The following is a 57,671-nucleotide window of genomic DNA, read 5'->3' as shown; positions in this document are numbered from 1 at the left end:
GTCGACGAAGGTGTCGCTGTGCTCGCCGATGCCGGGCAGCCGTGCGTCGAGTTCCGTACGGCGCGAGGCGCGGAAGTAGTAGCCCTGGTTGTCGCGGTGGCGGCCGCCCGCGGGCCAGCCGTCGGCGTCCAGCAGGACGAGCGTGTTCTGCTGGTGCGCCTCCAGGGCGATGCCGGCCGCCGCGTCCAGCCAGAGCACGGGCCGCACCACGTGTTCGAGGTAGCGCAGGAACCACTCGGCGGCGACGGCCCCGGGCGGCCGTCCGGTCCGGGCGGCGAGGCGGAGGACGATCTCGGCCAGCCGGGATCGCATGGGGCCCGCCGCGCGGGGGCGCGGCGAGAGGAGTCCGGCGACGCAGGCGACGTCGTCGTGCGGCCCGAACGGGTTGTGCCGGATCACCACGTCGAGCCCGGGCACGGGGTCGCCGTCGGGCGTGTTCACGGCGAGCCAGGCCGGGTCGCGGACGATGTCGAAGCCGGGGTGTGCGGCGCGCCACTGCCGGGACAGTCCGGTGCGCAGCAGCCGGTGCACCTCGACGCCCCGGTGGAGTTCCTTGCGGAGGTTCTCCCGGCGGGAGTTGGTGATGCGCAGGGCCAGCGACAGCTTGAGCATGGCCGGGGCGCCGGTGCGGTGGACGGTCCGCACGGAGGAGGTGGGGTGCCAGGGGGCGCCGTGGCGACCGAGGTCGCGGAGCAGTCCGGCGTCCAGCAGTTCGGCGGTCCCGGGGCGGTGGCGGAGTTGGCGCAGTTGCCAGGGGTGCACGGGCAGGGGCGCGTGTCCGTCGGGCAGCGGCAGGCCCGGTCCGGCGAGCCGCGCGGTGAGGAGGGGCGCGGCGACGGGGCGGCCGCGTTCGGTCCAGGCGGAGTCGGTGGCGAGCAGCGAGGGGGCGACGGCGAGCCAGTGCAGGGGGAAGGAGCCGCGCAGCTCGGGTGAGTAGCGCTCGGCCTCGGCGTCGGAGAGGTCCTCGCGGCTCTTCGGGGCCGGGTGCAGCGGATGCCCGAGGACGAGCGCCTGTTCGGCGGCGAGGAAGAGGTCGGGGTGGTCGTGGGGGTTCTCGCGCCGTTCGGTCACGAAGGCGGCGACACGGCGGACGGAGTCGGCGACGCGTGAGACGAGGTCGGTGCTGTCGTCGCCGCCCGGCGCAGGCGTCGGGTCCGTGCTGCCGGTGTGCTCCCGGCCGAGCAGCGCGGCGAGCAGGACGGCGTCGGCCGGCGGGGCGGGGTCCGGGGCGCCGGCCAGGCAGGGAAGTCCGAAGCGGTGCAGGCCGGTCGGGGACCAGTACAGCACCGGGACGAGCAGGGCGGTGCCGCTGGCCGGCAGGGGGATCCGCAGGACGTCACCGTCCGGCGCGGGGACGGCCGTCTCCCGTACCCAGCAGCGCAGGAGGTTCTCGACGGCCGCGGCCTGGGCGGCGCCGCGCGGATCGGGCTGTTCCAGCGGGCAGGTGCCGTCGCCGCCGAGCCGGTCGGGGCCGGGCGGTTTCCTCTCCTGGTGCGGAACCACGGGGCTGGTGCGGTCGGCCGGCGCGGGGGGCGTGTGCAAGGCGGGTCCTCGTGCGGTGGTGGGGCGAGGCGGGTCCTCGTGCGGTGGTGGGGCGAGGCGTCAACGGACTCCGGGCAGGGGTTCCGCGTGCGGACGGCGAACCCCCACCGCTACCAACACCGCGCCGCCCGCCGGGTTACGGGGCGTACGGGGTTGCTCGGAGTGCCGGCGGGTCGCTCGGGGGCGCACCGGCCTCAAACCGGCAGATCTCAGGAGGATCGTCCAGGTCAGGTGGCTTGTAGCCGAACCGTTGCCGTTCCGTCGGACGTCCCCCGCGGCGAACGCATAGTGTGTGGTGCCGTTCCCGTAGGCCGTGGGAGCACCGGCGAACTCCGCGCGGTTCCGCGTGGTTCCGAGTGTGAAGACGGCCGTAGCACCACGTTCGTTCATTCCAGGGGGAGTCAGATCATGCGATCCATACGTCCGTCGTCCACCGCTCGCCGAGAGGGGCGGGCCCGGCGCAGAACCTCCCCCGTTCTGGCCTCTGTCGCACTCGCCTCGGCGCTCGCCCTCACCGTCACCGCCTGCGGCTCGGGCGACACGGACGTGAGCGCCGACGCCTCCGCGACGGCCGCCGCCGACGACGGCAAGCTGAAGATCCCGGACGACATCAGGGACCGGCTCAAGGAACACGGGATCGACATCGACAAGTGGCGGGACGGCGCCTGGAAGAACTGGGACAAGGACGACTGGCTGCGTGAGGCGCAGGACTTCGTCAACCCGATCATCGAGGACCTGTGGGACCCGGACCGCATGCGGGACGCCGAGGAGCCCGACCAGGAGGTCGACGAGAGCGACATCTCCGGTGACCAGGGCGTGACCGACCCCACGCCGGAGCCGGTGCAGGCGGCGGCCGTTCCGCCGTCGTACCGGGCCAACGCCCCCACCGCCGGGAAGGTCTTCTTCGACTCCCCCGAGGGCACGATGGTCTGCTCGGCGACGGTGGTGCAGGACCCGGCCAACCCGGGCAAGTCCAACATGGTGTGGACGGCGGGCCACTGTGTGCACGCCGGCAAGAAGGGCGGCTGGTACCGCAACATCGCGTTCGTGCCGTCGTACAACGACTCGGGCATGTCGGCGAAGGAGATCGAGGGCGCGTCCCAGGAGGAGATCGCTCCGCACGGTGTCTGGTGGGGCGACTGGGTGCAGACCTCGGACCAGTGGATCGAGCAGGGCGGCCCCACGGGCGGTGACGGGGCCTCGTACGACTTCGCCGTGCTGCATGTGACGCCGGAGAAGGGCGGCGACGGCAAGTCGCTGGAGGAAACGGTCGGTTCGGCGCTGCCGGTGGACTTCGCGGCTCCCGCGGTGGCCGAGATGGAGGAGTTGACGGCCACCGGCTACCCGGCCGCTCCGCCGTACGACGGGCAGACGCTGTACCAGTGCGCGGACGAGCCCGGCCGGCTGTCGCTCGGCGCGAACGACCCGACCATGTACCGCATCGGGTGCAGCATGACGGCGGGTTCGTCCGGTGGCGGCTGGGTCACGACGGGTTCGGACGGCAAGCCGGCGCTGGTGTCCAACACCTCCATCGGCCCGGTGACGTCGGGCTGGCTGGCCGGTCCGCGCCTCGGTGCGGAGGCCAAGGGCGTGTACGACGCGGTCAGCGAGAAGTTCGCCGGTCGGTGACCGGTGTGCCGGGTCCCGGGGGCGCCGCGCACCCGGGACCCGGTGGGGCCGCGGCGCGGTCCCGAGCGTGCATCCGGTGCGCGGCACGGTGTTCATTCGGCACAACGGGGGTCATCGCAGCATGGGTTCCACACATATGTCCGCTCCGGGCGGGCGAGGGCGTCGTCGCACCGTCCTCGCCGCCACCGGGCTGGTCGCCGCCCTGGCGCTCACGGTCGGCGCGTGCGGCGGTTCCGGCGAGGACGACGCGGGCGACAAGCCCGACGCCACCGCCTCGCCTGTCGCCGGCGGCGGCGGCGAGGGCGAGGACGGCGGCGGCGAGGTCCGGATCCCGTCCGACCTCGCGGACCGGCTCAAGGAGCACGGGATCGACGTGGACCAGTGGAAGGACGGCGGCTGGAAGGACTGGGACAAGGACAAGTGGCTCAGTGAGGCACAGGACTTCGTCAACCCGGTGATCGAGGGCCTGTGGGAGCCCGAGCGGATGCGCTCGGCCGAGGAGGCCGACAAGACCGTCACGACCAAGGACGCCTCGGCGGCCCAGGGCGTCAGCGACCCGGAGCCCGCCCCGGTCCGGGCGGAGGCCGAGAAGACGCCGTACCACGACAACGCGGCACCGGTCGGCAAGGTGTTCTTCGACTCCCCGGACGGCCCGGCCGTCTGTTCGGGCACGGTCATCAAGGACGTGAACCACCCGGGCAAGTCCAACCTCGTCTGGACGGCCGGTCACTGTGTGCACGCCGGCGGTGACGGCGGCTGGTTCCGCAACATCGTCTTCGTTCCGGCCTACAACGACCTCGGCAAGTCCGAGGCGGACCTGGGCAACGCGGGCGCCCAGGAGATCGCCCCCTACGGCAACTGGTGGGCCGACTGGGCCTCGACCTCGGGCGGCTGGATCCAGGGCGGTTCGCAGAGCGGCGGCGACGGGGCGCCGTACGACTACGCCGTGCTGCACGTGCAGCCGGAGCAGGGGAGCACGTCGTTGGAGGAGACGGTCGGCGCCGCGCTCGACGTGGACTTCTCCGCCCCCTCGGCGGCAGAGGCGGGCAGCATGGGTGCCTGGGGCTACCCGGCCGCGCCGCCCTACAACGGTCTGCGGATGTTCAAGTGCCTCGACGCGCCGGGCCGCTTCTCGCTCGCCTCGGACCTGCCGTCGATGTACCGCATCGGCTGCACCATGACCGGCGGTTCGTCCGGCGGCGGCTGGTTCCGGGTGCTGGACGGTGAGACGGTGCTGGTCTCCAACACCTCGATCGGCCCGACCGACAACACCTGGCTGGCGGGTCCGCAGCTGGGCGAGGACGCCGAGGCGCTGTACCAGAACATGAGCAGGACCTACGGCGGCCGGTGAGCCGTGCGCACGCGAAGGCCCGCCCCCCGCGGTGAGCGGGGGGCGGGCCTTCGGGCGTGATCAGCCGGCCGGGGTGGGAACGTACGGCGTGAGCTCCGCCGCCAGCTCCTCGTGCACCCGGACCTTGAGCAGGGTGCCCTCCGGGGTGTGCTCCTCGGAGATCACCTCGCCCTCGTCGTGGGCGCGGGCGACCAGCTTGCCGTGGGTGTACGGCACGAGCGCCTCGATCTCCACGGACGGGCGGGGCAGCTCGCTGTCGATGAGCGCCAGCAGCTCCTCGATGCCCCGGCCGGTGCGGGCCGAGACGGCGATGGAGCGCTTCTCCACCCGCAGCAGCCGCTGGAGCGTCAGCGGGTCGGCCGCGTCCGCCTTGTTGATCACGACGATCTCGGGTACGCCGGTGGCGCCGACGTCCCTGATCACCTCGCGCACGGCGGCGAGCTGCTCCTCGGGGACCGGGTGCGAACCGTCCACCACGTGCAGGATCAGGTCGGCGTCGCCGACCTCCTCCATCGTGGAGCGGAACGCCTCGACCAGGTGGTGCGGCAGGTGCCGGACGAAGCCGACGGTGTCGGCCAGCGTGTACAGCCGGCCGGTCGGGGTCTCGGCCCGGCGCACGGTCGGGTCGAGGGTCGCGAACAGCGCGTTCTCGACCAGGACGCCGGCGCCCGTGAGGCGGTTGAGCAGCGAGGACTTGCCGGCGTTGGTGTAGCCCGCGATGGCCACGGACGGCACCTTGTTGCGGCGGCGCTCCTGGCGCTTGATCTCGCGGCCGGTCTTCATCTCCGCGATCTCCCGGCGCATCTTCGCCATCTTCTCGCGGATCCGACGCCGGTCCGTCTCGATCTTGGTCTCACCTGGGCCGCGGGTGGCGAGGCCGCCGCCCTTGCCGCCGCCCATCTGCCGGGACAGCGACTGACCCCAGCCGCGCAGCCGCGGCAGCATGTACTGCATCTGCGCGAGCGCGACCTGCGCCTTGCCCTCGCGGGACTTGGCGTGCTGGGCGAAGATGTCGAGGATCAGGGCCGTACGGTCGATGACCTTGACCTTGACGACGTCCTCGAGGTGGATCAGCTGGCCGGGGCTGAGCTCACCGTCGCAGATGACGGTGTCCGCGCCCGAGTCGAGCACGATGTCGCGCAGCTGGTCGGCCTTGCCGGAGCCGATGTACGTCGCGGCGTCGGGCTTGTCGCGGCGCTGGATCACTCCGTCGAGGACGAGGGCGCCGGCCGTTTCCGCGAGGGCGGCGAGCTCCGCCAGGGAGTTCTCCGCGTCCTGGGCGGTGCCCGAGGTCCACACCCCGACGAGTACGACGCGCTCCAGGCGGAGCTGCCGGTACTCGACCTCGGTGACGTCCTCGAGCTCGGTGGAGAGGCCGGCGACACGGCGCAGGGCCGCCCGCTCGGAGCGGTCGAACTGGTCGCCGTCCCGCTCCGAGTCGGTCTCGAGGCTCCAGGCGACGTCCTCTTCCATCAGGGCATCGGCCCGAAGACCTTCGGGATGGCTGTGCGCGAAACGCTTGGTGTCCTGGGAAGGGGAAGAAGAGGAGGTCATTGGGTCCTTACGTCGTCGGTGAACCGTGTGCGACGGATTCGGTCACGGGGACCTGCCGTCACTGTGCACAACGACCGGGCGGCCCGGGAGATTCCCGTGCCCGCGCTGTGCGGTCCTGACGATGGTTGCACGGTACGGCCCGTCTCGTCACCGTGTTATTCCCGGCCCGCGCCCGCGTGGACCGCCGGGGTCAGGGCGAGGTCCGGGACTGGGCCCGGGTCACGTCGTACACGCCGGCCACGTCGCGCATGGCGCGCATCAGGGCGGGGAGGCGGGCGGCGTCCGGCAGCTGCACCGTGTAGGTGTGCCGCACCTGCTGCCGGTCCGGCGGTTCGACGGTCGCGGAGACGATCTCGGCGCCTTCGACGGCCATGGCCTCGGTGAGGTCCGCGAGCAGATGCGGTCGGACGAAGGATTCCGCGACCAGCGTGACGCGGCACTCGGCGCCCTCCCCCCAGCGGACGCCGATCTCCGCGCGGCCCACGCTCTTCATGCGCGTCACCACGGCGCACTCCGCGCGGTGCACGGTCACCGCTCCCCCGCGCACGGCGAAGCCGGTCACCTCGTCGGGCGGTACGGGCGTACAGCAGCCGGCCAGCCGTACGGTCGTGCCGGGCCGGTCGGTCAGGACGTGGGCGGCGGCGGGACGGCCGGGCGCCGTCTCCGGGGCGTCCGGCGACTGCGGCGGCGCGGCGTCGTCGGAGCGGGGCCGGGACGACGCGTCCGCCGCCGCCGTGCCCGCGCCGTCCCTGGCGGGGTGGGCGGTCAGCCACCGCTGGATGGCGATCCGCGCCGCCGGGGTGTGGGCGTGCTCCAGCCACTCCCTGGAGGGCTCGGAGGCCGGGTCCTGGCCCATGAGCAGCTGCACGGTGTCGCCGTCCTTCAGGACGGTGCTCAGCGTCGCCAGCCGGCCGTTCACCCGGGCTCCGATGCACGCGTGGGCGTCCTCGCCGTACTGCGCGTAGGCCGCGTCCACGCAGGTCGCCCCCTCGGGCAGGCCCAGTGTGCCGCCGTCGGGGCGGAAGACGGTGATCTCGCGGTCCTGGGCGAGGTCCTCGCGCAGGGTGGACCAGAAGGTGTCGGGGTCGGGCGCGGCCCGCTGCCAGTCGAGCAGCCGGGAGAGCCAGCCGGGGCGGGTCGGGTCGACGCGTTCGCCGTCGCTCGCGGCCTGCTCCTCCGGCGGGGCGGCGTAGGGGTTGCCGAGGGCGACGACTCCGGCCTCGGCGACCTTGTGCATCTGGTGGGTGCGGATGAGGACCTCGACCACCTGGCCGTCCGCCGCGGTCACGGCGGTGTGCAGCGACTGGTAGAGGTTGAACTTCGGTACGGCGATGAAGTCCTTGAACTCCGAGACGACGGGCGTCATGCAGGTGTGGAGCTCCCCCAGGACGCCGTAGCAGTCCGCGTCCTCGTTCACCAGCACCAGCAGGCGGCCGAAGTCGGCGCCGCGCAGCGGTCCGCGTTTTCGGGACACCCGGTGCACGGAGACGAAGTGGCGCGGGCGGATGAGCACTTCGGCGGTGATGTCCGACTCGCGGAGCACCTTGCGCACGTCGTCGGCGACCTCGGCGAGCGGGTCGTCCGCGCGGGCCGCGTTGCGCACGATCAGCTCGCGGGTCCGCTCGTACTCGCCGGGGTGCAGGATCGCGAAGACGAGGTCTTCCAGTTCCGTCTTGAGCGCCTGGACGCCGAGGCGTTCGGCGAGCGGGATGAGCACGTCCCGGGTCACCTTGGCGATGCGTTCCTGCTTCGCGGGGCGCATCACGCCGAGGGTGCGCATGTTGTGCAGCCGGTCGGCGAGTTTGATCGACATCACGCGGACGTCGTTGCCGGTGGCGACGAGCATCTTGCGGAAGGTCTCGGGTTCGGCGGCGGCCCCGTAGTCGACCTTCTCCAGCTTGGTGACGCCGTCGACGAGGTAGCGGACCTCCTCGCCGAACTGCTCCCCCACCTGATCCAGCGTCACGTCCGTGTCCTCGACGGTGTCGTGGAGCAGGGAGGCGGTCAACGTCGTGGTCTCGGCGCCGAGTTCGGCGAGGATGAGGGTCACGGCGAGCGGGTGGGTGATGTACGGCTCGCCGCTCTTGCGCATCTGGCCGCGGTGCGAGGACTCGGCCAGCACATAGGCGCGGCGCAGGGGTTCGAGGTCGGCGTCGGGGTGGTGGGCGCGGTGGGCGTCGACGACGTGCCCGATGGCGTCGGGGAGCCGGTCACGCGCGGTGGTGCCGAGCAGCGCGGCGCGGCCGAGGCGGCGCAGGTCGAGCCGGGGGCGGGCCTTCCTGCGTGACCCCGTGGGTGTGACGTGACCCGATGTCACAGGGCCTGGGGTCGCAGGATTCACGGCCTCCGCGTTCATGGGCACCTCCGGCTGCGTGGACCGGCGGACGGTGTGCCCCAGGGCGGACTCGGGCTCAGGGAACGGCGTTCGTCCCCCGTCCGGGCCGGTGCTTGATGCTACCGAGCCGGACCCTGCCGGGCTGACCGCCTCCGGCCGAGCGTGAAACGGATCACTCCATCGAGCGAAGGGCCTTCGAGGGGCGCTTTCGCGCCAACGGACCGGTGGTCCGCCATGATCTCGAAGCCGGAACGCGGGCCGGCCCTGCGGATCCGGCCACCGGGCGGGCCGGAGGCTGCGATACCGAGCCGGCTCCCCGGTCAGCGGACGGCGTTCTCCAGCCACTCGGCTTCGATCCCGCCCTCGGCGACGATCACCGCGGGACCGGTCATCTCGATCTCGCCGTCGGGCCGTTCGGTGATCACGAGGGTGCCGCCGGGGACATCCACGGTGTAGGTCGCCGGGGTGCCGGTGACGGCCGGGTCGGCGCCGTCCCGGCGGGCGGCGGCCACGGCGACCGCGCACGCGCCCGTGCCGCAGGACCGGGTCTCGCCGGCCCCGCGCTCGTGCACCCGCAGCGCCACGTGCCGCGGGCCGCGGTCGACGACGAACTCCACGTTCACCCCGTCCGGGTAGGCGGCGGCCGGGCGGAACGGGGGCGGGCCGAGCAGGTCGCCCGCGTGGGCGAGGTCGTCCACGAAGGCCACGGCGTGCGGATTGCCCATGTTCACGTTCCGCGCGGGCCAGCTGCGCTCGCCGACGCTCACGGTGACCTCGCCCTCGGGGAGCAGCGCCCGGCCCATGCCGACGGTGATGTCCCCCTCCTTCGCGATGTGCACGGTCTTCACACCGCCGCGCGTGGCGACCGCGATGTCTCCTGCGGACACATGGCCGGCGTGCTGGAGGTAACGCGCGAACACACGCACTCCGTTGCCGCACATCTCGGCGATCGAGCCGTCGCCGTTGCGGTAGTCCATGAACCACTCGGCCTCGGCCGCCATGTCCCGCGCCTCGGGGTGGGCGGCGGACCGCACGACGTGCAGCAGGCCGTCGCCGCCGATGCCGGCGCGGCGGTCGCACAGGGCGGCGACGGCGGCCGGGGGGAGGTCCACGGCGTTCTCGGGGTCCGGGACGATCACGAAGTCGTTCTCCGTGCCGTGCCCCTTGAGGAAGGGGATCCGCGTGCTCATTCCTCGATCGTACGGGGTGCCGGTGACAGCGCGTCGCCGGCGGTGGGCCGCCCCGCGGCGCGGGGTCAGCGGAGCCGGGCGACCCGCCAGACCGCGAGGGCGACCACGGCGGCGACCATCACGGCGTAGGCGGCCACGACGCGCCAGTCGGATCTGCGTCCGGAGCCCCGGGCCGGCAGGCCCGGCCAGGTGTGGCCCACCCTGCGGGCGGCCACCATGCCCCAGCCGGCCGCGCAGGAGCAGATCAGCAGCCCCAGCATGGCGATCACGGCACCGCTGTCGCCGAAGTCGAAGGCGAGCGGGAAGGCGAACATCAGGGAGCCGAGCGCGGCGAGCCCGACAATCGGCGCGAGCTGCCACAGGCGCAGCCGGCGCTGCGGGCGCAGCTCCACCTCGACCTCTTCGCCGGCGGTGAACAGCTCGTCCGGCTCGGGGCCGTCGTCGGTCACACCGCCCTGCGTCTCCTCCGGCCCGTCCGGGCTGAGACGGTCGGTCTCCTGCTCCGGTGCACCCCGCTCGGTGGTGAGGTGTTCGGTGCCGTGTGCGGTGTCGCGAGGGCCGGCCTCCATCGCCACGCGCCCTCCCAACTAGGACTCCACTTGGTCGATCGAAGCTCGATGATGGCACGGTGTCACAGGCCCGGATGACGGCCTGGGCGTCCCGATGCCATGACGTGATCAGGCTGTAACCGGTCGTTCGACCAACGCCGACGCGAGCCGGGGAAGTTCCGCGAGGTCCGCCGCGGCCCCACTCAACCAGTGCACCCGGGGATCGCGCCTGAACCATGAATCCTGACGGCGCGCGAAGCGCTTGGTGGCACGTACGGTCTCGGACCGCGCCTCCTCGAGGGTGCACTCACCGGCGAGTGCGGCGAGCACCTGCTGGTAGCCGAGCGCCCGCGACGCCGTACGCCCCTCGCGCAACCCTTGCGCCTGGAGTGCGCGCACTTCTTCGACGAGACCCGCGTCCCACATCCGGTCGACACGGCGGGCGATGCGCTCGTCGAGTTCGGGGCGCGCCACGTCGACGCCGATCTGGAGGGTGTCGTAGACCGAGTCGTGACCCGGGAGGTTGGCGGTGAAGGGCCGTCCGGTGATCTCGATGACCTCGAGGGCGCGGACGATGCGGCGCCCGTTGCCCGGCAGGATCACCCGGGCCGCCTCGGGGTCGGCCGCGGCCAGCCGCGCGTGCAGCGCTCCGGGGCCGCGCAGGGTGAGTTCCTCCTCCAGACGGGCCCTGACCTCGGGGTCGGTGCCCGGGAACTCCAGGTTGTCGACGGCGCCGCGGACATAGAGGCCGGAGCCGCCGACCAGGACGGGCCAGCGTCCCTCGGCGAGCAGCGCGTCGATCCGCTCCCGGGCCAGCCGCTGGTACTCGGCGACGGAGGCGGTGACGGTGACGTCCCAGATGTCCAGCAGGTGGTGCGGGACACCACCGCGCTCCTCGGGCGTCAGTTTGGCGGTGCCGATGTCCATCCCCCGGTAGAGCTGCATCGAGTCGGCGTTGACGACTTCGCCGCCGAGCCGCTGGGCCAGGAAAACACCCAAATCGGACTTTCCGGCCGCGGTGGGTCCGACGATGGCGATGACGCGGGGGGCGAGGGGTGCGCTGCTCACCGATCCAGTCTCGCAAACCTCGCGCCGCGCTCTCGATCGGGTTACGTGACGCGGTGCCGGCCGGGTCGTTGCCCGTTGCGAGGTTCCTGTCGCCGGATCGCGGCGGCGCCGCCCCGGTCACCCGAACGGGGAGTACCGGGCAACGCGGAATTTCGCCCGCACGAGTAACGTATGGAGTGGATATGGGCGTTTTTGCACGGCTTTTTCGGAGGTCGAAGACCACGGAGGAGACACGGACGGTCGAGGCCCGGGCCGACGGGGCGGCGGCCGGAGCCGGTCCGCGGGACGGGACTGCGGAGGACGACGGGACGGGTCCGCAGGACGGGACCGGTTCCGGGGACGCGGCCGGGACCGCGGAGCCGAAGGGCTCCTCCGGGGCTCCGGAGACCGGCGAGCCCCCGGTGCGGGAGACCGGTCAGGTCGTCGGCACCGAGGCGGTCGAGATCCCCAGGCAGCAGTCCTCCGAGACCGCCGCAGGCAGTGAAGCCGGTGAAGGCGCCCGCACATAGGTCGCCGCTAGGGAAGGTGCATCATGGGTCTGCTGGACAATCTGAAGGCCAAACTGGGCCCGGCCAAGGACAAGGTCTCCGGGCTCGCGCAACAGCACGAGGACAAGATCCAGCACGGACTGGACAAGGCCGCGCAGACCGTCGACAAGCGGACCAAGGGCAAGTACAGCGACCGGATCCAGTCCGGTACGGGCAGGGCCAAGGGTGCCGTGGACCGCTTCACGCACAAGAACGACCCCGGCACGGGGACAGGCGGCACCACGCCGCCGGCCGGACCGCCGCCCGCTTCCTGAGCGGTACACCGGCGGACGGCCGCGGAGCGGACCGAACGCTCCCGGCCGTCCGCCGCTGCCGCATGCGGATTGCGGATTGCGGGCGGACCGGCCCTGGCCGGGCTCTTTCGGTCTAGGACCAGGCGGCCACGAGGTAGCCCACCCCGTACGGTGCGTCCTCGTGGAGCAGTGTGCCGCTCAGCTCCGCGTTCCCGGCGGCCGCGCCGGCGAGTACCTGCCAGGGGGCCCGGCCGGACACCTTCAGCTCGCGGGCCAGTCCGCTGTCCAGCGCGCGCAGGGCCCCGGCGTCGGCGGCACCCAGGGCGCGCGCGAGCTCCGCGTCGAAGGGGGCCGCGCGCTCGTCGAGGTAGCCCGGCGCCTTCAGCGTGCGGCAGGCGCTGGCGTCGCCCATCACCAGCATCGCGACCCGCTCCGCCCGGCGCGCGATGTTCTCTCCCTCTTGGATACACCGCTCGGCCGTGAGCGGTTCCCCCACGCCCACCCCCTCGACGGGGGCGTCCGCCCACCCGGTCCGGCCCAGCAGCCACGCGCCGACGGCGAGCCCGTACGGGAGTTCCCGCCCGGCCGCGTCCCCGCCCCGCCCCAGTCGTACGCCGATGTCGACGCCGAAGCCGCGGAAGGACCCCGGGGTGCCCTCCGGGTAGCTCTCGGGTCCGGTGCCGTCGAGCGGGCCGACCACCACCAGCAGATCGGGCCGGGCGGCGGCGAGCACCCCCAGCGCGTCGGTGCACGCGGCACGCGCGGTGTCCAGCTCGGGGGCGGCACCCGCGGCGATCTCGGGCAGGAGCAGCGGCGGGCAGGGGCAGACAGCGGCGGCGACAAGCATGATCAGCAGCCTACTCACCGGCCCGCCGCGGGGCCCGGCGGTCCCGCGGGCGGCGGATCAGTCGACGGCGCAGCCCCCGGTGGCCGCCGGCAGCGGCTCGGGCACGCCCACCTTGGGCAGTCCCAGCAGCACGCCCGCGGACCGGGCCGCCTTCTCGGTGTTCCGCTTCTCCCAGGCGTCACCCGCGCGGGTGCGGCGCACGTCCAGTACGGCGCCCTCGGCGAGCAGGTGGTGCGGGGCGGCGTAGGTGATCGCGACGGTGACCACGTCGCCGGGGCGCACTTCCTGCTCCGGCTTGGTGAAGTGCACCAGGCGGTTGTCGGGGGCGCGGCCCGAGAGCCGGTGGGTGGCGTCGTCCTTGCGGCCCTCGCCCTCGGCGACCATCAGCTCCAGCGTGCGGCCGACCTGCTTCTTGTTCTCCTCCCAGGAGATCTCCTCCTGGAGGGCGACCAGCCGCTCGTAGCGCTCCTGGACGACCTTCTTCGGGATCTGCCCGTCCATCTCCGCGGCCGGGGTGCCCGGCCGCTTGGAGTACTGGAAGGTGAACGCCTGCGCGAAGCGGGCTTCGCGGACCACGTGCAGGGTCTGCTCGAAGTCCTCCTCGGTCTCGCCGGGGAAGCCCACGATGATGTCGGTGCTGATCGCCGCGTGCGGGATCGCGGCCCGGACCTTCTCGATGATCCCGAGGAAGCGCTCCTGCCGGTAGGAGCGGCGCATCGCCTTCAGGACCGGGTCGGAGCCGGACTGCAGCGGCATGTGGAGCTGCGGCATCACATTGGGCGTCTCGGCCATGGCGGCGATGACGTCGTCGGTGAAGTCGCGCGGGTGCGGGGAGGTGAAGCGGACGCGTTCGAGGCCGTCGATCCTCCCGCAGGCCCGCAGCAGCTTGCTGAACGCCTCGCGGTCGCCGATGTCGGAGCCGTACGCGTTGACGTTCTGGCCGAGCAGGGTGATCTCGCTGACGCCCTCGGCGACGAGGGCCTCGATCTCGGCGAGGATGTCGCCGGGGCGGCGGTCCTTCTCCTTGCCGCGGAGCGCGGGGACGATGCAGAAGGTGCAGGTGTTGTTGCAGCCGACGGAGATGGACACCCAGGCGGCGTAGGCGCTCTCCCGCCGGGTCGGCAGCGTGGAGGGGAACGCCTCCAGCGACTCGGCGATCTCGACCTGGGCCTCCTCCTGGACGCGGGCGCGCTCCAGCAGGACGGGCAGCTTGCCGATGTTGTGCGTGCCGAAGACGACGTCCACCCAAGGGGCCCGCTTCACGATGGTGTCGCGGTCCTTCTGCGCCAGGCAGCCGCCGACCGCGATCTGCATCCCGGGGCGGCTCGCCTTCTTCGGGGCGAGGTGACCGAGGTTGCCGTACAGCTTGTTGTCGGCGTTCTCGCGCACGGCACACGTGTTGAAGACGACGACGTCGGCGTCGCCGTCGGAGCCCTCGGGGGCGCGGACGTAGCCCGCGTCCTCCAGCAGCCCGGACAATCGCTCTGAGTCGTGGACGTTCATCTGGCACCCGTAGGTGCGTACTTCATAGGTGCGCGTGCCGCCCACTGACTGGCTCCGGTCGATGCTGCTCATGCCCATAAGGGTAGGCGCTGCCGGGGACGGCCCTTCCGCGCGGCGGCCCGTCAGCCACGCAGCGCCAGGTGGTAGGCGGTGGCCCAGAGCACCAGCGCGCAGCCGAGGCCGACCACGATCCGCAGGGTCCCGCCCGGCAGACCGGCCGCGGTCAGCACGAACCCGAGGACCGCCACGGCGGACAGCAGCGCACCGGTCCACCGGTACTGCCGCTGGTCGTACAGGCGGGCGAGCGGGAAGAAGTGCAGTCCCACGACGAGCGCGACGGCGGCGGGGACGTACCGGGAATGGCCGGACCCGGCGGTCGCGGCGATGACGGCGAGGATGGCGAGCACCTCGGCCGCGTTGACGAGGCCCACGCCGCGCGCCCAGTTCGCCGGCAGGCTCACCGTCCGCGGTGAGGGCGCGGCGCCCTCACGGCGCCCCAGGTGGATCGCCACCGCCGTGACGAGGACCGCCGCCGCTTCCACGGCCACCGGCACGACGTCCGTCGCCGATCCCGTCCCGGAGGCCCCCATAAAGGACCAGAGCAGGGCGAACGCGGCGAGCACGAGCGTTCCTCTGCGCCGGAGCCGCCGGGTGAGCACGAGACACTCGGCGTCCTCGGCGGACGGGACGGGCTGTGTCGGCGTCATGGCCGGAGAGTACAGCGATCACGATGCCGTCAGGCAGAAAATACGAGGTAAGGGGCATCCTCGCGGCGGCGGGCCCGGTTCATGCCTCTCCGCGCGGTGTCCATCCCTGTCGGCGCAGTACCGCCGGGACGTCCGGCGCCTCGTAGTGCTCGCCCTTGAGCACCTTGCCGTCGGCACGCCGGCTGACCTTCCCGTCGGGGCCGAGCTTGGTCATGTTGGAGCGGTGGATCTCGGCGATCACCGCGTCGAGATCGATCCCGTGCACCAGCGCCGTCCCGTACGCGACGTAGACCACGTCGGCCAGCTCGTGCGCGAGGCGGTCGAGCGGCCCGGTGACGGACACCTCGGCGACCTCCTTCGCCTCCTCCGCGAGCAGTTCCCCGCGGTGGGCGGCCAGTTCCGGCGAGACCTCCGACGGTGTGGCGCGGGCGTCCAGCCCGAAGGCGCGGTGGAATTCACGGACCAGGTCGGCGGGCGATGCACTCATGCGGCGACTGTAACGGCCGGCGGTGACATCCCCCTGTGAGTTCCGCCCTGGTCAGCGGGGAGACGGGCTGGCAGGATCACGCGCATGTCCAACGCGCTGCCCCGGACCGGCAGGCGGCGGGCCCTCAAGGGCGCGGCCGCCGCCTTCGTGGCGCTCGGACTGCTGCTGTGGTGGCTGGCGCCGTGGAGCGAGGAGCCGCCCGGCGGGACGGTCACGCTGAGCACGGGCACCCGCGCGGGCGTCTACCAGAAGTACGGCGAGCTGCTGCGCGCCTCGCTCGGCAAGCACATGCCCGACCTCGAGGTCCGCCTGGAGACGAGCGACGGCTCGCAGGAGAACGTGCGCCGCGTGGCGACCGGACAGGCCGACTTCGCGATCGCCGCGGCCGACGCGGTGGAGACGTACCGGCTCAACCACCGGCCCGGCGCCGACCGGCTGCGCGGGGTGGCGCGCCTGTACGACGACTACGTACAGCTCGCCGTCCCGTCCGGCTCGGACATCCGCACCATCGGGGACCTGCGGGGGAAGCGGGTCGCGATAGGGCCCCCCAAGTCGGGCGTCCGGCTCATCGCCAACCGGGTGCTGGAGGCGGCGGGCATCGATCCGGAGACGGACATCAAGCCCTTCTCCGACGGCATCGACTCCGGGCCGGGGCGCCTGGGCCACGGTCTGGACGCCTTCTTCTGGTCGGGCGGGCTGCCCACCGACGGTCTGAAGACGTTCGCCGAGCGGTCCGCGCTGCGGTTCGTGCCGATCGACGCGGACCTGGTGGCGAAGCTGCACGACCAGGGCGGCGCCACGCGCTACTACCGGGCCACCAACATGCCGGAGTCGGCGTACCCGGGCAGTCAGCTCGGCTCGGCCGTCCCGACGATGGCCGTGTCCAACCTCCTGATCACCCGGTCGGACGTGGATCCCCGGCTCACCGAATGGCTGACCCGCATCGTGATCAAGAGCCGCGACGGCATCGGCCGGCACGTCCACTCCGCCCAGCTGGTCGACGTACGCACCGCGATCTACACCGATCCGCTGCGGTTGCACGACGGCGCCCGCCGGTACTACCGGTCCGTCAAGCCCTGAGCCGCCCGCTCGCCCGAAGGGGCGTTCCTCGGCACCGTCACGGTCACCCGCAGCCCGTGCGGTTCGTGGCATGCGTACGCGATCGAGCCGCCGCCCGCCGCGAGCAGGGCCCGGGAGATGGACAGGCCCAGTCCTGAGCCCTTGATGTTCTGGTGCCGGCCGCTGCGCCAGAAACGGTCGCCCACGCGGGTCAGCTCCTCCTCGGTCAGTCCCGGGCCGTTGTCGGTGACGACGACGGTGCAGGTGTCGCCGTTGGAGGCGACGCTCACCTCGACGGTCTCTCCCTCGGGGGTGAACTTCACCGCGTTGTCGATGACCGCGTCCAGCGCGCTGGACAGCGCGACCGGGTCGGCCCACGCGGTGGTGGGCGGGCAGCTGCCGGTCAGCCGGACGCCCTTGGCGTCGGCGGTCGGAGACCAGGCCGCCACGCGCTCGGCGGCGAGGGCACCGATGTCGGCGACCTGGAGGTCGGCCTCGCTGTGCTCGGCGAGCGCCAGGTCGAGCAGATCGTCCAGGACCTGCGCCAGGCGCTTGCCCTCGGTCTGCACGGAGGCGATCTCCTCGTTGCCCTCGGGCAGCTCCAGGGCGAGCAGCTCGATGCGCAGCAGCAGCGCGGAGAGGGGGTTGCGCAGCTGGTGGGAGGCGTCGGCGACGAAGGCGCGCTGCTGCTCCAGCACGCTCTCGACGTTGTCCGCCATCTCGTTGAACGACCGGGCGAGCCGTCTGAGTTCCGGCGGTCCGCCGGCCGCCGCGACCCTGGACTTCAGCCGCCCGGTGGCGATGTCGTGGGTGGTGGCGTCCAGGATCCGTACGGGCCTGAGCACCCAGCCGGTCAGCCGCAGGGCCGCGCCGACGGCCAGCAGCATCGCGGCCGCCTCGCCCGCCGCGATGACCAGCCAGCCGTGCAGGATGCGCGAGCGCATCTGTCCGGTGGGCGAGTCGGTGACCACGACCGCGACGACGTCTCCGTCCCGGATCACCGGCGACGCCACCACCAGGCTGCGCCGCTGCCAGGGCCACACCTGCTCGGGGTCGTGACTGCGGCGGCTGAGCAGCGCCTCCTCGAAGGCGTCGCGCACCTCGCCCGTACCGGGCAGGAACCAGTCGGCCGGCGCGTGCGCCATGGGCGAGTCGTTGCGGTAGAAGACACCCGCGCGGATGCCGTAGACCCGGTGATAGCTGCGGAGCTCGCTGCTGAGGGTCTCGCGGCGCTCGTTGATGTCCCCGCCGGCCGGGTCGGCGGGCTCGGTGACGAACTGGGCGAGGGCGGCGAACCGCGCGGTGTCGTCGATCCGGTCGACGACGACCTTCTGCTGCTGGGCGCCGGCCAGACTGACGGCCAGCGGGATGCCGAGGGCGAGCAGCACGGCCGCCATCAGGACGATGAGCAGCGGAAGCAGACGTGTGTGCACCCGGCCCCGCTACGCCGCGGGCGCGACGAGCCGGTAGCCGACGCCGCGTACGGTCTCGATGAGGGCGGGCATGCGCAGCTTGGCGCGCAGCGAGGCGACGTGCACCTCCAGGGTGCGTCCGGTCCCCTCCCAGCTGGTGCGCCACACCTCGCTGATGATCTGTTCCCGGCGGAAGACCACCCCCGGCCGCTGCGCGAGCAGGGCGAGCAGGTCGAACTCCTTGCGGGTCAGCTGGACGGCCGAACCGTTCACGCTGACCTGGCGGGTCGGCAGCTCGATGCGGACGGGACCGAGGCGCAGCTCCGTCTCCGTACTGGCCGTGGCCTCCTCGGGGACGCTGCGCCGGCTGACCGCGTGGATCCGCGCGAGCAGCTCTCCGGTGTCGTACGGCTTGACCACGTAGTCGTCGGCGCCGAGGTTGAGCCCGTGGATGCGGGAGCGGACGTCGGAGCGCGCGGTCACCATGATCACCGGTGTGCCGGTGCGCTTGCGGATCTTGCCGCACACCTCGTAGCCGTCCTGGTCGGGCAGTCCCAGGTCGAGCAGGACCACGCCGAAGCCGTTGCCCTCGGGGACGAGCGCCTGGAGGGCCTCCTCGCCGCTGCGCGCGTGGGTGACGTCGAACCCGTGCCGCGCGAGGACCGCCGACAGGGCGGCGGCGACGTGGTTGTCGTCCTCGACAAGAAGCAGTCTCACCAGGGCCCCCTTCGGTTCATCGGCCGTACGATCTCTCCGTGTACAAAAACGCGTGCACGCGCGCGTGCACCTTGCAGTGACGCCGATGGACGAGGACGGCGTCAAGAGGGTTCCGGTTGCTCTTTCGTACCGTTACCCGGCCGAAATCGGCCCTGCTCACAAGTGCTACGACAGGTGTCCGATTGCTATCGGATCGTGATGCTCAGATTCCCCTCAGATGTAATGACGCAGGTCTGGAGGATTACTACTGTCCTCCGAAACCGAGGAGGACGGAGCCCGAGAGCGATGACCGAAGTATCGGTGGCCAAGGAAGATGTGGCCGCGACCGGCGATCTGGTCGTCCTGAAGAGCGTCAACAAGCACTTCGGCGCGTTGCACGTACTCCAGGACATCGACCTGACGATCGCCCGTGGCGAAGTCGTCGTGGTCATCGGACCCTCCGGGTCCGGCAAGTCCACCCTGTGCCGCACCATCAACCGACTGGAGACGATCGACTCCGGCTCGATCACCATCGACGGAAAGCCCCTGCCCCACGAGGGCAAGGAGCTCGCCCGGCTGCGGGCCGACGTGGGCATGGTCTTCCAGTCCTTCAACCTCTTCGCGCACAAGACCGTGCTCGAGAACGTGACGCTGGGCCAGGTCAAGGTCCGCAAGAAGGACAAGAAGGCGGCCGAGGAGCGGGCCCGCGCCCTGCTCGACCGGGTCGGCGTGGGCGCGCAGGCCGAGAAGTACCCCGCGCAGCTCTCCGGTGGCCAGCAGCAGCGTGTCGCCATCGCGCGTGCCCTGGCGATGGAACCCAAGGTCATGCTGTTCGACGAGCCGACGTCGGCTCTCGACCCGGAGATGATCAACGAGGTGCTGGAGGTCATGCAGCAGCTCGCCCGGGACGGCATGACCATGATCGTCGTCACCCACGAGATGGGATTCGCCCGTTCCGCCGCCAATCGGGTGGTGTTCATGGCCGACGGTCGCATCGTCGAGCAGGCCTCGCCGGACCAGTTCTTCAGCAACCCGCGCAGCGACCGCGCCAAGGACTTCCTGTCGAAGATCCTTCACCACTGACGGCGCGCCCCGCGCCCCGACGACTTGCGTCACCGGACCTGACCGGGCCGCACCACTTCACCAGTCAAAGGATGTGCACCATGAAGCTCCGCAAGGTCACCGCCGCCTCGGCCGCCGTGTTCGCCCTTGCCCTGACCGCCACCGCGTGCGGCGGTGACGACGGCGGCGACAGCGGTTCGTCCTCCTCGGGCGGCGGCGAGAAGATCAAGATCGGCATCAAGTACGACCAGCCCGGTCTGGGTCTGAAGGAGCCCGACGGTTCCTTCTCCGGCTTCGACGTGGACGTGGCGACCTACGTCGCCAAGGAGCTCGGCTACGAGCCGAACCAGATCGAGTGGGTCGAGACCAAGAGCGCCGACCGTGAGAACGCCCTCTCGCGCGGGGACGTGAAGCTGATCGCGGCGACGTACTCGATCACCGACGAGCGCAAGCAGAAGGTCGACTTCGCCGGCCCGTACCTGCTGGCGCACCAGGACCTGCTGGTCAAGTCCGACTCGGACATCACCGAGGCCACGGACCTGAACGACAAGAAGCTCTGCTCGGTGAGCGGCTCCACCTCGGCGCAGAACGTCAAGAACGACTTCGCGAAGGATGCCCAGCTCAGCAACCGCGGCGGCTACTCGGAGTGCCTGTCCGCCCTGCAGAACGGGCAGGTGGACGCGCTGACCACCGACGACTCGATCCTCGCCGGCTACGCCGCGCAGGAGCAGTACAAGGGCAAGTTCAAGCTCGCCGGCCTGAAGCTGAGCAACGAGAACTACGGCATCGGCGTCAAGAAGGGCGACACCGAGACCGTGAACAAGGTCAACGAGGCGCTGGAGAAGATGGTCAGCGACGGTTCGTGGCAGAAGGCCGTCGACGAGAACTTCGGCCCGGCGAACTACAAGAACGAGAAGGCCCCGGAGATCGGCCAGATCGTCAAGTAGCGCGGGACTCCGCCGACGAAGGATCCCCGCGGCCGACGCGGGGATCCGCGAACGCGCCGCCGCCCACCACTCGTCCGGCGGCGGCGCGTCACGTCCGCCACGTACGTCACACACCCGGAAGCGCGGGAGATCGTGTTCGACTTTCTTTCAAACTATGACGACCCGTCCCTGCTGGGCGCTTTCTGGGTCACGGTGCAGCTCACCGTCTTCTCGGCCATCGGATCCCTGGTCTGGGGCACCCTGCTGGCCGGCATGCGGGTCAGCCCCGTACCGCTGATGCGCGGGTTCGCCACCGCATATGTGAACATCGTCCGGAACATTCCCCTGACCGTCATCATCGTCTTCACGTCGCTCGGCCTGGCCGACATCTTCGGCGTGACGATGGGCGCGCCGGACGACTTCGAACTCAAGTACTTCCGACTGGCCGTGCTCGGCCTCGTCGCCTACACCGCGGCCTTCGTGTGCGAGGCGATCCGCTCCGGCATCAACACGGTGCCCGTCGGCCAGGCGGAGGCGGCACGGGCCCTCGGACTGAGCTTCAGTCAGGTGCTCACGCTCGTCGTGCTGCCGCAGGCGTTCCGCTCGGTGATCGGCCCCCTGGCCAACGTGCTGATCGCACTGACGAAGAACACGACCGTGGCGGCCACCATCGGTGTGGCGGAAGCCGCGTTCCTGATGAAGGAAATGATCGAGAACGAGGCACAGACGCTGCTCATCGGCGCGGTCTTCGCCTTCGGGTTCGTGGTCCTGACCCTGCCCACCGGCCTGTTCCTCAACTGGCTGAGCAAGCGCCTGGCGGTGAAGCGATGACTTCTGTTCTCTACGACGCACCCGGCCCGAAGGCCAAGCGGCGCAACCTGATCTTCTCGGTCGTCTTCTTCGTCCTGCTCGCCCTGTTGCTGTGGTGGGTCTGGCGGGTGCTGGACGACAAGGGCCAGCTCGAGTGGTCCCTGTGGAAGCCCTTCACCACGTCCGAGGCCTGGACGACGTACCTGCTTCCGGGCCTGGGCGACACGCTGAAGGCGGCCGCCCTCGCCATGGTCATCGCCCTCCCGCTGGGCGCCGTTCTCGGCATCGCACGCATGTCCGATCATCGCTGGGTGCGGGTCCCGGCCGCAGCGGTGGTCGAGTTCTTCCGGGCCATCCCCGTGCTGCTGCTGATGCTGTTCGCCAACGAGTTCTTCGCCCGCTCCACGGACGTCACCAGTGAGGACCGGCCCCTCTACGCGGTCGTCACCGGCCTGGTGCTCTACAACGCCTCGGTCCTCGCCGAGGTCGTGCGCGCCGGCATCCTCGCCCTGCCCAAGGGCCAGAGCGAGGCGGCCCAGGCGATCGGCCTGCGCAAGAGCCAGACGATGAGCAGCATCCTGCTCCCGCAGGCGGTCACGGTGATGCTCCCGGCGATCGTCAGCCAGCTGGTCGTCATCGTGAAGGACACCGCGCTGGGCGGCGTGATGCTCGGCTTCACCGAGCTGCTCAACTCGCGCGGCACGCTGGCCGCCAACTACGCCAACGTCATCCCGAGCTTCATCGTGGTGGCGGTCATCTTCATCGTCCTCAACTTCATCCTCACCTCGTTCGCCTCCTGGCTCGAGGCACGGCTGCGCCGCAGCAAGCGCAGCACGGGCGCGGTGCTCGGCGCGGACGACGTCGACGACCTCAACGCGGCCGAGGTGGGTGGCACCCACGGGACGGGTGCGGAGAAGTAGCGCCCGCCGGACGCTCGGCATGACTGTGGCCCGCCGTTTCCCGGCGGGCCACAGTCATGCGAGACGTCCGCGTTGCCGATGTGCCCTACATCCCGGACTCATGTGATGAGCAGTCAAGTGCTGTGACGGGCCGCCGACCCACTTCATGATCGCCACCGGCCTTCGGTCACTTGACGCAAGCACCGGCAATAGGTTGCATACGTTCTGTGATCGTGCACCCTGCTCCATCTTCCTGTTCCTCCGCGTCCCTCCGGGCGTCACTTCGGGCAGGGGGCGCCGCGCCGTGGACCCGGTGATCATCGTCGGAGCGGGGCCCGTCGGTCTCGCGCTCGCACTGGCGCTGGCACGTCAGGAAGTGCCGTGCGTGGTCCTCGACGAGGGGCCGGGCAAGGACGAGCCCCGCCCGGCGCGCACGGTCGTGCTGCGTGAGGACACCGCCGCGCTCGTGGAGCGGCTGACCGGCGTACCGCTCGCGGAGGCCGGCGTGCGCTGGGCCGGATGGCGGTCGGTGCGGCGCAAGCAGGTGATGTACGAGGTCGCCTTCGGCGACACCGACCCCGCTCCGCTGCACATCGCCCAGCACGTCGTCACGGACGCCCTGCGGACGGCTCTCGCGGGCGAGCGGCTGGTCGAGATCGCCGTGGAGAGCCGGCTGGACGCCATGGAGCAGGAGCCCTCCGGCGTCACCGCCCGCACGCGCGGTGCGACGGGCACCTGGTGGCGCGGCAGTTACCTGGTCGGCTGCGACGGCCCCCGCTCGACCGTGCGCAAGCTCCAGGACATCCGCTTCCCCGGCCGCACCGCGGTGGAACGTCACGCCGTGGCCGCCCTGCGCACCGACCTCCCCTGGTACGACGAGGCACTGCTGCACCGCATGCCGCCGTGGCGCACGTCGGGTCCCTCGGCCGGGGAGATCACCGCGCGACCCCTGCCGGACGGGGTGTGGCGGCTGGACTGGCTGCTGCCGCCGGGCAAGGACCTGGTCACGCCCGAACTGCTGCTGACCCGGGTGCGGGAGACGCTGACCGGCTGGGGCGGCGGTCCGGCTCCCGCGTACGAACTGCTGGACACCGGGGTCCACACCGTGCACCACCGGGTGGCGCGGCGCTGGCGGGCCGATCGGGTGTTCCTCGCCGGGGACGCGGCTCATCTGCTCGGTGCGCTGGGCACGCACGGGCTGGACGAGGGGCTCCGCGACGCGGACAACCTCGCCTGGAAGCTCGCGCTGGCCTGGCACCACGGTCCTCATGAGGCGCTGCTCGACAGCTACCAGGCCGAGCGCCGCGCGATCGTCGCCGCCCGGCTGCGCGCCGCCGACCAGGCGCTGCCCCTGCTGCGGGGCGGCGGGGGGCTGCGGTCCTACGTGCCCGGCTCCGCGCGGGGGCACGACACGCTGCTGACGGACGGTCACCTGGGGCGTGGCGCCCTGGGCGCGCCGGGGACGTACGCCGGCTCCCCGCTCGCTCCCGGCCGGCTCGAGGGCGCGGCCCCGGTCGGCACGGCGCTCGGGGCGGCGGTGACGGACGTACGGGTCACGGCGGAGGACGGCACGTTCGTCCGGCTGCGGGACCGGCTCGGCCGGGGTGCGCTGCTGGTGGTGCTGATCGCGCCCGGTACGGGTGTCTGGGAGCGCCGGCACTGGATGTCCGCGGGGATCATGCCCCGGCTGGCTGCGGCCGTCTCGGCGCTGCCGCACCGGGCCGAGCTGCTGGTCGCCGAGAGCTACCCGGGAGCGGCGGCCCACACCGTGCTGCTGGTACGCCCCGACGGTCACCTGGTGACCGCGCTGAGCGGGGTCCGCCCGGCGGACCTGTACACGGCGGCGGAGGCGGTACTCGGCGGCCCGGCCACGGAGGAGAGCGGGGACGACGCGGGCACGAGGGCCGACGCGGGGGCGGGGACGCGCTGAGACGGGGGCGCGCAGGGGCGGGGTCGTGTCGGGACGGGGTCGCGCTGAGACGGGGGCGCGCAGGGGCGGAGTCCTGTCGGGACGGGTCGCGCTGAAGCGGGGGCGCACAGGGGCGGAGTCCTGTCAGGGCGGGTCGCGCTGAAGCGGGGGCGCACAGGGGCGGAGTCCTGTCAGGGCGGGTCGCGCTGAAGCGGGGGCGCACAGGGGCGGAGTCCTCTCGGGACGGGGACGCGCTGAGACGGGGCGGGTCGGGGCGGGTCGGCGTCGCTCCGCGGTCCGCATGGTGGCGCCGAGTTGAAGCGGTGATCGGCCTCGTGGTCTACTCCGCCTCGTGACCGACACCTGCGTGCACCTGTGGCGGAGGGTCCACATGGACCTCGTCCGCTACGCGGGCTGCGTGTGTCGCCCGTCCTGTTGATTCGCCCCTTCCCGCGCGCCTTCGCCGCGCGCCTTCGCGAACCCTCTTCAGGACGGTGCACATGTCTGTCTCCTCCCCTGCTCCGGCCCCCGCCTCCGCTCCCACGCAGGCGGACCTCCTCGACTTCGTACGGCGCAGCGCCGCCGACGCCGAACTGATCGCCTCCCTTCCGCTCGACCCCGAGGGGCGCACCTGGGTGCGGCTCGACGGGCCGGGCGGCAGCGAGGCCTGGCTGATCGGCTGGCCGCCGGGTACCGGCACCGGCTGGCACGACCACGCCGATTCCCTGGGTGCCTTCATGACCGCTTCGGGCGAGCTGAGGGAGAACTCGCTCACCGCGCGGCTGCCCACCGACGGCTGGCGGACCCTGGAACTCACCGACGGCGTGGACCGGGAGCGCCGGCTGACCGCCGGGCAGGGCCGCGCCTTCGGGCGGCACCATGTGCACGAGGTGCTCAACGAGTCCCCGGACCGGCACGCGGTCTCCGTGCACGCCTATTACCCGCCGTTGCCGCGGATCCGCCGTTACAGTCGCAGCGGCCGTGTTCTGCGCCTGGAGCAGGTCGAGCGACCGGAGGACTGGCAGTGAGCGAGACCAGCGAACAGCCCGGCGGCGCTGCCGGCATCGACGAGCTGCTGGAGCGCGTGCGCTCCGGCTACGAACGCGTCGGCGCCCTGGACACCCACGAGGCCGCACGCGCGGGCGAGGCGCTGCTGGTGGACATCCGGTACGCCGCGCTGCGGGACCGGGACGGGTTCGTTCCGGGCGCTCTCGTCGTGGAGCGCAACGAACTGGAGTGGCGTCTGGATCCCCGGGGCAGCCACCGCCTCCCCGAGGCCACGAGTCATGACCTGCGGGTGGTCGTGATCTGCAACGAGGGCTACGCCTCCAGTCTGGCGGCGGAGTCCCTCCACCGGCTGGGCCTGCACCGCGCCACCGATCTGGTGGGCGGCTTCCAGGCCTGGCGGGCCGCGGGCCTTCCGGTGCTGCCGACGCCGGCCGCGTAGACGCCGGCGCGGGCCGGGGCGCCGGTCCGATCGGGCCGGTGTTCCCGCGCGCTCAGCATCGCCGGCCTGTCCGCACCCGCGTAGGGGGCCCTCCCGGGTGACCGGTCGGCTCGGGCGGGGGCGGGGCGACCGGCTCGGCCGGTGGCGGCCTCGGCGCCCCGGCTGCCCATGGGGTGACCGCCGCGCGGCGGTCCTCTCCGTCAGTAGCCCTCGCCGCCGAGGAAGTCCGTGTCCTCGCCCTCCTCCTCCAGCGCCTGCCGGACCACGCGGAGGGCGAGGCCCTCGGAGTAGCCCTTGCGGGCGAGCATGCCCGCGAGGCGGCGGATGCGCTTGTCGCGGTCCAGCCCGCGGGTGGCACGCAGTTTGCGGGCCACGAGGTCACGCGCGGTCTCCTCCTCCTGCTCGGAGTCGAGCCGGGAGACGGCCGCGTCGATCAGCGTCGGGTCGACGCCCTTGGTGCGCAGTTCCCGGGCCAGCGCGCGCCGGGCCAGTCCCCGGCCGTGGTGCCGGGACTCCACCCAGGCGTCCGCGAAGGCGCTGTCGTCGATCAGTCCGACCTCCTCGAACCGGGACAGCACCTCTTCCGCTGCCTCGTCCGGGATCTCGCGCTTGCGCAGGGCGTCGGCGAGCTGCTTCCGGGTGCGCGGGGTCCCGGTGAGCAGGCGCAGGCAGATCGCCCGCGCGCGCTCGACCGGGTCCCCCGGGGGTTCCTCCCGCTCCTCCGCCCTCTGCGAGGAAGAGGCGCCCCCGTCCGCCGCGGCCGCGTCGCCGAAGGACCGGCGCCCGCGTCCGCGTCCACCGCGCGACCCGCCGTCACGCGAGCCGCCCGCCCGTGCGCCACGGCCGCGCCGCCTGCCGCCGCGGTCCGCGTCCGTGCCGTCGCCGTACGCCGTGTCACCGGCCACGGCCGGGCCGTCGCCGCCGTCGGTGCCCCTCCCCCGTGGGGCACCGGTGGCGTCGAACTCGTACTCGGCCCAGTCGGTTCGTCGGGTCACGGGTCAGCTCTTGGCCGCCGCGGCCTTGGACTTGGAGGCCTTGGCCGCCGGGGCCGGTACCGCGGCGGGCTCGGCCGGAGCGGTACCGGCGGCGTCCGCAACCGGCTCGGCGGCGGCCTCCTCGGGCCGTACGCCGACGCCCAGCTTCGTCAGGATCTTCTTCTCGATCTCGTTGGCGAGGTCGGGGTTGTCCTTCAGGAAGTTGCGGGCGTTCTCCTTGCCCTGGCCGAGCTGGTCGCCCTCGTACGTGTACCAGGCGCCGGCCTTGCGGACGAAACCGTGCTCCACGCCCATGTCGATCAGGCCGCCCTCGCGGCTGATGCCCTGGCCGTAGAGGATGTCGAACTCGGCCTGCTTGAAGGGCGGCGCCACCTTGTTCTTGACGACCTTGCAGCGGGTGCGGTTGCCGACCGCCTCGGTGCCGTCCTTGAGGGTCTCGATACGACGGATGTCGATACGCACCGAGGCATAGAACTTCAGCGCGCGGCCACCGGTCGTGGTCTCCGGGGAGCCGAACATCACGCCGATCTTCTCGCGGAGCTGGTTGATGAAGATGGCGGTGGTCTTGGACTGGTTGAGCGCGCTGGTGATCTTCCGCAGGGCCTGGCTCATCAGCCGGGCCTGCAGACCCACGTGGCTGTCGCCCATCTCGCCCTCGATCTCCGCGCGCGGGACGAGCGCCGCGACGGAGTCGATGACGATGAGGTCGAGGGCGCCGGAGCGGACCAGCATGTCCACGATCTCCAGGGCCTGCTCACCGTTGTCCGGCTGGGACAGGATCAGGTTGTCGATGTCGACGCCGAGCTTCTTCGCGTACTCGGGGTCGAGGGCGTGCTCCGCGTCCACGAAGGCGACCTGACCGCCGGCCTTCTGCGCGTTCGCCACCGCGTGCAGGGTCAGGGTCGTCTTGCCGGAGGATTCCGGTCCGTAGATCTCCACCACACGGCCGCGCGGCAGGCCGCCGACGCCGAGGGCCACGTCGAGCGCGGTCGATCCGGTCGGGATGACCTCGATGGGCTCCTTCGACCGCTCGCCCATGCGCATGACCGCGCCCTTGCCGAATTGTCGTTCAATCTGTGCGAGCGCGGCGTCGAGCGCCTTCTCGCGGTCGGTTCCTGCCATGGGTTCCACCCGGTTTGCTTGAGTCGATCGCTTCACGTCAAAGACGCTAACGCCTGCCACTGACAACGCGCCCCGACGCTTGTCCGGCCTGTGGATAACGCGGGTTCGTTTCGGTACCAACCGGGACAGAAAACCCGCCGTTGAGCCTCACCGGCCCTCCCATAAGAATGGATGTTCGATTTTCGTGTCAAGCCGCGCCACGCGGTGTCCGCGGGATGCGGCCGTCCCCTCAGGAGGCCCCGGTGTCCCCGTCGCGAGGACTCGGCACACCGGGCCTCCGGGCCCACAGGAGCCGGGCGCGCGTGAACGCTCCCGGCGCTCCGCCGGAGCGGCGGTGGCCGAGCACACGGGGGTCGTCCGTGACGTCGTACCGCCTCACGTACGCGCCGAGGAACGCCTGGAGGGTGGCGACGGCGGGGATGGCGATCAGCGCGCCGACGGCGCCCAGCAGCGCGGTGCCCGCGACGACCGAGCCGAAGGCGACCGCCGGATGGATGTCGACGGTCCTGGAGGTCAGCTTGGGCTGGAGCACGTAGTTCTCGAACTGCTGGTAGATCACCACGAAGATCAGCACCCACAGCGCGTACCAGGGGTCGACCGTGAAGGCGATCAGCATGGGGAGCGCGCCCGCGAGATACGTGCCGATGGTGGGGATGAACTGCGACACCAGTCCCACCCACACGGCCAGCACGGGCGCGTAGGGCACCTCGAGGAACTCCAGCAGCACGTAGTGCGCCACGCCGGAGACGAGCGCCATCAGTCCGCGCGAGTACAGATAGCCGCCGGTCTTGTTCACGGCGATCTCCCACGCGCGCAGCACCTCGGCCTGCCGCGCGGGCGGCAGCAGGGAGCAGACGGTGCGCCGCAGCCGGGGGCCGTCGGCGGCGAAGTAGAACGAGAACAGACCGATGGTCAGCAGCTGGAACAGACCGCCGAGGACCTGGGCGGAGACGTCGAGCACCCCGGTGGCGCTGTTCTGCACGTAGGTGCGCAGCCAGTCGGAGCGCAGCAGCCCCTCCTGGATGTCCACCCGGCGCAGCTCGGTGCGGAAGTGCGCGTTGATCCAGTTGATCACCGAGTCGAGGTACTCCGGGAAATCCTCGACGATCTTGACGATCTGTCCCGCCAGCATGGAGCCGAGCAGCGTGACGAAGCCCGCCGACGCGACCAGGATGCCCAGGAAGACGAGGAACGTGCCCAGGCCCCGGCGCACCCCGCGCGCCGCCATCCAGCTCACCGCGGGCTCGACGGCGAGTGCCAGGAAGAACGCGATGAGGATGTTCAGCAGCAGGCCGGTGAGCTGGTGGAAGGCCCAGCTGCCCAGCTGGAACACGGCGATCAGCGCGAGCGCGAGCACCATGGCCCGCGGCAGCCACCGCGGCATACGGGCGCCCGGCCGGGCCGTGGGGTCCACCGGAGGCCCGGCGGGCGGCGGCGCGCCGGGCGTGGTGGGATGCGGGGCCGCCGGCCCGGTCTCGTCAGTGGGTGCCACGGCTCAAGTCTCACCCACGCGGGCACCGGCCGTCCGCCCTCCTGCGGTCACTGTGACGATCAGCGCTTTTCCCGGGGGACGTCCATCACCGTGCAGACGACCTGCCAGACGTCCTTGGCGTCCCAGCCGTCCGCCAGCGCCTCGCGCACGGTGCGCCCGCCGAGTTCGGACATGACATGGTCGCGCGCGAAGGTCTCGGCGTAGCCCGCGCCGAAGTGCTCCGCCATCCGCTCCCAGAAAACCGTCAACCGCATGCCCCCAGTATCCCGCCTGTGGGGGTGGCCCCCGGCCACCGCGCCTGCCGGCGCCGCTTTCCGCCTACGGTCGGTCCCATGGCCGACACCGGAGCTGACCCGATGCCCCCGACGTCCCCGCCGCACGGTGCGCTCGCGCGGGCGGAGCGGTTCGTGTGGCTCACCGCGCGGGTGCTCGAACAGCGTCTCTTCGCCCACCACTTCCGGGGCGGCGGCGCGGCCCCGGTGGAGACGGCACTGGACGCCTACCGCAACGAGGACGGTGGCTACGGTCACGCACTGGAGCCCGACCTGCGCGGTCCGGTCAGCCAGCCCCTGCACACCGCCCGCGCCCTGCGCGTACTGGACGCCGTGGGACGCTGCGGCGGCCGGCGCGCGGAGGAGGTGTGCCGCTATCTGACGTCCGTCTCCACCGCGGACGGCGCGCTTGCGGCGGTCCGTCCCACGCAGCGCGGCTACCCCACGGCGCCCTTCGTACCGGTCGTGGACGACCCGCCCGGCACGCTGCCGGCCACCGGGCCGGTGGTGGGACTGCTGCACCGCAACGGGGTGTGGCACGCCTGGCTGTTCCGTGCCACGGACTTCTGCTGGCAGGCCGTGGAGTCGCTGGACGAGCCCCGCCCCTGCGAGATCGAGGCCGCCGTGGCCTTCCTGGACCACGCGCCGGACCGCGCCCGCGCGGAGGCCGCCGCCGGCAGGCTGGGCCGCCTGGTGCGCGAACGGCGGCTCGCGGCGCTCGCCCCGGACGATCCGGACGCGTACCCGGCCGCCGCCGGCGACGCCCCGGGCGGGCACCGCTTCCCGCACGACTACGCGCGGACGCCCGGCTCCCTGGCCCGCGCGTGGTTCACCGACGAGGAGATGACACGCTCCCTGGACTTCCTCGCGGCCGAGCAGCGGGAGGACGGTGGCTGGCCGATCCGCCCGCGCCGGTGGGCCCCGGGCCCGTCCCTGGAGGCCCGGTCGATGGTGACGATCGAGTCCCTGCGCACGCTCGTGGCCCACGGCCGCGCCGTCGACTGAACAGGGATGCCACGGGCCGGCCGGCCGTCCTCACCCGCCCAGCGCCCGTACCCCCGCCGTCACCACGACGGCCGCCGCGACGACGAGCAGGAACGGGGCGCGCAGGATCAGCGCCACGGCGGCGGCCCCCAGGCCGGCCGCGCGGGCGTCCAGGACCAGGGTCTGACCGTCGGAGAAGGCCTGCTGGGCCGTCAGCGCGGCGAGCAGGGCGACCGGCAGCAGCGCGGCGAGTTGCCGCACGAGAGGGCGCTCCAGCACCCCGGCGGGCACCAGCAGCCCCGCCAGTTTCACGGCGTAGCAGCCGAGGACGGTCACGCCGATGGCGATCCAGACGGTCAACGGTCCTCCTCGGGTACGTCACCGCGCGGTGTGCTCCGGCGGCCGCGCGCCCACAGCACGGCCGGTGCCGCGAGCGCGGCCACCAGCACCGGCACACCGGCCGGCAGGACGGGCAGCAGACCGAGCCCGAGGAGAACGGCGAGCCCGGCGACGGTCCGTTCGGTGCCGGTCCGCAGCATGGGGGCGAGCAGCGCCAGGAAGACCGCGGGGCCGGCCGCGTCCAGCCCCCACGCGTCGGTGTCCCCGATCGCCTCCGCGCCCAGCGCGCCGAGCAGCGTGGTGAGGTTCCACAGGACGTACAGGCTGAGCCCGGTCACCACGAACCCGATGCGGGCGCTGCGCCGGTTGGGCTGGGCGAGCGACACGGCGGCGGTCTCGTCGATGACCCACTGCGCGGCGAACGGCCGCACCGCGCGGGGCAGCGCCAGCAGCTGCGACAGCCGCAGCCCGTAGAAGGCGTTGCGCACCCCCAGGAAGAACGCGCCCGCGGCGGCCGTGAACGGGCCGCCGCCGGCAGCGAGCGCCCCCACCAGGGCGAACTGGGACGCGCCGGTGAACACCAGCAGGCTCAGCGCACAGGTCTGGAGCAGGGTGAGCCCGCTGCCCGCCGAGGTCACCCCGAAGGCGAACCCGGAGAGTCCGACGGCGATCCCGACGCCGAGGGCGTCCCGTACGACCGCGCCGTCCGGCTTCCCTCCCCCGTCGTCCCGTAGGTCCGCGAGTGCTGCTGTCCGTTCCGCTGCCACGCCCCGGACGGTACGAGAGGGCCGCCGCGCGCGTCTTGTACGTTCTTGCGCTCCCGCTGGTAGGCGCCCGGGGGCACGCCGACGATCCGGCTGAAGTGCCGGTTGAGGTGCGGCTGGTCGGTGAACCCCACCGCGAGGGCGGCCTCCGACGGCACCGTCCCCGCGTCCAGCAGCCGCCGGGCCCGCCGCACGCGCGCGTCCGTGAGCCAGGTGTGCGGCGGCATCCCGTAGGTGTCACGGAACGCGCGCAGCAGGGCGAACGGGCTGGTGCCGAGCTCGGCCGCCAGCCGCTCCAGCGTCGGTGGCGCGGCCATCCGGTCTTCCAGCACGGCACGCGCGCGTGCCGCGATCCGGGCGCCCGCGGTGCGCACCTCGCGCCGCGGCAGCGTCCCGCCGTTCAGCCGGAGCAGCCGGGTCACCGCGACGCGGAGCAGCGTGTCGGCGGCGAGCGCGTTGCCCTCGTCGGTGGCGCGCAGCACCTGGTGCACCAGATGGACGGTGTACGGGTCGTCGAGGACGGGCGTCACGAACCCGGGTGAGCCGCGCAGCGTGGTGGTCTCGGCGGCGATCGCGGCCACCACCTCCGGAGAGGGGTACACCGCCCCGTAGCGCCATCCCTCGGGGACACCCGCCCGGCCGGTGTGCGGGGTGTCGGGGTTCACCAGCGCGAGGGACCCGGCTCCCGCGTACTGGTCGCCGTCGCCGTGGTGGAAGACCTCCACGCCGTCGGCGATGGCGGCGATCACGAAGTGCTCGTGCGTGTGCCGGACGAACGTCTTGTGGATGTAGCGGGCACGCAGCAGATCGACACCGGGCAGTTCGTCGTACTGCCAGTGCCGCGCACGTTCCTTGCGCGTTTCCGCCATACGGTCATTGTCACGCGGCCCGGTCCGCCCCCGCCCGGCCCCCCGCAGCGGCGGTGCGGCCCCGATTGTCAGTGGCCGGGTGCACGATGGACGCATGGTCAGCGATCCGCTCCGAGCCCTGGACGGCTTCTCCCCCGCGACCCGCGGCTGGTTCACGGGGGCCTTCTCCGCGCCCACCGCCGCGCAGGCCGGTGCCTGGCGGGCCATCGGGGAGGGTTCGGACGTTCTGGTGGTCGCGCCCACCGGTTCCGGGAAGACCCTGGCCGCCTTCCTCGCCGCCCTGGACCAGCTGACCTCCACGCCACCGCCCGCCGAGCCCAGGAAGCGCTGCCGTGTGCTGTACGTCTCACCGTTGAAGGCCCTCGCCGTCGACGTCGAGCGCAACCTCCGCAGCCCGCTGACCGGCATCCGCCATGAGGCCGTGCGCCTGGGCCTGCCCGAGCCCGAGGTGAAGGTCGGCATCCGCTCCGGCGACACCCCGCCCGCCGAGCGCCGCGCCCTGGCCACCCGCCCGCCGGACATCCTGATCACCACCCCGGAGTCGCTGTTCCTAATGCTGACGTCGGCCGCGCGGGACGCGCTGACGGGCGTGGAGACGGTGATCCTGGACGAGGTGCACGCGGTCGCGGGCACCAAGCGCGGCGCGCACCTCGCGCTCACCCTGGAGCGGCTGGACGAGCTGCTGCCCCGCCCGGCCCGCCGCATCGGCCTCTCGGCGACGGTGCGTCCGGTGGACGAGGTCGCCCGCTTCCTCTCCCCGCGCCGCAAGGTGGAGATCGTCCAGCCGGAGTCGGGCAAGGAGTTCGACCTGTCGGTGGTGCTGCCGGTCGAGGACCTGGGCGAGCTGGGGGGTTCCCCGGTCGCCGACGGCTCGGAGGGCGCCGAACGCCCGTCGATCTGGCCGCATGTCGAGGAGCGGATCACCGATCTGGTGCAGTCGCACCGCTCGACCATCGTGTTCGCGAATTCGCGCCGCCTCGCCGAGCGCCTGTGCAACCGGCTCAACGAGATCGCCTACGAGCGGGCCACCGGGCAGCCGCTGGACGAGCATCACTCCCCCGCCGAGCTGATGGGCGGTTCCGGTGCCGCCCAGGGCGCGCCCGCGGTCATCGCGCGTGCCCACCACGGCTCGGTGTCCAAGGAGCAGCGGGCCCTGGTCGAGGAGGACCTGAAGGCGGGCCGGCTGCCCGCGGTGGTCGCCACCTCCAGCCTGGAACTGGGCATCGACATGGGCGCCGTCGACCTGGTGGTCCAGGTCGAGTCCCCGCCGTCGGTCGCCTCCGGGCTCCAGCGCGTCGGCCGCGCGGGACACCAGGTGGGCGCGGTCTCCACGGGCGTGGTGTTCCCGAAGTACCGGGGCGACCTGGTGCAGTCGGCCGTGGTCACCGAGCGGATGCGCAGCGGGGCCATCGAGTCCCTGCGCGTCCCCGCCAACCCGCTCGACGTCCTGGCCCAGCAGCTCGTCGCCATGACGGCCATGGACACCTGGCAGCTCGACGACCTGCTCGCCCTGGTCCGCCGCGCGGCGCCGTTCGCCTCCCTGCCCGAGTCCGCGTTCACGGGCGTCCTGGACATGCTCGCCGGACGCTACCCGTCCGACGCCTTCGCGGAACTGCGCCCGCGCGTGGTGTGGGACCGGGTCACGGGCGAGATCACCGGCCGCCCCGGCGCCCAGCGCCTCGCCGTCACCTCCGGGGGCACGATCCCCGACCGGGGCCTCTTCGGGGTGTTCCTGGCGGGCGCCGACCCCAAGAAGGGCGGCGGCCGGGTCGGCGAGCTCGACGAGGAGATGGTCTACGAGTCCCGCGTGGGCGACGTCTTCACCCTCGGCACCAGTTCCTGGCGCATCGAGGACATCACACGCGACCGGGTGCTCGTCTCCCCCGCGCCGGGTGTGCCGGGCCGGCTGCCGTTCTGGAAGGGCGACCAGCTGGGCCGTCCCCTGGAGCTGGGCCGCGCGGTGGGCGCCTTCCTGCGCGAGGTGGGCTCACAGCCGGAGGAGGACGCCCGGCTGCGGCTCCGCGCGGCGGGCCTCGACGCCTGGGCCGCGGACAACGTGCTGTCCTACCTCGGCGAACAGCGCGAGGCCTGCGGCCACGTCCCCGACGACCGGACCATCGTCGTCGAGCGCTTCCGCGACGAGCTCGGCGACTGGCGGGTCGTCGTGCACTCCCCGTTCGGCGCCCAGGTGCACGCCCCGTGGGCGCTCGCCCTCGGCGCCCGTCTCTCCGAGCGCTACGGCATGGACGCCCAGGTGATGCACGCCGACGACGGCATCGTGCTGCGCCTGCCGGACGCCGATCTGATGAGCCTCGACCTGCTCGACCAGGACCCGGCGAAGGCCGGCACCGAGTACGACGCGGACCAGGCGCCCGTGGGCGCCGCCGACGTCGTCTTCGACAAGGGCGAGGTCGACCAGGTCGTCACCGACCAGGTGGGCGGCTCGGCGCTGTTCGCCTCCCGGTTCCGCGAGTGCGCCGCCCGCGCGCTGCTGCTGCCGCGCCGCAACCCCGGCCGGCGCACCCCGCTGTGGCAGCAGCGCCAGCGCGCCTCCCAGCTGCTCCAGGTGGCCGGGGAGTTCGGCTCGTTCCCGATCATCCTGGAAGCGGTGCGCGAATGCCTCCAGGACGTCTTCGACGTTCCCGGACTCGTCGAGCTGATGGGCGACCTGGAGTCCCGCAAGGTGCGTCTGGTGGAGGTCACCACCCCGGAGCCGTCCCCGTTCGCCCGCTCCCTCCTCTTCGGCTACGTCGCCCAGTTCCTGTACGAGGGCGACTCCCCGCTCGCCGAGCGCCGCGCCGCCGCCCTGTCGCTGGACTCGCGGCTGCTGGCCGAGCTGCTCGGCCAGGCCGAGCTGCGCGAACTGCTCGACGCCGAGGTGCTGACCGAACTGGAGCGCGAGCTGCAGTGGCTCACCGAGGACCGGCGCGTCAAGGACGCGGAGGGCGTGGCCGACCTGCTGCGGCTGCTGGGCCCGCTCACCGACGGCGAACTCGCCGAGCGTGGCGCCGAGCCGCAGTGGGCGCAGGAGCTGGCCTCCGCGCGGCGCGCCATCCGGGTGCGGGTGGCCGGCGCCGACCACTGGGCGGCGGTCGAGGACGCCGGCCGGCTGCGCGACGCGCTGGGGACGGCGCTGCCGGTCGGTGTACCGGAGGCGTTCACCGAACCCGTCAAGGACCCCCTCGGCGACCTCCTCGCACGGTACGCGCGCACCCACGGCCCGTTCACCTCGGCCACGGCGGCCGGCCGCTTCGGGCTGGGCGTCGCCGTCACCGAGGGCGCTCTGCAGCGGCTCACGGCGGCGGGCCGGGTCGTCCAGGGCGAGTTCCACCCCGCCGGGATCGGACAGGAGTGGTGCGACACGGCCGTGCTGCGCCGGCTGCGCCGCCGTTCCCTGGCCGCGCTGCGCCACGAGCTGGAGCCGGTGCCGCCGGCCTCGCTCGCCCAGTTCCTCCCCCAGTGGCAGCACATCGGCAAGGGGCACACCCTGCGCGGCGTCGACGGGCTGGTGCGCGCCGTCGAGCAGTTGCAGGGCGCCTCCGTGCCCGCGTCCGCCCTGGAGAAGCTGATCCTGCCGTCCCGGGTGGCGGACTACGCCCCGGCGATGCTGGACGAGCTCACCGCCGCGGGCGAGGTGGTGTGGGCCGGCGCCGGTTCGCTCCCCGGGAAGGACGGCTGGGTCTCCCTCTACCTCGCGGACACGGCCCCCCTGCTGCTGCCTCCCCCGCACCCCCTGGAGCTCACCGCGCTCCACCGGTCCGTCCTGGACGCCCTCACCGGCGGCTACGGCCTGTTCTTCCGCCAGATCGCCGACCAGGTCCGCGCCACCACGCACCCGGAGGCGACCGACCCCCAGCTGGCCGACGCCCTGTGGGACCTCGTCTGGTCCGGGCGGCTGACCAACGACACGCTCGCCCCCATGCGCTCCCTGCTGGGTTCCGGCCGCACGGCGGGCTCCACCGCCCACCGCGCGAAGCGCCCGGTCCCGCGCGGACGCTACGGCTCGCTCACCGCGGCCGCCCGCACCGCCTCGCGCACCGGCCCGCCGACCGTCGCCGGCCGCTGGTCCCTGCTGCCGGGCCGGGAGGCCGACCCCACGGTCCGTGCCCACGCGCTGGCGCACACCCTTCTGGACCGGCACGGTGTGGTGACCCGGGGCGCGGTCTCCGCGGAGGGCGTCGAGGGCGGCTTCTCGGCGACGTACCGCATCCTGTCCGCGTTCGAGGAGACTGGTCAGGCCCGCCGCGGCTATGTGGTGGAGGGACTGGGTGCGGCCCAGTTCGCGATGGACGGGGCGGTGGACCGTCTCCGCGCGGCGGCCAACGCCCGCGAGAGGGGCGACGGACGTCCGGCCCCGGAGCCGACCGGCCCCTTCGGCGGTGCACCGGACCCCTTCGGGACCGCCCCGGGTCACGACGGCTACCCCGGCCCCCAGGACTCGCCGTACCCCCGTTCCTCCCCCGGCACATACGTCTCCCCGCGCGACCTGGCCGCACAGGCCCCGCCCCCGTGGACGAACGGCGGGGGGCCGTCGTACGACCCCTTCGCCGGCCGTCGTACCGGTCCGGACCGCTCCGGACGCGCCGTCGTCCTCGCCGCCGCCGACCCGGCGAACGCGTACGGTGCCGCGCTGGGCTGGCCCGAGCCCCCGACCGGCGCCGGGCACAAGCCCGGCCGCAAGGCGGGCTCCCTGGTGGTGCTGGTGGACGGCGAGCTGACGCTCTACATGGAGCGCGGCGGCAAGACACTGCTGGCCTGGCCCGCGGCGCCCGACGGCGAACCCGTGGACGATCCCCGGCTGCCGGCCGCCGCCGCGGCCCTCGCCGACGCCGCCCGCGCGGGCTCCCTCGGCACGGTCACGGTGGAGCGGATCAACGGCACCTCGGCCCTGACCTCCCCGCTGGGCACGCTCCTGGAGACCGCGGGCTTCGTCGCCACCCCCAGGGGCCTGCGGCTGCGCGCCTGACGCACCGCCCGCCCCGGCCGGCGACCCCCGCCCCCTCTGCCGGCACCGCGGCCCCGGGCGAAGGCCATGGCCGCCCGCCTGCCCCGCCCCTCCGCGTCCCGCGTGCCACCCTTGACCCATGCCCGAAGGAGACACGGTCCGGCAGGCCGCGCGACGGCTCCACGAGGCCCTCGCGGGCCGGGTGCTGACCCGCAGCGACCTCCGCGTGCCCCGGTTCGCCACGGCCGACCTCACCGGCCGCACCGTGCTGGACGTCACCCCGCGCGGCAAGCATCTGCTGACCCGCCTCGAGGGCGGCCTGACCCTCCACTCGCACCTGATGATGGACGGCTCCTGGCGGGTGTACGCCACCGGACAGCGCTGGAACGGCGGCCCCGCCCACCAGATCCGCGCCGTCCTCGGCACCGGCGACCGCACGGCCGTCGGCTACCGCCTGCCCGTCCTGGAACTGCTGCGCACCACCGACGAGGACCGCGTGGTCGGCCACCTCGGACCGGACCTCCTGGGCCCCGACTGGGACCCCGTACTCGCTCTCGCCAACCTGTCGCAGGACCCGGCCCGCCCGCTGGGCGAGGCACTCCTCGACCAGCGCAACCTCGCCGGTGTCGGCAATGTGTTCAAGAGCGAGCTCTGCTTCCTGCTCGGCGTCACCCCCTGGCTCCCCGTGGGCGACCTCCCCGCCGACCGCGCGGCGAAGCTGCCGGAACTCGCCAAGAAGCTGCTGGAGTTCAACCGCGAACGCCCGGTCCGCAACACGACGGGCCGCCGAGAACAGGACCTCTTCGTGTACGGCCGCGCCCGCCGGCCCTGTCTGCGCTGCGGCACCCCGATCCGTCTCGCCGACCAGGGCGACGGCTCCCGTGAACGCCCCACGTACTGGTGCCCCACGTGTCAGGCCGGTCCGACCCCCGCGTACCCGCACGGCGCCTCCCCGCGCTGACCGCCCACCGGCACACCCGCGCGGTGACCCGCCGTCAGCTCCGCCCCCATCGTCCGGCCCCGCGCCGGCCTCGCCGCCACCACTGCTCCGCCGCGAGGGCCCGCTCAGCCCGTGTGCACCGCAAGCACGCTGAGCCCCACCCGCCGGCCGCACCAATCCATCCGGCCCACCACCACAGCGCCCCGAGCCCCGGCGCCGCCCACCACAGCGCCCGAGCCCCGAGCGCGGCCCCCGGTGCGCGGCCCGTCCCGCCGTCGCTCCCGGCGGGCCGGGCCGCACCCCTCGGGGCCCACGCCCGTGTCAGCCGTTCGCGGCCTGGAACATCCAGTGCTGCTTCTCGAGGTCGCCGGTGACCGCGATGAGCATGTCCTGGCTCACCGGGTCGGGCTCCTCGGTCGACCTGACTCGCTCGCGCATGCGGGCGATCACCGCGCCCAGCGCGTCCACCATCGCGCTCACCGCCGCCGAGTCGTCGACCCAGCCCTCGGGCGTCACACCGATCCCGCTGCCGACGGCCACCGTCGCGGCGCGCCCGTCGGGCGAGACGCCCAGGGCCGAAGCCCGTTCGGCGACGGTGTCCGAGTGCGTACGCGCCACGGACACCACCTCGTCGAGCTGGAGATGAACGGAGCGGAAGCGTGGCCCGACCACGTTCCAGTGGATCTGCTTCGCCACCAGGGCGAGGTCCACCAGGTCGACCAGGGCGCCCTGCAGCGCCTCGGACACCGTCTTCAGGTTCTCGTCGGACAACGGGCTCTTCACGACGTACATCCGCACCTCCGTGGCTGGCCCCCCGCCTCGTTCTTCAACCATGACGGCACGGCGCCCCACCGGCAAACGCACACCCGGCGGCGGCCCCCGGACGCGAAAAACCCCGGCGGCACCCTTCCGGTTCCTCCGGAAGGGCCCCTACCGGGGCATCCCACACCTTCACGCCGCGCGGGCGCCGAGCACCGCTCTCAGGCGGCGACGACGTCCACCGCCTCGGCGGGTGCCTTGATGGTCACCCGTTCCGGTGGCACACCGGTCACCGACACGGAACCCAGCATCGGACGAACCGGCGTGGGTACGGGCTCGCTGGGGGTCGCTGCAGCAGACTGGGCCAGCTCGGCGAGGGCGAGCTCGTCGCTCACTTCCCGCATGAGCTCGGACATCCGTACGTCCAACGCGTCGCAGATGGCGGAGAGCAGCTCGGAGGAAGCCTCCTTCTGCCCCCGCTCCACCTCGGAGAGATAGCCGAGTGAGACTCGGGCGGACGAGGAGACTTCGCGCAGAGTACGGCCCTGGCGCTGGCGCTGCCGACGCAGCACGTCACCCAGCAGGCGACGGAGCAGAATCATCGGTGGCTCCCTCCTCGGACCGCGTAGCCGCATCCTTCACGCCCCACCGTACCGCCTTGCGCCGCGGCCGTGCGGGGAGCGATGTCGTGTTCACTCAGGGCTGCAAACATCAAAACCCCCCGTTCCGTTCCGTATCCTGTGCCCGCTCATTTCCGGTCTGTTCGCCCGCGAGCTCCGTCAGAAGCAGGGCGAGTACGCTCCGTACACTCTCCATACGAATTTCCGCACGGTCGCCGTTCAACCGCAGATGCTCCACTTTTCCGCCGGCGGCGGAAGCGGAGTCCGCCCCGGGGGGCCCGGCCACGGCCACGAACACCGTCCCGACGTCCTGGCCGTCCTGCGGGTCCGGGCCGGCGACGCCGGTGGTGGCGAGGCCCCAGTCGGCGCCCAGCGCTTCGCGGACGCCTGCCGCCATCCCGGCCGCCACCTGCGGATCCACCGCTCCCCGCTCGGCCAGCAGAGTGGCATCCACGCCGAGCAGCCGGTGCTTCAGGTCGGTGGCGTAGGCCGTCACCGATCCCCGGAAGACCTTGGAAGCCCCCGGTACGGAGGTGATCTCCGCCGCCACCAGGCCACCGGTCAGCGACTCGGCGACGGCGAGCGTTCCGCCGTTCACGGTGAGTAGTCGCACCACCTCGGTGGCCGTGGAACTCACGCTTCCTTCTCCTCCAACGCCGCCTTGCGCTCGGCGATTCCCTGCCTGCGGAGCACAATGGCCTGTTTCACATAGTCGAGTCCGGTCACCACGGTCAGGACGACCGCCGCGGCCATCACCCACCACCGCAGCGTCGCCAGCCACCCCGTCAGCGCCAGCACATACATGCCGACGGCGACCCCCTGGGTGAGGGTCTTGAGCTTCCCCCCGCGGCTCGCGGGGATCACGCCGTAGCGAATGACCAGGAAACGCAGCAGCGTGATGCCGAGTTCCCGGCCGAGGATGACGCCGGTGACCCACCACGGCAGATCGCCCAGCCCGGAGAGACAGATCAGCGCCGCACCCATGATCGCCTTGTCGGCGATGGGGTCGGCGATCTTCCCGAAGTCGGTGACGAGGTCGTAGGTGCGGGCCAGGTGACCGTCGAACAGGTCGGTGATCATGGCGATGGCGAAGGCCGCCCAGGCCAGGGACCGCCACGCCGGGTCATAGCCCCCGTCGGCGAGCATCAGCATGACGAACGCCGGCACCAGGAGCAGCCGGAGCATGGTCAGCAGGTTGGCGATGTTCCAGACACTGGCCTGATTGACGGCCGCCGCCGCGATCTTCCCGCCCCGGGCCGCCTTCGTACCGTCCTCGGCGTCGCCGGACGGGACCACGGCGGCCGCTTCGTCGTCGCGCGGCCGGGCCCCGGCGCCGCGCCGGGCCGGACCGCCGCCGGACGACCCGGGGGCCGTCCCGCGTGACTCCCGCGCCGCGACCGTGCGACCGGGCGCCGAGCCCGGTACGCCCGCGGACGCGGTGCCCGCCGCTCTCCTCGCGCCGGAGGTGCCGCCTGCCGCCGATGCCGGAGCACCCGTCATCTGCCCGCCTCCTCACTTCGCGCGAGCGAACCCTGGAACAGCGGCTCGGCCACCAGGTCGACACCTTCCGTACCGACCACCTTCGCCTCGACCATACGGCCGACGCTCAGTCCCTCGCCGCTCGTGAGCAGCACCTGGCCGTCCGTCTCGGGAGCCTGGTGCGCGGCCCGGCCGTACACGCCCTCCTCCGCGTCCACGGATTCCACCAGCACGTGCACGGTCTCGCCGACCCGCTCCTCGGCGCGCTGCGAGACGAGCTCCTCGGCCATCCGGGAGACACGGGCCAGCCGCTCCGTGACGACGTCCTCCTCCAGCTTGCTCTCGTACGTCGCCGCCTCGGTGCCCTCCTCGTCGGAGTAGCCGAAGACGCCGATGGCGTCCAGCCGGGCGTGGTTCAGGAACCGCTCCAGCTCGGCGAGGTCGGCCGCGGACTCGCCGGGGAACCCGACGATGAAGTTGGAGCGCACACCGGCCTGGGGCGCCTTGCCCCGGATCGTGTCGAGCAGCTCCAGGAAGCGGTCGGTGTCACCGAAGCGGCGCATCGCGCGCAGCACGTCGGGCGCGGAGTGCTGGAAGGACAGGTCGAAGTAGGGGGCGACCTTCGGGGTGGAGGTCAGCACGTCGATCAGTCCGGGCCGCATCTCGGCCGGCTGGAGGTAGCTCACCCGTACCCGCTCGAGGCCGTCGACCTCGGCGAGCTCGGGCAGCAGGGACTCCAGCAGGCGGATGTCGCCCAGGTCCTTGCCGTAGGACGTGTTGTTCTCGGAGACCAGCATGATCTCCTTCACGCCCTGTTCGGCCAGCCACCGGGTCTCGTTCAGCACGTCGCTCGGCCGGCGCGAGATGAAGGAGCCGCGGAAGGAGGGGATGGCGCAGAACGAGCAGCGCCGGTCGCAGCCGGAGGCGAGCTTCACCGAGGCGACCGGGGCGCCGTCCAGCCGGCGGCGCAGGGGTGCCCGGGGGCCGGAGGCCGGGGCGAGACCCTCGGGGAGGTCCACCGGGCCGTGCCCCGGCAGCGCGACGGAAGCGGCGGAGTCCTGCCGCTCGGCCGGGCTGATCGGCAGCAGCTTGCGGCGGTCACGCGGTGTGTGGGAGGCGTGGATGCCGCCGTTGAGGATGGTCTGGAGGCGGTCGGAGATGTCGGTGTAGTCGTCGAAGCCGAGCACGCCGTCGGCCTCGGGAAGGGCCTCGGCGAGTTCCTTGCCGTACCGCTCGGCCATGCAGCCCACCGCCACGACGGCCTGCGTTCTCCCGTGTCCCTTGAGGTCGTTGGCCTCCAGGAGGGCGTCGACGGAGTCCTTCTTCGCGGCTTCGACGAAGCCGCAGGTGTTGACGACGGCCACGTCGGCGTCCTCGGCGTCCTCCACGAGCTGCCAGCCGTCCGCCTCCAAACGGCCTGCGAGCTCCTCCGAGTCCACCTCGTTGCGGGCGCAGCCAAGAGTGACGAGTGCGACGGTACGGCGTTCAGGCATGGGCTCAAGACTACTTCGTCCCGCCGACACCCCACGTCGACGGGGTTGGCCGATCATGGCCGACCCCGCCGCCGATGCGCCGTTCGCGACCGTTTATCCGGCCTGGGGGTCGCCCTTGGTGTAGGTCAGGCGCTCGACCGCGCCCGGCTGCCAGTCGTCCTCGATCTTCTTGCCGTTGACGAACAGGTCGATCGCGCCGGCGTCACCGAGCACGAGGTTGATCTTCGAGCTGTCCTGGAAGGTCTTGGTGTCGCCCTGCTTGAGCAGTCCGTCGAAGAGCAGCCGGCCGTTGTGGTCCTTGGCGGAGATCCAGCTGCGGCCGTCGGCGGCGGTGACCTGGACGGTCACCTTGTCCTGCGGGGCGGCGGCGATGGCGCTGTCCGAGGGTTCCGGCTCGGGGGCGGCGGGCTTCTCGGACTTGGGCGTGGGCGAGGCGGACGTGCCGGGGGTGGCGCCGTCGGCGACGTTCGCCTTGCCGCCCTCGTCCTCGCCCTTGACCATGGTGAAGCCGACGAAGCCGATCACGACGACGATGGCGGCGACCATGGCCGCGGTCCAGTTGGGCCCGCGCCGCTCCGGACGGATGCGTTCCGCCTCGAAGAGGGGGGCGGCAGAGGTCGGGGCCGGGCGGCCGCCGCCGTGCTCCTGCTCGTACTGGGCGATCAGCGGGGCGGGATCGAGGTGCACGGCCTTGGCCAGGGTCCGGATGTGCCCGCGCGCGTAGACGTCGCCGCCGCAGGGCGCGAAGTCGTCCGCCTCGATGGCGCGCACGATGGCGATCCGGACGCGGGTGGCGGTACTGACGTCGTCGACGGTGAGCCCGGCGGCGATGCGCGCCTGCTGCAGCGCTCGGCCGACGGGGACGGAAGGGCGGGCTTCCTCGGAAACGTCTTCGAACGGACGCTCGTCTTCAGGGGAGTTGCCGATGGACACGGGGGCGCCTTTCGAGCGTGTAGCCGCCTGTGCTGGAGGTTCAGTCTAGGAGGGGTACGAGAGGGTGGGGCAACCGGGCGGTCGGACTTTGTACGCCATCGGAATGGCCCGACATCCCGATGGTGGGCCTGCGGATTGTCGCTTCGCTCAACTTGACGTACGCCGACGGCGAACAGTTGCTCAATGATCCCTAACGGGTGGGTCACGATCGGCCGCCGAGGTGACCCGGGGTGCCGGCCGTGTCCCGTCCGCCTACCCTTCAGACTCCCCCCGGATCAGCGCGAGCACGCCATCCAGCTCATCAGGCTTCACAAGAACGTCACGAGCCTTCGAACCCTCGCTCGGTCCGACGATGTTCCTCGACTCCATGAGGTCCATCAGCCGGCCGGCCTTGGCGAAGCCCACGCGCAGCTTGCGCTGGAGCATGGACGTCGACCCGAACTGGGTGGAGACCACCAGCTCGGCCGCCTGGCACAGCAGGTCGAGGTCGTCGCCGATGTCCTCGTCGATCTCCTTCTTCTGCTTGGTCCCGACGGTGACGTCGTCCCGGAAGACAGGCGCCATCTGGTCCTTGCAGTGCTGGACGACGGCCGCGACCTCCTCCTCGGTCACGAACGCCCCCTGCAAGCGCGTGGGTTTGTTCGCGCCCATCGGCAGGAACAGTCCGTCGCCCTTGCCGATCAGCTTCTCGGCACCTGCCTGGTCGAGGATGACGCGCGAGTCGGCGAGCGAGGAGGTGGCGAACGCCAGCCGGGAGGGCACGTTCGCCTTGATCAGGCCGGTGACGACGTCGACCGACGGCCGCTGTGTGGCGAGCACCAGGTGGATGCCGGCCGCCCGCGCGAGCTGCGTGATCCGCACAATGGCGTCCTCGACGTCGCGCGGGGCGACCATCATCAGGTCGGCCAGCTCGTCGACGATCACCAGCAGATACGGGTACGGCTGGAGCTCGCGCTCGCTGCCCTCGGGCGGTGTGGCCTTCCCCTCGCGCACCGCGCGGTTGAAGTCGTCGATGTGCCGGTAGCCGTAGGCGGCGAGGTCGTCGTAGCGCAGGTCCATCTCGCGTACGACCCACTGCAGCGCCTCGGCGGCCCGTTTGGGGTTGGTGATGATCGGCGTGATCAGGTGCGGGATGCCCTCGTACGCGGTCAGCTCGACGCGCTTGGGGTCGACCAGGATCATCCGGACGTCCTCCGGGGTCGCCCGCATCATGACCGAGGTGATCAGGCAGTTGATGCAGGACGACTTGCCGGAGCCGGTGGCGCCGGCGACGAGCATGTGCGGCATCTTCGCCAGCGAGTCCATGACGTAGCCGCCCTCGACGTCCTTGCCGAAGGCGACCAGCATCGGGTCGTCGTCCTCGGCCGACTCCGCGAGCCGCAGGACGTCCCCGAGGTTGACCATCTCCCGGTCGGTGTTGGGGATCTCGATGCCGACCGCGGACTTGCCGGGGATCGGGCTGATGATCCGCACGTCCGGGCTGGCCACGGCGTACGCGATGTTCTTGGTCAGCGCGGTCACCCGCTCGACCTTCACGGCCGGGCCGAGTTCCACGACGTAGCGGGTGACCGTCGGGCCGCGGGTGAAGCCGGTGACGGCGGCGTCCACCTTGAACTCGGTGAAGACCTTGCGCAGGGCATCCACTATGGCGTCGTTGGCCGCGCTGCGCGCCTTGCCCGGCCCGCCGCGGGTGAGCAGGTCGAGCGAGGGCAGGGAGTAGGTGATGTCGCCGGAGAGCTGGAGCTGCTCCGCGCGGGGCGGCAGGTCGCGCGGTTCGCGGGGCGGTTCCTTGGTCATGTCCAGGACGCCCGCCGGCGGCTTCTCCTGCGCGGTCCTCTCCGCCTTCGGCTTCTCCGGCGTCGGCTGCTCCGGCTCGGTGCGGGCGGCCGGGACCGGCGTCGGTGTGGTCGGCTCGCGGTCGCCGGTGCTCACCCCCTGGGTGAGGTCGGCGACGATCGGCGAGGGCGGCATGCCGTGCAGCACGGCGCCGTCCAGGGCGGCGGCCGCGGCGGCGGCCACGTCCACGGCGTCCATCGGCCGGTTCATGTCCGGCTGCCGCACCGCTGATCTGCGCGGCCGGGAGGGGCGCCGGGAGAGCGCCTCGTGCTCCGCGCCGTCGGGGTCGTACTCCTCGGGGGCCGGCCGTCGTCCGCGGCGGCCGGCGGGAAGCGCCTCGCGCCACTGCTCCTCGTAGCGTGCGTCGTCCTCGCCGAACTCCTCCGGCCCCGGCTCGTGCACGACTCCGAGCCGCACGCCGAGCCGGCGCAGGCGCTGCGGAATGGCGTTCACCGGCGTGGCCGTGACGACGAGCAGACCGAACACGGTGAGCAGCACCAGCAGCGGCACGGCGAGCACGTCCGTCATGGTGGACGACAGCGGCGTGGCCGCCGCCCAGCCGATGAGGCCGCCGGCGTCCCTTATCGCGTCCATGCCCTCGCTGCGGGCGGGCGATCCGCACCCGATGTGGATCTGCCCGAGGACGCCGATGACGAGCGCGGACAGGCCGATGACGATCCGTCCGTTGGCCTCGGGCTTCTCCGGGTGCCGGATGAACCGTACGGCGATGACGGCGACCAGGATCGGCACCAGCAGGTCGAGCCGGCCGAAGGCGCCGGTGACCAGGATCTCCACGAGGTCCCCGACGGGGCCCTTCAGGTCCGCCCAGGTCCCGGCGGCGACGATCAGCGCGACGGCGAGCAGCAGCAGCGCGAGCCCGTCCTTGCGGTGCGCGGGGTCGAGGTTCCTGGCTCCCTGCCCTATGCCGCGGAAGACGGCACCGACGGCGTGCGCGAGGCCCAGCCACAGGGCGCGTACGAGCCGGTAGACGCCGCTGGTCGGGTTCGGTGCGGGCGCGGGCGCCGGTTTCCTGGCCGCGGCCTTCTTGGCGGGAGCCTTCTTCGCCGGGGCCTTCTTCGCCGGGGCCTTCTTGGCAGCGGCCTTCTTCGCCGGGGCCTTCGCGGAAGCGGCCGCCTTCTTCGCGGGCGGCTTCTTGGCTGCGGAGGGACGTGAGGCCATGGGTGTGAGGTTACCGGTGGAGACGGACGGGGACACGCGTGGCGGATGCTTCACCCGTTCGTGTCGCCCGCTCCGAGGCGCGAAGCTGACGCGACGGGACACGGGAGAAGCTCCGTTGACACTCCATCAGGCCCGGCCCCCGGCGACGCCGGCCAAGCACCGTGCTCCCGGGGTCAGTTCTGCGAGGGCACCGACGACGCGCTGCCGGTCCCCGGCTCCAGGGCATCCAGCGCCCGCCGCAACCCCGTGAGCTTGCGCTCCAGATGGGCCGCCGTGGCCACCGCGGCCGCGTCGGTCGACTCGTCGTTGAGCTGCTTGGTCAGCGCCTCGGCCTGCTCCTCGACGGCCGCGAGCCGCGCCGACAGCTCGGCGAGCAGCCCCGCCGACTCCTTCGCCTCGCCGGCGTCCTTCTCGCCGCCCTCCAGCTGGAGCCGCAGCAGCGAGGCCTGCTCCCTCAACTGGCAGTTCTTCATGTACAGCTCGACGAAGACCGAGACCTTCGCGCGCAGCACCCACGGGTCGAACGGCTTGGAGATGTAGTCGACCGCACCCGCCGCGTACCCCCGGAAGGTGTGGTGCGGGCCGTGGTTGATCGCGGTGAGGAAGATGATCGGGATGTCCCGGGTCCGCTCCCGTCGCTTGATGTGCGCCGCGGTCTCGAAACCGTCCATGCCCGGCATCTGGACGTCCAGCAGAATGACCGCGAAGTCGTCCGTGAGCAGTGCCTTGAGCGCTTCCTCCCCGGACGATGCCCGCACCAGCGTCTGATCGAGCGCCGAGAGGATCGCCTCCAGCGCGAGCAGATTCTCCGGCCGGTCATCGACCAGGAGGATCTTGGCCTTCTGCACCATGGCCCGCCCTCCTCGCCCCGGCTTGGGGCCTCCCCTGTCCGCAGGACCTGGGGCCGTACCTGTGGGTACCGCTCCAGGGGACGACTCCCTTGCGCCGCCCGTCCTTGTGCCGGTCATCGTAGCCGCACCCCGCCTGTCGCCACACCCTGTCACCGTGATGTCACTGTGCACATACCGGAAACGCGGCGGGAGACCAGAAGGTTCCCCGAATCACGTACTTCTACACGACTTCGCGTGTACCGCGTCAGCAACTTTGTGTGAACACCGAAGCTTCCCGCCCCGTCCGCGCGCCCCGCGGCCGCCGCCCTCACTCCCCCCTCATCCACTGCTGCATCACCGACAGCAGGTGATCGGGGTCGACCGGCTTGGTCACATAGTCGGAGGCACCCGACTCGATCGCCTTCTCGCGGTCGCCCTTCATCGCCTTCGCGGTGAGGGCGATGATCGGCAGCCCGGCGAACTGCGGCATCCGGCGGATCGCCGTGGTCGTGGCGTACCCGTCCATCTCGGGCATCATGATGTCCATCAGCACGACCGCCACGTCGTCGTGCTGTTCCAGCACCTCGATGCCCTCACGGCCGTTCTCCGCGTACAGCACCGACAGCCCGTGCTGCTCCAGGACGCTGGTCAGCGCGAAGACGTTGCGGATGTCGTCGTCGACGATCAGGACCTTCTGCCCGCCGAAGCGGATGCCCCGGTGCGAGGGCCGGGCCGCCGGCTCCTGCTGTTCCACCCCCGGCCACTGCTCCGGCTCGACCGCGGGCCGCTGCTCCAGCGTGATCCTGCGACGGCGCCGGAACAGCGCGGCCGGACCGTTCTGTGCGTCCCGGTACGACGTCACCTCCGCCGGCGTCTCGGTCCGCGGCGCGGGCGTCTCCGCCGACGCCACCAGGTCCCCGGCCTCCAGCGCCGGCATGGGCTGGGCGTAGCCGTTCGGCGGCAGCTCGCTGGGGTGCAGCGGCAGGTACAGCGTGAACGTGGAGCCGCGGCCCGGCTCGCTCTGCGCGTGGATCTCGCCGCCGAGCAGCTGGGCGATCTCCCGCGAGATGGACAGCCCCAGTCCGGTACCGCCGTACTTGCGGCTGGTGGTGCCGTCGGCCTGCTTGAACGCCTCGAAGATCACCCGCATCTTGCCGGCCGCGATGCCGATGCCCGTGTCGCTCACCGAGAACGCGATCAGGTCCGCGTCCGGGTCGGTCAGCGAACCGGCCTCCAGCAACTGCTCCCGGATCGCCTGCGGGACGTCGTCCCGGGCGGGCCGGATGACCAGCTCGACCGAACCGGAGTCGGTGAACTTCACCGCGTTGGACAGCAGGTTCCGCAGCACCTGGAGCAGCCGCTGCTCATCGGTGTGCAGGGTGGCCGGCAGCTCCGGCGAGACCCGTACGGACAGGTCCAGGCCCTTCTCCGCGGTCAGCGGCCGGAAGGTCGCCTCCACGTAGTCCACGAGCTGGACCAGCGCGATCCGCGTCGGGGAGACGTCCATCTTGCCGGCCTCGACCTTCGACAGGTCGAGGATGTCGTTGATGAGCTGGAGCAGATCCGACCCGGCGCCGTGGATCGTCTCGGCGAACTCGACCTGCTTCGGGGACAGGTTCGCGTCGGCGTTGTCGGCGAGCAGCTTGGCCAGGATCAGCAGCGAGTTGAGCGGCGTACGCAGCTCGTGCGACATGTTCGCCAGGAACTCGCTCTTGTAGCGCATGGACACCGCGAGCTGCTCCGCGCGCTCCTCCAGGACCTGGCGCGCCTCCTCGATCTCGGTGTTCTTCACCTCGATGTCGCGGTTCTGCCGGGCCAGCAGCTCGGCCTTCTCCTCCAGTTCGGCGTTGGACGCCTGGAGCGCCTTCTGCCGCTGCTCCAACTCCGCCGACCGTTCCCGCAGTTGCTCGGTCAGCTCCTGGGACTGCGCCAGCAGCCGTTCGGTCTTGGTGTTGACCGAGATGGTGTTGACGCTCGTCGCGATCATCTCGGCGATCTGGTTGAGGAAGTCCTTCTGGATCGCCGTGAACGGCGTGAACGACGCCAGTTCGATGACCCCGAGCACCTTCCCCTCGAACACCACCGGGAGCACGATCACCTGGGCCGGCGGTGCTTCCCCGAGCCCCGAGGAGATCTTCAGATAGCCGCTGGGCGCGTTCTCCACCAGGATCGTGCGCTTCTCCATGGCCGCCGTCCCGATGAGCCCCTCACCCGGCTGGAACGACGTCGGCATGGACCCCATGGAATAGCCGTACGAACCGAGCATGCGCAGCTCGAACTGGTCGTCGTCGGCGGAGGTGAGGTCCTCGCCGTCGACCAGGGGCATCGCGAGGAAGAACGCGCCGTGCTGCGCGGACACCACCGGCGTCAGCTCGCTCATGATGAGCGAGGCCACGTCGTCCAGATCGCGGCGGCCCTGCATCAGCGCGGAGATCCTCGCCAGATTGCCCTTGAGCCAGTCCTGCTCCTTGTTGGCGATCGTGGTGTCGCGCAGGTTGGCGATCATCTTGTTGATGTAGTCCTGGAGTTCCTGGATCTCCCCGGACGCGTCCACGTCGATCTTCAGGTTCAGGTCACCGCGGGTCACCGCCGTCGCCACCCGCGCAATGGCACGCACCTGCCGGGTCAGATTCCCGGCCATCTCGTTCACCGACTCGGTCAGGTCCCGCCAGGTGCCGTCGACGTCACGCACCCGTGCCTGGCCGCCCAGCTGACCCTCGGTCCCCACCTCGCGGGCCACACGCGTGACCTCCTCGGCGAACGACGACAGCTGGTCCACCATCGTGTTGATGGTCGTCTTCAGCTCGAGGATCTCACCGCGCGCGTCGATGTCGATCTTCTTCGTCAGGTCGCCCTTGGCGATGGCCGTCGTCACCATGGCGATGTTGCGGACCTGGCCGGTCAGATTGGACGCCATGCCGTTCACCGACTCGGTGAGGTCCTTCCACGTCCCCGCCACGCCCGGCACATGCGCCTGGCCGCCCAGGATGCCGTCGGTGCCCACCTCGCGGGCCACCTTGGTGACCTGCTCGGCGAAGGCGCTCAGCGTCTTCACCATGGTGTTGATGGTGTCGGCGAGCTGCGCCACCTCACCGCGCGCCTCGATGCTGACCTGACGCGTCAGGTCGCCGTTGGCGACGGCGGCGGAGACCTGGGAGATGTTCCGCACCTGGGTGGTCAGGTTCTTCGCCATCAGGTTGACGTTGTCGCTGAGGTCCTTCCAGATGCCCGTGACTCCCGGCACGTGCGCCTGGCCGCCGAGGATGCCCTCCGTGCCCACCTCGCGCGCCACACGCGTGACCTGCTCGGCGAACGACGACAGCTGGTCCACCATCGTGTTGACGGTGGTGACCAGCTCGAGGATCTCGCCCTTGGCGTCGACGGTGATCTTCTTCGACAGGTCGCCCTTGGCGACCGCGGTGGTGACCTCGGCGATATTGCGCACCTGGAGGGTCAGGTTGTTCGCCATGCCGTTCACCGACTGCGTGAGGTCCTTCCAGGTGCCGGAGACACCCTGCACCTCGGCCTGCCCGCCGAGGATGCCCTCCGTGCCCACTTCACGCGCCACACGCGTGACCTCTTCGGCGAACGACGACAGCTGGTCCACCATCGTGTTCAGCGTGTTCTTGAGCTCCAGGATCTCCCCGCGCGCGTCCACGGTGATCTTCTGCGACAGGTCGCCGCGCGCCACCGCCGTCGCCACCTGGGCGATGTTGCGCACCTGCCCCGTCAGATTCGACGCCATGCCGTTCACGGAGTCCGTCAGGTCCCGCCACACACCGGCGACCCCGGGCACCTGCGCCTGACCGCCCAGCCGGCCCTCCGTACCCACCTCGCGCGCCACCCGCGTGACCTGGTCGGCGAACGACGACAACTGGTCCACCATCGTGTTGATGGTGTTCTTCAGCTCGAGGATCTCCCCGCGCGCGTCGACGTCGATCTTCTGCGACAGGTCACCGCGCGCGACGGCCGTCGTGACCTGGGCGATGTTGCGCACCTGCCCGGTCAGATTGGACGCCATCGAGTTGACGGAGTCGGTGAGCTCCTTCCAGGTGCCCGACACGCCGTCCACGCGCGCCTGACCGCCCAGCCGCCCCTCCGTACCCACGTCCCGGGCCATCCGCGTGACCTGGTCGGCGAAGCTCGACAGCTGGTCCACCATCGTGTTCACGGTGTTCTTCAGCTGGAGCATCTCGCCGGAGACGTCCACGGTGACCTTCTGCGACAGGTCACCGTTGGCGACCGCCGTCGTCACCTGGGCGATGTTCCTCACCTGTCCGGTGAGGTTGCGGAACGCCGTGTTGACGGAGTCCGTCAGGTCCTTCCACGTCCCCGCCGCGCCCGGCACCTGCGCCTGGCCGCCCAGCTCACCCTCGACGCCGATCTCCCGCGCCACACGTGTGACCTCCGCGCCGAACGCGGACAGCTGGTCCACCATCGTGTTGACGGTGTTCTTCAGCTCCAGCATCTCCCCGGCCACGTCGACCGTGACCTTCTGCGACAGGTCACCGTTGGCGACCGCCGTCGTCACCGCCGCGATGTCCCGCACCTGAGTGGTGAGGTTGCGGAACACCGTGTTGACGGAGTCCGTCAGGTCCTTCCACGTGCCCGCCGCACCCGGCACGTTCGCCTGACCGCCCAGCCGGCCCTCGGCCCCGACCTCGTTGGCCACACGCGTGACCTCGTCGGCGAAGATCCGCAGCGTCTCGGTCATCTGGTTGATCGTCTCGGCGAGCTGCGCGACCTCGCCGCGCGCCGGCACCGTCACCTTCCGCGACAGATCACCGTTGGCGACCGCCGTCGTCACCTCGGCGATCCCCCGCACCTGCGCCGTGAGATTCCCGGCCATGGTGTTGACGGAGTCGGTGAGCTCCTTCCACACGCCGTCCACGCCGGGCACCTGCGCCTGGCCGCCCAGGGCGCCCTCGGTGCCCACCTCGCGGGCGACGCGGGTCACCTCGGAGGAGAACGCGGAGAGCTGGTCCACCATCGTGTTGACGGTGTTCTTCAGCTCCAGCATCTCGCCTTCGACATGCACGGTGACCTTGCGGGAGAGATCACCGCGCGCGACGGCCGTCGTGACCAGAGCGATGTCGCGCACCTGCGCCGTCAGCCGCTCCGCCATCGTGTTGACGGAGTCCGTCAGGTCCTTCCACGAACCCGACATCCCCCGCACCTGCGCCTGGCCGCCCAGCTTGCCCTCGGTGCCGACCTCGCTGGCCACACGCGTGACCTCGTCGGTGAACGTCGACAACTGGTCGACCAGGTTGTTGACGGTCCGCGCGACCTTCAGGAACTCGCCCCGCAGCGGATGGCCCGTCCCGTCCGGCGCCTGCGTCCGCAGTTCCATGCGCGGCGACAGGTCGCCCTCGGCCACCGCCGACAGCACCCGGCTGACCTCGGAGACCGGCCGCACCAGGTCGTCCACGAGCGCGTTCGAGTGGTCGATCGCGGTCGCCCAGGATCCCTCGGAGGGCCCGGTCTCCAGCCGCTCCGTGAGCTTGCCCTCACGGCCGACCATGCGGCGCACCCGCGCCAGCTCACCCGTCAGATGGAGATTGCGGTCGGCCACCTCGTTGAAGACCGCCGCGATCTCCGACATCACGCCGTCGCCGGACACCGTGAGCCGCTTGCGGAAGTTCCCGTCCCGCATGGCCACCAGGGCCGTCATCAGACGGTTCAGGGCCGCCGTGTCCACCGTCGTGGTGCCGCCCCGCGCCCTTCCCGGCTTGCTCAGGGACTGTCCGCCTTTCGCGCGCGTCGTCTTCGTGCCCCGCGTCGCTGCGCCAGACTCCACTGTGTCCCTCCCGCAGGGGTCGACCGTTACCGCTGTGCCCGGGCACCACCAGGGGCGTGCCCGTTCCTACCGCGCTTTTCCTGTACTACTGCGATTTCCTGCCCGACGTTCCAAGCCGCCAGGGGGCTGCTGCCCACCCGGCACGGACGACACACGGCCTGCCTGGACCTTCATTACAAGCCTGCCCAGTGTTTCACCCCCGCCGAACCAGGCCATAACAGATCGGCAGCTTCGCACATCGTCCGCACACAGGCCGGACGGCGGACACCTCCGGACGGAAACACAGCGGACCGGCATCCGCTCGGACCGCGAAGGTAAGTAACCTTGCATCCGGCTGTCCAGCCACGCCGGTCCGTCCGGCCTGGGCGGTGGCACGGGAACGAGCGGGCATCGGAGGGCGGCCGCACACATGACCACCGGACTGATCCCGGGGGAACAGCCCCCGGAGCCACGGCCGACCGACAGCCTGCCGCAGCAGCGGCGCGAGCCGGTCGGTCAGGGAGCCATGCCCGTCGAGAACCGGTCGAGGAGTTCTGTGATCACCGCGCGCGCGGCCGCCAGCTTCGAGCCCCTCGGGCGATCGGTCGCGAGCGCCCGCTCCTTCGTCCGCGACACCCTGCAGGGCTGGGGCTTCGGCGACATCGTCGACGACGCCGTGGTTCTCACCAGCGAACTGGTGACCAACGCCGTCGTGCACGCCGGCACCTCCGCCGACCTCCTCTGCCTGCGCAGCGAGGAGGGCGTACGGATCGAGGTGGCCGACCGGTATCCGGAGCGGGAGATCCCGCTCCAGGGCTCGCCCGTCAACATGGGCAGCCCCGACCGCGAGGGCGGCCGCGGACTCCAACTCTGCGCGGCGCTGGCCGGCCGCTGGGGCGTCGACTACACACCCACGCACAAGACCGTGTGGTTCCAGCTCGACCTTCCCGAGCGCCCGGTCGGCACCCGGTCCGCCGGCCCCTCCCTGCCGGCCCACCTCCTCCCGCTCGCCGACTCCCGGGTCCGGGTGGCGGTCGTACAGATCGACCGGGTGGGCACCATCAGCGCCTGGAACGAGGACGCGGAGGAACTCTTCGGCTACTCCGCCGAGCAGGTCACCGGCAAGCCGCTCACCGACCTGGCGGCCTGGCCGCACACCCCGGGCACCGGCACCGGCATCGCCGACGCGCTCCAGCTCTCCCGCTGGGAGGGCAGCTACGGCATCCGGGGCGCCCACGGCCGGGTGATCCCGGTGTACGCCTCCCATCTGCGCGTCCGCGACACCGATGGCGAGCCGTCAACCGTCTGTCTCCTCGTGCGCGACCACGAACGGGCGGTCCTGCAGACCCCTCTGCGCGGCCCGGCCTCCGACACGTCCGGCGGTTCCGAGGGCCAGAGCACCGACCCGTTCGAGGTCTTCATCGGCTCCCCCGCCCCCGACGACCTGGACGGTCTGCTGCAGCGCACGGTGGAACGCGCCCGCGACATGCTCGACGGCGACTCCGCCTTCCTGCTGCTGGCCACGGACGACGAGACCGAACTGGAGGTCCGCGCCTCGACCGGTCTCCCCTCGGCCCGCCAGCGCTTCGCCCGCGTCCCCGTCGAGGCGGGCCCGGGCCGGTACGGCTCCGCCCGCATGCCGGCCGTCCACGACGATCTCACCGCCGTCTCCGGCGCGGTCCCCCTCCTCAACGGCACCGGCATGCGCTCGGTCGTCACCGTCCCGCTGAAGGTCGAGGGCCGCCTGACCGGCTCCCTCGGCGTCGCCGCCGAGGCGCCCGGCAGATACTCCAACGAGGAGGCGCTGCGTCTGCAGTTCGCCGCGGACCGTATCGCGCTCGCGGTCGAGTCGGCCCGCCTGGGCGAACTGGAGCGGCTGCGCCGCGGCTCCCTCAGCTTCCTCGTCGAGGCCTCCGACCTGCTGGCCGGCACCCTGGACCGGGACCAGACCCTGGCCCTGATGGCCCAGATGACCGTCCCCACCCTCGCCACCTGGTGCGCCGTCTACACGATCGCCGACCAGGCCTCGGAGCCGTACCTGTCCTACGTGCTGCACGAGGACGAGGAGCTGATCGACGGCATCAAGTCCTTGCTGTCGAAGATCGCCCCGCCGGACCCGGTTCCCACGCCCGGCGCCCGTGTCTGGTCGGCTCCCGCGGAGGTCGCCCACCAGGCGGCGCTGCGCACCTCGATGCGCAGCCTCGGCCTCAGCGGCGGCCCGACCCGTCACGTCACCACGGGCATCGGCCCGACGCTCGCGACGGCGTCCGCGGTGGGCGGCGAGACCGTGGTGCTGCCTCTGGTCGCCCGCAACCGCGTCATCGGCATGCTGACGCTCGGCAAGCCGACCGACGAGCACTTCCGCCAGGAGATCCTGGAGCTCGCCGAGGACCTCTCCCGGCGGGCCGCCCTGGCCCTGGACAACGCCCGCCTCTACTCGGAGCGCACGGCCATCAGCCAGTCCCTCCAGCGCAGCCTGCTGCCGCCGGAGCTGCCGACGGTCGACGGCGTCGAGGTCGAGGTCATCTACCGCGCGGCCGGCGAGGGCAACGAGGTCGGCGGCGACTTCTACGACCTGTTCCCGATCAGCGACGGCGCCTACGGTTTCGCCATCGGCGACGTCTGCGGTACGGGCCCGAACGCGGCGGCCGTCACCGGCCTCGCCCGGCACGCGCTCCGCCTGCTCGCCCGCGAGGGTCTGAGCGGCCCGGCGGTCCTGGAGCGCCTGAACTCCGCGATCCTCGACGAGGGCGCCCGCAGCCGCTTCCTCACTCTGCTGTACGGGGAGATGCGCCCGCAGGACGACGGCAGCGCGGAGCTGAAGGTGGTCTGCGCCGGTCATCCCCTGCCGCTCCGTCTGCGCCAGGACGGCACGGTGGAACCGGCCGCCGAACCGCAGCCCCTGCTCGGCGTCCTGGAGGACCTGGAACTGTACGAGCAGACGGTCACCCTCGATCCCGGCGATGTCCTGCTCTGTGTCACCGACGGCGTCACCGAGCGCCGCGAGGGCTCGCGGATGCTGGGCGACGACGGGCTCGCCGAAGTGCTGACGACGTGCACGGGCCTGACGGCCGGCGCGGTCGCGGCCCGCATCATGCGTGCGGTGGAACGCTTCGCCTCCGACGCGCCGTCCGACGACATGGCCATCCTGGCGATGCGGGTGCCGGGTCTGCAGAAGGATTAGCGGACGTCCCGCTTCGCTGAAGCGGCGTCCGCAGGGCATGCAAAAGGCCCCGCCCGATGGGCGGGGCCTTTCTGTCCGAGCCCCCAAACGGAATCGAACCGTTGACCTTCTCCTTACCATGGAGACGCTCTACCGACTGAGCTATAGGGGCCTATTGCCCGCTACGGGGTTTCCCTCGCGGCAACGGAATAGATCATACCCCGAACAGCCCGGTGCTCCCAACCACGCTCACCGGGCCGGCGTGAGCAGCCCGCCCAGCGCGTTGCACGCGGACACGGTCCGCTGCATCTCCCTCTTGGTCAGCGACGCCTCCACCGGAAGCGCGAGAGTCTCGTCGGCGGCCCGCTCGGTCTCGGGCAGGGACACGTACCACCGGAACCCGGGCAGCCGGTGCACGGGCGTCTTCACCGGCACCCGGCATGCAACGCCCTTGGCGCGTACGGCCCGTGCGAAGGCGTCCCGGTCGGGACGTCCGTTCCCCGGCACCCGTACGACGTACTGCAGGTAGGTGTGCCCGACTCCGCCCTCAGGCGTGCGTACGCCCCTCAGCCTGGTGTCGAGGAACGCGGCCCGCTCGCGGCGCCGGGCTATCTCGTCGTACGGGGCCTCGGACTCCCGGTGTTCCAGCACCAGCAGCCCGTGCCGCCGGCCGAGCGCGTACAACGGCCCGGCTTCGGCGGGCCGGCCGAAGCGGTGTACGGCAATGACCGCAGCGGTCCGGGGAGTTACGGCCGCCTCCACCGCGGCCGGGTCCAGGCAGTATGTCGCCGGATCTATGTCGGCGAAGACCGGCAGTGCCCCTGCCGTCGCCACGGCCTCGGCGACTTCCACGTTGCCGAAGGCAGGTACGACGACCTCGTCACCGACGCCGACACCGGCGGCTCTGAGCAGTGCAGCAGTACCCATGTGCTGGATGCTCGTTGCGCAACGTGAACGTCAAGTGACGGAAAACAAAAAAGGGTTGGACCCTGAACGGAAGTTCAGGGTCCAACCCTTTTGAAGAATTGTTCGGCGGCGTCCTACTCTCCCACAGGGTCCCCCCTGCAGTACCATCGGCGCTGTAAGGCTTAGCTTCCGGGTTCGGAATGTAACCGGGCG

At 72.0% G+C, this 57,671-nt stretch carries 46 protein-coding genes, 1 tRNA gene and 1 rRNA gene (1 of these 48 running past the window's edge); 17 read left to right on the top strand and 31 right to left on the bottom strand.

Features of this window, described 5'->3' with window-relative positions; genetic code table 11:
- Positions 1-1,542, bottom strand: the 5' portion of a protein-coding gene (locus tag ACZ434_RS31620) for an IucA/IucC family protein (protein WP_468461958.1). It extends 309 nt beyond the left edge of the window; 1,542 of the gene's 1,851 nt are visible here — the first part of the coding sequence; it begins with the start codon at positions 1,540-1,542; the stop codon falls past the left edge of the window.
- 408 nt (positions 1,543-1,950) lie between these two features.
- On the opposite strand from ACZ434_RS31620, the gene ACZ434_RS31615 reads away from it, so the two are divergent.
- Both ACZ434_RS31615 and ACZ434_RS31610 read left to right on the top strand, forming a co-directional pair.
- Positions 1,951-3,171, top strand: a complete 1,221-nt coding sequence (locus ACZ434_RS31615; protein ID WP_468461956.1) for a trypsin-like serine peptidase — start codon at positions 1,951-1,953, stop codon at positions 3,169-3,171.
- Between the two features lie 121 nt (positions 3,172-3,292).
- The gene (locus ACZ434_RS31610) at positions 3,293-4,522 is read left to right on the top strand and encodes a trypsin-like serine peptidase (RefSeq protein WP_468461954.1); all 1,230 of its coding nucleotides are present in this window, start codon (positions 3,293-3,295) and stop codon (positions 4,520-4,522) included.
- A gap of 60 nt (positions 4,523-4,582) precedes the next feature.
- Here the strand turns inward: ACZ434_RS31610 and hflX are convergent, their stop codons facing one another.
- From hflX to miaA, 5 genes are all read right to left on the bottom strand, one after another.
- On the bottom strand, positions 4,583-6,076 hold the full coding sequence (hflX, locus tag ACZ434_RS31605; protein WP_468461952.1) for a GTPase HflX: 1,494 nt from the start codon (positions 6,074-6,076) through the stop codon (positions 4,583-4,585).
- Positions 6,077-6,266: 190 nt separating this feature from the next.
- Positions 6,267-8,432: a RelA/SpoT family protein gene (locus ACZ434_RS31600; protein ID WP_468461950.1), complete on the bottom strand. Its 2,166-nt coding sequence runs from the start codon at positions 8,430-8,432 to the stop codon at positions 6,267-6,269.
- Between the two features lie 299 nt (positions 8,433-8,731).
- A complete protein-coding gene (dapF, locus tag ACZ434_RS31595) occupies positions 8,732-9,601 on the bottom strand; it encodes a diaminopimelate epimerase (protein WP_468461948.1) in 870 nt (289 codons plus the stop codon).
- A 65-nt stretch (positions 9,602-9,666) separates the two neighbouring features.
- Complete coding sequence (locus tag ACZ434_RS31590; RefSeq protein WP_468461946.1) at positions 9,667-10,170, bottom strand: hypothetical protein; 504 nt, start codon at positions 10,168-10,170, stop codon at positions 9,667-9,669.
- Between the two features lie 108 nt (positions 10,171-10,278).
- Positions 10,279-11,217, bottom strand: a complete 939-nt coding sequence (miaA, locus tag ACZ434_RS31585; RefSeq protein WP_468461944.1) for a tRNA (adenosine(37)-N6)-dimethylallyltransferase MiaA — start codon at positions 11,215-11,217, stop codon at positions 10,279-10,281.
- Positions 11,218-11,399: 182 nt separating this feature from the next.
- On the opposite strand from miaA, the gene ACZ434_RS31580 reads away from it, so the two are divergent.
- Together ACZ434_RS31580 and ACZ434_RS31575 are read left to right on the top strand one after the other, a co-directional pair.
- A complete protein-coding gene (locus ACZ434_RS31580; protein WP_468461942.1) occupies positions 11,400-11,726 on the top strand; it encodes a hypothetical protein in 327 nt (108 codons plus the stop codon).
- Positions 11,727-11,749: 23 nt separating this feature from the next.
- Positions 11,750-12,019: an antitoxin gene (locus ACZ434_RS31575; RefSeq protein ID WP_468461940.1), complete on the top strand. Its 270-nt coding sequence runs from the start codon at positions 11,750-11,752 to the stop codon at positions 12,017-12,019.
- Between the two features lie 112 nt (positions 12,020-12,131).
- On the opposite strand, the gene ACZ434_RS31570 is transcribed toward ACZ434_RS31575, so the two are convergent.
- From ACZ434_RS31570 to ACZ434_RS31555, 4 genes are all read right to left on the bottom strand, one after another.
- A complete protein-coding gene (locus ACZ434_RS31570; protein ID WP_468461938.1) occupies positions 12,132-12,845 on the bottom strand; it encodes a class III extradiol dioxygenase subunit B-like domain-containing protein in 714 nt (237 codons plus the stop codon).
- A 57-nt stretch (positions 12,846-12,902) separates the two neighbouring features.
- A complete protein-coding gene (miaB, locus tag ACZ434_RS31565) occupies positions 12,903-14,420 on the bottom strand; it encodes a tRNA (N6-isopentenyl adenosine(37)-C2)-methylthiotransferase MiaB (RefSeq protein WP_468461936.1) in 1,518 nt (505 codons plus the stop codon).
- Positions 14,421-14,470: 50 nt separating this feature from the next.
- A complete protein-coding gene (locus ACZ434_RS31560; RefSeq protein WP_468461934.1) occupies positions 14,471-15,055 on the bottom strand; it encodes a DUF7010 family protein in 585 nt (194 codons plus the stop codon).
- 79 nt (positions 15,056-15,134) lie between these two features.
- Positions 15,135-15,542, bottom strand: coding sequence for a pyrophosphohydrolase domain-containing protein (locus tag ACZ434_RS31555; protein ID WP_468461932.1), 408 nt, complete (start codon positions 15,540-15,542; stop codon positions 15,135-15,137).
- An 84-nt stretch (positions 15,543-15,626) separates the two neighbouring features.
- Between ACZ434_RS31555 and ACZ434_RS31550 the strand changes: the two genes are divergently transcribed.
- Positions 15,627-16,622, top strand: coding sequence for a TAXI family TRAP transporter solute-binding subunit (locus ACZ434_RS31550; protein WP_468461930.1), 996 nt, complete (start codon positions 15,627-15,629; stop codon positions 16,620-16,622).
- On the opposite strand, the gene ACZ434_RS31545 is transcribed toward ACZ434_RS31550, so the two are convergent.
- Positions 16,601-18,034, bottom strand: a complete 1,434-nt coding sequence (locus ACZ434_RS31545) for a sensor histidine kinase (protein ID WP_468461927.1) — start codon at positions 18,032-18,034, stop codon at positions 16,601-16,603. The two genes, ACZ434_RS31550 and ACZ434_RS31545, sit on opposite strands and share 22 nt — an antisense overlap.
- 9 nt (positions 18,035-18,043) lie before the next feature.
- Positions 18,044-18,730, bottom strand: a complete 687-nt coding sequence (locus ACZ434_RS31540; RefSeq protein WP_468461925.1) for a response regulator transcription factor — start codon at positions 18,728-18,730, stop codon at positions 18,044-18,046.
- Positions 18,731-19,015: 285 nt separating this feature from the next.
- Here ACZ434_RS31540 and ACZ434_RS31535 point away from each other — a divergent pair, with 285 nt between their 5' ends.
- The 8 genes from ACZ434_RS31535 to ACZ434_RS31500 all read left to right on the top strand — a co-directional run bounded on the left by ACZ434_RS31535 (position 19,016) and on the right by ACZ434_RS31500 (position 25,762).
- Entirely contained in the window at positions 19,016-19,792 is a 777-nt protein-coding gene (locus tag ACZ434_RS31535) for an amino acid ABC transporter ATP-binding protein (protein WP_189558102.1), read from the top strand.
- Between the two features lie 80 nt (positions 19,793-19,872).
- Positions 19,873-20,718 carry a glutamate ABC transporter substrate-binding protein gene (locus tag ACZ434_RS31530; protein WP_468461923.1) on the top strand — a complete coding sequence of 282 codons (846 nt, stop codon included), beginning with the start codon at positions 19,873-19,875 and terminating at the stop codon, positions 20,716-20,718.
- A gap of 132 nt (positions 20,719-20,850) precedes the next feature.
- On the top strand, positions 20,851-21,528 hold the full coding sequence (locus tag ACZ434_RS31525) for an amino acid ABC transporter permease (protein ID WP_468461921.1): 678 nt from the start codon (positions 20,851-20,853) through the stop codon (positions 21,526-21,528).
- Positions 21,525-22,427 carry an amino acid ABC transporter permease gene (locus tag ACZ434_RS31520; RefSeq protein ID WP_468461919.1) on the top strand — a complete coding sequence of 301 codons (903 nt, stop codon included), beginning with the start codon at positions 21,525-21,527 and terminating at the stop codon, positions 22,425-22,427. Before ACZ434_RS31525 ends, ACZ434_RS31520 begins: the two co-directional genes overlap by 4 nt.
- A gap of 283 nt (positions 22,428-22,710) precedes the next feature.
- The gene (locus tag ACZ434_RS31515) at positions 22,711-24,336 is read left to right on the top strand and encodes an FAD-dependent monooxygenase (protein WP_468461917.1); all 1,626 of its coding nucleotides are present in this window, start codon (positions 22,711-22,713) and stop codon (positions 24,334-24,336) included.
- 370 nt (positions 24,337-24,706) lie between these two features.
- Entirely contained in the window at positions 24,707-24,754 is a 48-nt protein-coding gene (locus ACZ434_RS31510; protein WP_309506048.1) for a hypothetical protein, read from the top strand.
- A gap of 61 nt (positions 24,755-24,815) precedes the next feature.
- Complete coding sequence (locus ACZ434_RS31505) at positions 24,816-25,343, top strand: cupin domain-containing protein (protein ID WP_468461915.1); 528 nt, start codon at positions 24,816-24,818, stop codon at positions 25,341-25,343.
- Positions 25,340-25,762: a rhodanese-like domain-containing protein gene (locus ACZ434_RS31500; protein ID WP_468461913.1), complete on the top strand. Its 423-nt coding sequence runs from the start codon at positions 25,340-25,342 to the stop codon at positions 25,760-25,762. The genes ACZ434_RS31505 and ACZ434_RS31500 overlap by 4 nt, the downstream gene beginning before the upstream one ends.
- Before the next feature lie 200 nt (positions 25,763-25,962).
- Here ACZ434_RS31500 and recX read toward each other — a convergent pair whose 3' ends face one another.
- The 4 genes from recX to ACZ434_RS31480 form a co-directional block, all read right to left on the bottom strand.
- Positions 25,963-26,757: a recombination regulator RecX gene (gene recX, locus ACZ434_RS31495; RefSeq protein ID WP_468461911.1), complete on the bottom strand. Its 795-nt coding sequence runs from the start codon at positions 26,755-26,757 to the stop codon at positions 25,963-25,965.
- 3 nt (positions 26,758-26,760) lie between these two features.
- Positions 26,761-27,879 (bottom strand): recombinase RecA, encoded by a 1,119-nt coding sequence (recA, locus tag ACZ434_RS31490; RefSeq protein ID WP_468461909.1) that lies wholly within the window; start codon positions 27,877-27,879, stop codon positions 26,761-26,763.
- Between the two features lie 229 nt (positions 27,880-28,108).
- Positions 28,109-29,371 carry an AI-2E family transporter gene (locus tag ACZ434_RS31485; protein WP_468461907.1) on the bottom strand — a complete coding sequence of 421 codons (1,263 nt, stop codon included), beginning with the start codon at positions 29,369-29,371 and terminating at the stop codon, positions 28,109-28,111.
- Between the two features lie 59 nt (positions 29,372-29,430).
- On the bottom strand, positions 29,431-29,625 hold the full coding sequence (locus tag ACZ434_RS31480; RefSeq protein WP_468461905.1) for a DUF3046 domain-containing protein: 195 nt from the start codon (positions 29,623-29,625) through the stop codon (positions 29,431-29,433).
- Between the two features lie 78 nt (positions 29,626-29,703).
- On the opposite strand from ACZ434_RS31480, the gene ACZ434_RS31475 reads away from it, so the two are divergent.
- On the top strand, positions 29,704-30,648 hold the full coding sequence (locus tag ACZ434_RS31475; RefSeq protein WP_468461903.1) for a hypothetical protein: 945 nt from the start codon (positions 29,704-29,706) through the stop codon (positions 30,646-30,648).
- 30 nt (positions 30,649-30,678) lie between these two features.
- Here the strand turns inward: ACZ434_RS31475 and ACZ434_RS31470 are convergent, their stop codons facing one another.
- Genes ACZ434_RS31470 through ACZ434_RS31460 form a run of 3 tightly spaced genes read right to left on the bottom strand, consistent with a single transcriptional unit; the run spans position 30,679 to position 32,599 of the window.
- Positions 30,679-30,987: an AzlD domain-containing protein gene (locus tag ACZ434_RS31470; protein WP_468461901.1), complete on the bottom strand. Its 309-nt coding sequence runs from the start codon at positions 30,985-30,987 to the stop codon at positions 30,679-30,681.
- Positions 30,984-31,604, bottom strand: a complete 621-nt coding sequence (locus ACZ434_RS31465) for an AzlC family ABC transporter permease (RefSeq protein ID WP_468461899.1) — start codon at positions 31,602-31,604, stop codon at positions 30,984-30,986. The genes ACZ434_RS31470 and ACZ434_RS31465 overlap by 4 nt, the downstream gene beginning before the upstream one ends.
- Complete coding sequence (locus ACZ434_RS31460; protein WP_468461896.1) at positions 31,601-32,599, bottom strand: AraC family transcriptional regulator; 999 nt, start codon at positions 32,597-32,599, stop codon at positions 31,601-31,603. Before ACZ434_RS31460 ends, ACZ434_RS31465 begins: the two co-directional genes overlap by 4 nt.
- 94 nt (positions 32,600-32,693) lie before the next feature.
- Here ACZ434_RS31460 and ACZ434_RS31455 point away from each other — a divergent pair, with 94 nt between their 5' ends.
- Positions 32,694-37,565 carry an ATP-dependent helicase gene (locus ACZ434_RS31455; protein ID WP_468461894.1) on the top strand — a complete coding sequence of 1,624 codons (4,872 nt, stop codon included), beginning with the start codon at positions 32,694-32,696 and terminating at the stop codon, positions 37,563-37,565.
- A 118-nt stretch (positions 37,566-37,683) separates the two neighbouring features.
- Positions 37,684-38,505 (top strand): Fpg/Nei family DNA glycosylase, encoded by an 822-nt coding sequence (locus tag ACZ434_RS31450; RefSeq protein ID WP_468461892.1) that lies wholly within the window; start codon positions 37,684-37,686, stop codon positions 38,503-38,505.
- A gap of 300 nt (positions 38,506-38,805) precedes the next feature.
- Here the strand turns inward: ACZ434_RS31450 and ACZ434_RS31445 are convergent, their stop codons facing one another.
- The 9 genes from ACZ434_RS31445 to ACZ434_RS31405 all read right to left on the bottom strand — a co-directional run bounded on the left by ACZ434_RS31445 (position 38,806) and on the right by ACZ434_RS31405 (position 53,410).
- Positions 38,806-39,276 carry a Dps family protein gene (locus ACZ434_RS31445; protein WP_468461890.1) on the bottom strand — a complete coding sequence of 157 codons (471 nt, stop codon included), beginning with the start codon at positions 39,274-39,276 and terminating at the stop codon, positions 38,806-38,808.
- Positions 39,277-39,464: 188 nt separating this feature from the next.
- Positions 39,465-39,845 (bottom strand): helix-turn-helix domain-containing protein, encoded by a 381-nt coding sequence (locus ACZ434_RS31440; protein WP_003993396.1) that lies wholly within the window; start codon positions 39,843-39,845, stop codon positions 39,465-39,467.
- A 109-nt stretch (positions 39,846-39,954) separates the two neighbouring features.
- Positions 39,955-40,500, bottom strand: a complete 546-nt coding sequence (locus tag ACZ434_RS31435) for a CinA family protein (protein ID WP_468461888.1) — start codon at positions 40,498-40,500, stop codon at positions 39,955-39,957.
- Positions 40,497-41,363: a CDP-diacylglycerol--glycerol-3-phosphate 3-phosphatidyltransferase gene (gene pgsA, locus ACZ434_RS31430; protein WP_468461886.1), complete on the bottom strand. Its 867-nt coding sequence runs from the start codon at positions 41,361-41,363 to the stop codon at positions 40,497-40,499. The genes ACZ434_RS31435 and pgsA overlap by 4 nt, the downstream gene beginning before the upstream one ends.
- Positions 41,360-42,835 carry a 30S ribosomal protein S12 methylthiotransferase RimO gene (rimO, locus tag ACZ434_RS31425; protein ID WP_468461884.1) on the bottom strand — a complete coding sequence of 492 codons (1,476 nt, stop codon included), beginning with the start codon at positions 42,833-42,835 and terminating at the stop codon, positions 41,360-41,362. Before rimO ends, pgsA begins: the two co-directional genes overlap by 4 nt.
- Before the next feature lie 93 nt (positions 42,836-42,928).
- Positions 42,929-43,768, bottom strand: coding sequence for a helix-turn-helix domain-containing protein (locus tag ACZ434_RS31420; protein ID WP_468461882.1), 840 nt, complete (start codon positions 43,766-43,768; stop codon positions 42,929-42,931).
- Positions 43,769-44,020: 252 nt separating this feature from the next.
- Complete coding sequence (locus ACZ434_RS31415) at positions 44,021-46,783, bottom strand: DNA translocase FtsK (protein WP_468461880.1); 2,763 nt, start codon at positions 46,781-46,783, stop codon at positions 44,021-44,023.
- 173 nt (positions 46,784-46,956) lie between these two features.
- The gene (locus ACZ434_RS31410; protein ID WP_468461878.1) at positions 46,957-47,634 is read right to left on the bottom strand and encodes a response regulator; all 678 of its coding nucleotides are present in this window, start codon (positions 47,632-47,634) and stop codon (positions 46,957-46,959) included.
- A 307-nt stretch (positions 47,635-47,941) separates the two neighbouring features.
- Positions 47,942-53,410, bottom strand: a complete 5,469-nt coding sequence (locus ACZ434_RS31405; RefSeq protein ID WP_468461876.1) for a HAMP domain-containing protein — start codon at positions 53,408-53,410, stop codon at positions 47,942-47,944.
- Between the two features lie 409 nt (positions 53,411-53,819).
- On the opposite strand from ACZ434_RS31405, the gene ACZ434_RS31400 reads away from it, so the two are divergent.
- Entirely contained in the window at positions 53,820-56,573 is a 2,754-nt protein-coding gene (locus ACZ434_RS31400; protein ID WP_468461874.1) for a SpoIIE family protein phosphatase, read from the top strand.
- A gap of 78 nt (positions 56,574-56,651) precedes the next feature.
- Here ACZ434_RS31400 and ACZ434_RS31395 read toward each other — a convergent pair.
- From ACZ434_RS31395 to rrf, 3 genes are all read right to left on the bottom strand, one after another.
- Positions 56,652-56,724: transfer RNA gene (locus tag ACZ434_RS31395), tRNA-Thr, on the bottom strand.
- Positions 56,725-56,801: 77 nt separating this feature from the next.
- Positions 56,802-57,479 (bottom strand): DegT/DnrJ/EryC1/StrS family aminotransferase, encoded by a 678-nt coding sequence (locus tag ACZ434_RS31390; RefSeq protein ID WP_468461872.1) that lies wholly within the window; start codon positions 57,477-57,479, stop codon positions 56,802-56,804.
- A 100-nt stretch (positions 57,480-57,579) separates the two neighbouring features.
- A 5S ribosomal RNA gene (gene rrf / locus ACZ434_RS31385) occupies positions 57,580-57,671 on the bottom strand; the annotation flags it as partial.

Source organism: Streptomyces sp. NPDC030893, assembly GCF_055571535.1.
This window is presented reverse-complemented; position numbering and strand designations above follow the sequence as displayed.

What these genes read in the sequence shown, in the direction of transcription:
- recA (WP_468461909.1), bottom strand. Translation starts at nt 27,879, where the DNA reads ATGGCAGGAACCGACCGCGAGAAGGCGCTCGACGCCGCGCTCGCACAG.
- ACZ434_RS31415 (WP_468461880.1), bottom strand. Translation starts at nt 46,783, where the DNA reads ATGGCCTCACGTCCCTCCGCAGCCAAGAAGCCGCCCGCGAAGAAGGCG.
- ACZ434_RS31555 (WP_468461932.1), bottom strand. Translation starts at nt 15,542, where the DNA reads ATGAGTGCATCGCCCGCCGACCTGGTCCGTGAATTCCACCGCGCCTTC.
- ACZ434_RS31560 (WP_468461934.1), bottom strand. Translation starts at nt 15,055, where the DNA reads ATGACGCCGACACAGCCCGTCCCGTCCGCCGAGGACGCCGAGTGTCTC.
- ACZ434_RS31455 (WP_468461894.1), top strand. Translation starts at nt 32,694, where the DNA reads ATGGTCAGCGATCCGCTCCGAGCCCTGGACGGCTTCTCCCCCGCGACC.
- ACZ434_RS31480 (WP_468461905.1), bottom strand. Translation starts at nt 29,625, where the DNA reads ATGCGGTTGACGGTTTTCTGGGAGCGGATGGCGGAGCACTTCGGCGCG.
- hflX (WP_468461952.1), bottom strand. Translation starts at nt 6,076, where the DNA reads ATGACCTCCTCTTCTTCCCCTTCCCAGGACACCAAGCGTTTCGCGCAC.
- ACZ434_RS31590 (WP_468461946.1), bottom strand. Translation starts at nt 10,170, where the DNA reads ATGGAGGCCGGCCCTCGCGACACCGCACACGGCACCGAACACCTCACC.
- ACZ434_RS31575 (WP_468461940.1), top strand. Translation starts at nt 11,750, where the DNA reads ATGGGTCTGCTGGACAATCTGAAGGCCAAACTGGGCCCGGCCAAGGAC.
- miaB (WP_468461936.1), bottom strand. Translation starts at nt 14,420, where the DNA reads ATGAGCAGCATCGACCGGAGCCAGTCAGTGGGCGGCACGCGCACCTAT.
- ACZ434_RS31550 (WP_468461930.1), top strand. Translation starts at nt 15,627, where the DNA reads ATGTCCAACGCGCTGCCCCGGACCGGCAGGCGGCGGGCCCTCAAGGGC.
- ACZ434_RS31475 (WP_468461903.1), top strand. Translation starts at nt 29,704, where the DNA reads ATGGCCGACACCGGAGCTGACCCGATGCCCCCGACGTCCCCGCCGCAC.
- ACZ434_RS31580 (WP_468461942.1), top strand. Translation starts at nt 11,400, where the DNA reads ATGGGCGTTTTTGCACGGCTTTTTCGGAGGTCGAAGACCACGGAGGAG.
- ACZ434_RS31460 (WP_468461896.1), bottom strand. Translation starts at nt 32,599, where the DNA reads ATGGCGGAAACGCGCAAGGAACGTGCGCGGCACTGGCAGTACGACGAA.
- ACZ434_RS31615 (WP_468461956.1), top strand. Translation starts at nt 1,951, where the DNA reads ATGCGATCCATACGTCCGTCGTCCACCGCTCGCCGAGAGGGGCGGGCC.
- ACZ434_RS31520 (WP_468461919.1), top strand. Translation starts at nt 21,525, where the DNA reads ATGACTTCTGTTCTCTACGACGCACCCGGCCCGAAGGCCAAGCGGCGC.
- rimO (WP_468461884.1), bottom strand. Translation starts at nt 42,835, where the DNA reads ATGCCTGAACGCCGTACCGTCGCACTCGTCACTCTTGGCTGCGCCCGC.
- ACZ434_RS31400 (WP_468461874.1), top strand. Translation starts at nt 53,820, where the DNA reads ATGACCACCGGACTGATCCCGGGGGAACAGCCCCCGGAGCCACGGCCG.
- ACZ434_RS31450 (WP_468461892.1), top strand. Translation starts at nt 37,684, where the DNA reads ATGCCCGAAGGAGACACGGTCCGGCAGGCCGCGCGACGGCTCCACGAG.
- ACZ434_RS31610 (WP_468461954.1), top strand. Translation starts at nt 3,293, where the DNA reads ATGGGTTCCACACATATGTCCGCTCCGGGCGGGCGAGGGCGTCGTCGC.
- ACZ434_RS31570 (WP_468461938.1), bottom strand. Translation starts at nt 12,845, where the DNA reads ATGCTTGTCGCCGCCGCTGTCTGCCCCTGCCCGCCGCTGCTCCTGCCC.
- ACZ434_RS31535 (WP_189558102.1), top strand. Translation starts at nt 19,016, where the DNA reads ATGACCGAAGTATCGGTGGCCAAGGAAGATGTGGCCGCGACCGGCGAT.
- ACZ434_RS31505 (WP_468461915.1), top strand. Translation starts at nt 24,816, where the DNA reads ATGTCTGTCTCCTCCCCTGCTCCGGCCCCCGCCTCCGCTCCCACGCAG.
- ACZ434_RS31600 (WP_468461950.1), bottom strand. Translation starts at nt 8,432, where the DNA reads ATGAACGCGGAGGCCGTGAATCCTGCGACCCCAGGCCCTGTGACATCG.
- ACZ434_RS31445 (WP_468461890.1), bottom strand. Translation starts at nt 39,276, where the DNA reads ATGTACGTCGTGAAGAGCCCGTTGTCCGACGAGAACCTGAAGACGGTG.
- pgsA (WP_468461886.1), bottom strand. Translation starts at nt 41,363, where the DNA reads ATGACGGGTGCTCCGGCATCGGCGGCAGGCGGCACCTCCGGCGCGAGG.
- ACZ434_RS31530 (WP_468461923.1), top strand. Translation starts at nt 19,873, where the DNA reads ATGAAGCTCCGCAAGGTCACCGCCGCCTCGGCCGCCGTGTTCGCCCTT.
- dapF (WP_468461948.1), bottom strand. Translation starts at nt 9,601, where the DNA reads ATGAGCACGCGGATCCCCTTCCTCAAGGGGCACGGCACGGAGAACGAC.
- ACZ434_RS31410 (WP_468461878.1), bottom strand. Translation starts at nt 47,634, where the DNA reads ATGGTGCAGAAGGCCAAGATCCTCCTGGTCGATGACCGGCCGGAGAAT.
- ACZ434_RS31390 (WP_468461872.1), bottom strand. Translation starts at nt 57,479, where the DNA reads ATGGGTACTGCTGCACTGCTCAGAGCCGCCGGTGTCGGCGTCGGTGAC.
- ACZ434_RS31440 (WP_003993396.1), bottom strand. Translation starts at nt 39,845, where the DNA reads ATGATTCTGCTCCGTCGCCTGCTGGGTGACGTGCTGCGTCGGCAGCGC.